Below are 56710 nucleotides of genomic sequence, written 5' to 3' on the forward strand. Positions count from 1 at the left end.
ACACGTTCAGTGTAAAGGCCGCACCATTACAAGGCGCGCCTGCTCTGCTAAATCTATTCTATCTAATGAATAAGCTTTTTTAATCTAAAACACGGGATACGAAAACCCTTTTATCCAGACGTTGGATTTAACCTCTCTTAACTGATAACCGGTGCGTTTCTCCTAGCGCCGAGAGGTTTGGCGGTAGCGCGGCGCTACTCATCTAGGAGAACAGGGCTTTATCCAAGCTTCCGGTTGCCTTAACCTCACCTGCTTAGTTATCTAGCAGTAGGGTTGCACTACTTGCTATATGAGCCGTACCGCACTTGGAGGCCAGGGCACCGTACCGCTGACGACATACCACTCGTTACCTTGTGCAAGGGCACCGACGTACCCAACGGCTGTCCTAATGCCATGCATGTACGTTTTTTGCTTGTGGGCGACCGCCCGTGACCTTGTCCGTATTCTCACGCCGTCTACACGAGGCGCCTGACGGAGTCCTGCCGCCGCGCCTCAAGCATCGTGGTAATCGCCTGCTGGGCGGGATTCTTTTGCTGGCGTTAGCTTTCAACCTCATTTGCGTGGTTATCCTGATCGAGGCCCGCCGAGATGCGTGGAGCCAGGCCGAGGCCGGAGTACGCAACCTCGCTAACGTACTTAGCCGCGACATTGGCCGAAACATCGAGTTGATCGACCTGACCCTGCAAGGTGTTGTGGATAACCTGCGCCAGCCAGGCGTTGATCGCATGGACCCCAGCCTGCGTCAGCGCTTGCTGTTTCAATCCCTCGAGACCATTAACTATCTGGATACCATTGTTATCACCACGGCACGGGGCGAACCCCGGCTCGACTCACGCAGCCTCTCGCCGCTCGCGTCGTCGGTGGCTGGAAAGGAGTTTTTTCTGGCGCAGCAGCGCCAGGATCAGGGCCTTTACATTGGACTGCCCGAGCGTGACCCGGTCAGCGGCAAGCTCTACATTCCGCTGAGTCGCCGCCTTAACGGCATCAATGGGAGCTTTGCCGGCATTGTTTACGGCTTGCTCGACATGGCGTATTTCAAGAATCTGCTCTATGCCATCGAGCTGGGTGAGCGTGGCACCATTACCCTGATAAGGGCTGATGGACGCTTGCTGGTTCGCTATCCCTATATCGAGACTCAATTCGGCAAGGATGTTCGCCCTACCAGCCTTTTCAACCACTACCCGGCAGCGCAAAGTGGCCTGTTCCAGACAGTAGCATCGCTTGATCAGATAGAGCGACTCTACGCTTTTCAAGGACTTGAGCGCATTCCTGTAGCGGTATCGGTTGGCCGTGCGGTGGATACCGTCTATGCCTCCTGGCGACAGCGGGCCCTGGCATTGAGCGGCATCATGGTCCTGCTCAGCGGCGCACTGATCACACTGGCGCTCCTGTTGCGGCGTAGCCTGCAACGACATGATCAGGATCACCAGAACGTAGTGCGTAGCGAGTTGCTGCTTCGTGGCGCTCTGCATGGCGCAGGCATCGGCACAGCCCTGGTCGACCTCAAGGGTGCCTATGCCTATGTCAACCCGGCGCTGTCGCGCATGACCGGCTACGCTCCGGAGGATTTCGCCCACATGCGCATCGGCGCAATGACTTACCCGGACGACCGTGACCTCGACCGGGAGCAACTGGGCCAGCTCCAGAAGGGAGAGCTGGACTTCTACGAGATCGAAAAGCGTTATCAGCGCAAGGACGGCAGCCTGTTCTGGGGGCTGCGTTCGGTATCGCTCGTGCGCGACGAGGATGAGCAGCCGCTCTACATTATCGCGCAGCTACAGGACATCGACGCGAGAAAACAGGCCGAGGCCTCTCGCGACGAGCTGCTCCGCCGCCTCTCCATTGCAACCCGCGCCGGAGGCATCGCCATTTGGGAATACGATCCGAACCAGCGAACCCTGCAATGGGACGAGCGTGCCCATACGTTGCTGGGTTTGCCAACGGATAAGCCGCACGCCAATTTGGACGTTCTGCTCTCGTTGATGACGCCTGAGGATCGAGCTGATTTACTCACCAAGTTCGACGCGTTAGCCACGCACGACTTTATGGACGATGAGTTCCGCCTGTATCTGCCAGACGGCACGCTACATTACATCCATACCCTGGCCGAAGTGATCCGCGACCCTAAAGGCCGTCCGGAACGAGTCATCGGTGCCGCCTGGGACATCACCCTGTTCCGTACGCTGACTGAAGCTCTGAGCGAAGAAAAGAATCGCTTGCAGGTTACACTGGACTCCATCGGCGATGCCGTCATCACAACGGATGAGCAGGGCCATATCCTGTTCATGAATCCTGTTGCAGAACACATGACCGGCTGGCCCGAAGCCGAGGCCTGCCAGCGTCCCCTGGCCGACGTTTTTCAGCAAATCGACGCTGACAGCAACCGTCCTCTGCCCGACCCGGTACAACACTGCCTGACTGAGCGCCGGGTTATCCACGGGCAGACTGGAGCGGTGTTGATCGACCGCAACGGCCAACACCGCGATGTGCAGCACACGGCTGCGCCCGTGCGCACGGATGCAGGCGAGATTATTGGAGCGGTCCTGGTGTTCCAGGACGTAACCCGCGCCCGCGAGTTGCAGCGCAGGCTATCGCACAGTGCCTCTCACGATCCGTTGACCCAACTGCTCAACCGGGCCGCTTTTGAGCAGCGACTCGAAGCGGCCATACAGAGCGCACGCGATGATAATACCTGTCATACCCTGGCCTTCATTGACCTGGACCGCTTCAAAATCGTCAACGACACAGCAGGACATGCCGCAGGCGATGCCCTGCTCCGCGAATTGGCTACGCTGCTACGCAGCCATCTACGCACAACCGACACCGTGGCGCGGCTTGGCGGCGATGAATTTGCTCTTATCCTGAGCCACTGCTCGCTGGAAGAGGCCCAGAAGACGCTAGATACGTTGGTTGCCCGCATCAGTGCCTTTCAGTTGCCCTGGGAAGGTCAGCTTCACAACGTAGGCGCCAGCATTGGCATCACGGCGATCAACGCTACAACATCATCTGCCGAAATGCTGGTCCGGCAGGCGGACGAGGCGTGTTATGCCGCCAAACATAGCGGACGCAACCGCGTCTGTCGTTATCAGCCCGCCGGTATAACCGGAGCGGCCAGCCCCAGCCCCGATGAGAACAGCCTTTTGGCGCTCGTCCGCGAGGCGCGGGCAACCGGGCGCTTCCGTCTTATGGCCCAGCGCATCGACGCGCCCAACGGCCCGCTCCGGTATGAGCTGCTGCTACGCCTGCTCGACCATAACAATCAATTGCTCATGCCTGATCGTTTCCTGCCCCTGGCCGAACGCTATCACTTGATGAGCGAGATCGATAGCTGGGTGCTGCAACAGGCTCTGACCCTGCTCACCGGCCCGGCGGCCAATGCATGTTTACACATTAATCTCTCGACCCAAGCCTTGAGCGATCCGGTTTTTACCAACCGCCTGATCGAGCATATCCAAGCCGCCCACCTTCGCCCGGGCTCGCTGATCATCGAAATCACCCATATAACGCTGCGCATGCACCTGACAACACTGGCACCGCTGTTCAGCCAGCTCAGCACGCTAGGCTGCCAGGTTGCGCTGGATCATTTCGGCACGGGCTTGTCTTTGTTCAGCTACCTACGCACCTTTCCTATTAAAATGATGAAGATCGACAGCAGCCTTATCCAGGGGATGCTCGATAATCCTGTCGACCGTCATATCATCCATGCCCTCCACCAGATCGCCCAGGAATTAGGCACCCAGACGTCAGCGGAGCACGTCGAAAGCGACCTGAACCGGAAGATGCTAGAGGAAATGGGCATAACCTGTTTCCAGGGCTTTGACGTCCATCGGCCGGAGCCGGTCGAAACGGTATTTCCAAACCCTGTAAGCGGGATTGCCCCAGCCGCTGAACGTATGCCTCCCTCTGACGACTAATACAAAGATACGAACAGTATTCGACTTGTCGGCCGCTTGGCTGCGGCACGTCTGCTGCATGCCTGTTCGACGTATGTGACATTTTTGTGACATGCCTGGCTTGGGCTTTGGGGCTGGGGTTGTAGTAGCGCCGGGAGGGCGCTTGGAATGCTGACACTGCTCAATTTGCTTTCCGCCGTCGCCCTGCTCGTCTGGGGCACACACATCGTCCGGACCGGCATCATGCGAGTCTACGGAGCCAACCTACGCCGCGTCCTCAGCCGCAGCGTACGCCGGACCCCGCTCGCCTTTCTGGCCGGTATTGGCGTCACGGCTCTGGTTCAGAGCAGCAACGCCACCGCCCTGTTAGTTACCTCGTTTGTTGGCCAGGGGCTGATGACCCTGGGACCTGCCCTCGGAATCATGCTGGGTGCCGATGTAGGAACGGCGCTCATGGCACGCGTGCTGACATTTAACCTGGCCTGGCTGTCGCCCTTGCTTATTCTGGCCGGCGTTATTCTGTTCATCGGACGCAAGCAGTCCCGTCTCGGACAATTAGGCCGCGTCGCCCTTGGGCTCGGACTTATCATCCTGGCACTGGAACTGATTGTGGCTGCCGCCACACCCATGACCCAGGCGGCAGGCGTCAAGGTGCTGTTTTCCTCGCTGACCGGCGACGAAATGCTCGACGCCCTGACCGGCGCCGTGTTCGCCATGATTTCCTATTCCAGCCTGGCAGCTGTGCTATTAACCGCAACCCTGGCCGGTTCCGGGCTGATTTCACTCAAAGTCGCCCTGTGTCTGGTCATCGGCGCCAATGTGGGTAGCGGATTGTTGGCAATGTTGAGCGCTGCCCGGCAGAACCCGGCAGGACGGCGCGTAGCCCTGGGCAGCCTGTTGTTTAAACTGGCGGGCTGTGCCCTGATTCTGCCCTGGGTCGTGCCCTTGGCCGAAGAGCTGGGAGACTGGCAGGATACATGGGCCCTAAGCGCCGCCGAGCTGGTAATCGCCTTTCATGTGTTTTACAACCTGGTGCGCTGCGTGCTGTGCCTGCCGCTGACCGGCCCCATGGCCCGTTTCTGTAACAAGCTCCTGCCCGACCGGCCGGAAGCAGAGACCTTTCTACGCCCCCGCCACCTTGATACGTCAGTGCTCGATACACCTGCCCTCGCCCTGGCCAACGCGGCCCGTGAGGTGCTGCGCATGGGCGACGTGATCGAGCAGATGCTCACCGAGTTGGTAAGGCTTATCAACGAAGGCGAGAAAGTCCAGGGCCGTGAAGTACGCCGTCTCGATGATGATGCTGACACCCTGTACACCGCCATCAAACTTTACCTCGCACGAATCACCCGCGAGGACCTGAGCGAGCGGGACAGCCGTCGCTGGGCCGAGATCATCGAACTGGCTATCAACCTTGAGCAGGCAGGTGACATTATCGAGCGCATGGCCAGCGATGTGGAAAGCAAAAAGATTTCGCCCCGCCGATCCTTTTCCGAGCCGGGGTTGGAGGAGCTGCAAAACCTGCACGAGCAGCTTGTAGCCAACCTGCGCTTGAGTTTGTCGGTCTTCCTGTCCGGCGATCTGGAGTCTGCCCGCCGCCTGCGCCGTGCCAAGCAGCGCTTTCGTGTTCTGGAACGCCGCTACGCACACGCCCATGTCGAACGCCTGCATCAGCAGGTCGTCGAGAGCCTGGAAACCAGCTCGCTGCATCTGGGCCTTTTGTCTGACATGAAGCGGCTCAATTCGCTGTTTTGCAGCATTGCCTATGGCGTGCTGGAACAGGCCGATGCCGGATATGAGACCGAGCACGCACACCCGCTGGAAACCCCACCCGACGTTCAGGAGTCGTAGCACTCTGTTACGCGCATCGCTGCACAGGATCGCGCTACTCTAGGCGCTTCGCTGCCCCTCATGATCAAGGAAATCATAATGACTGAAGCTGTTGCTCCCCTCGTCGAACAGATCCAGATGGGCGAGCTGCCTTGCTGGCGGATCCGCATCGGCCGCGCCGAAGCCGTAGTGGCGTGTCAGGGCGCTCATATCCTCAGCTATGGCCTCGACGGCGAACAGCCGATTATCTGGAACAACCCGGACGCCGAATTCGTACACGGCCTGCCCATTCGCGGCGGCGTCCCGGTGTGCTGGCCCTGGTTTGGCGATATCGCCCGCAACCCACCGGCTGTTCAGCACATGCTGACCACCCTGGAAGGGGCTCCGGCCCATGGTCTTGTTCGCCAGGGTGGCTGGGCCACTGGCGACATGGAAGTGGACGTGAACAGCGTGCGTCTGGACTTCCATTACCGCACTTCGGCGGCCGAGATGCCCGGCTGGCCCCATGCGGCCGACCTGACCCTGTCCGTTGAGGTAGGCGAGCGCCTCACCATGACCCTGACCACCAAGAACATTGGTGATCAGACCCTGACCCTGAGCCAGGCGCTGCATACCTATTTTGCCGTCAGCGACTCCCGTGAAGTTGGTATCGAAGGTTTCACCCATGCCGACTATTACGACTGCCTCGATGGCTGGCAGCGCAAGCGGCAGAACGGCGAGCCGGCTATCGGCCAGGAAGTGGACCGCGTCTACCAGGGCCTGCCGTCCCGCCTGGGTATCCGTGACCCGCAGTGGAACCGCCGGATTTTCATCGAGACAACCAACACCCGCTCGGCCGTCTTGTGGAATCCCTGGGTCGACAAGTCTGCCCGTCTCACCCAGTTTGCTGACGACGCCTGGCAGCGCATGCTGTGTATCGAAACGGCCCGGGTCATGGACGATGTAATGGTCTTGGCACCCGGCGAGACCGGCTCGATCAGCGCCACGCTGTGGGCCGAACCGCTGTAAGTCATGGAGGCGGACAGGCGCTCCTGTCCGCCCCTGGCCTGCTCTGACTGCCTGAGTAGCGAGAGCTGCTACGCCACAACGTACCGTCCCTATCCAATCCATTTACGTATTGCTGCCTCTCCCACATCAGGGCCTGATGGAACCTGCGCTACCTCGTACTGACGTTATTTTTTGTCATCCCTGCTGCAAGTGCCCCTCCTGAATGACGCGAAGATCTGAGTCCTGCGCCTGCGGCCGCCCGCTATGTGGTGCAGTCCGGCACGGCCAAGGGGCTAACGTTCAGCCTGCGTCATGCAACGCATCGCGGCAATACTGCTCAGGCCGAACTGGATGCCGAGCAGATACGCCTGGCTATTGAATATCCGTTGTCAGGTGGTTTTTGATGCTGGCAGGCTTGAGGCTTGCCAAGCCCGCAAACTACTACCGGCACATCCAAACGCCCGGTGAACAAATCACCTGTAGTACCGAACGCTACCTTTGGCCCAATGCAGTCTTACGCCCAAACATGGCACATCTGGAGTGCTTGTCGCCCCGTACGCTAAAAGGCTTTAACGCCTGTTGCCATAGAACATTCTGTTGAAAGAGGAACGTCTTCATGGGCTACGCTAAACCCATTGCCCTTGCGGGCAGGACTCGGACACGGAGGAAATCATGCGCGCAGACGCCCTCGTTCTTGGGGCTGGAATGGTTGGAGTGTGTACCGCCTTACAGTTGGCTCGGCGTGGGTGGTCGGTTGCCCTCGTGGATCGGCGTGCCCCAGGACGGGAAACCTCGTATGGTAATGCCGGCATCATTCAGCGCGAGGCCGTAGAGCCTTATCCATTTCCACGGGACCTGCCTACCCTGCTCAAGGTAATCCGCAAAGGTGGCATTGACGTGAACTACCACGCTACCGCCTTGCCCCATCTGCTGCCGAGCCTTTTCCGCTACTGGCAGGCTTCTGCACCCACGCGCTACGCCCGGATTGCCCAGGAATGGGCGCGCCTGATCGAACATTGCCTGAGCGAACACGAGATACTGATTCACGAGTCCGGTGCCGACGCACTCGTACGCCGGGAGGGCTGGCGGCAAGGCTATCGCACTGAAAAGCTGTTCAGGGAAGGCATTGAGCGAGCGGCACGCCTGTCAAATACGTTTGGTATTCAGTACACGGTGCATAACAGCGTCGCTCTGGCCAGGGCCGAGCCGGGCCTGCTGCGGCCCATGGCCGGTGCGATTCACTGGACAGAGCCATGGACGGTTCGGGACCCGGGCGCGCTGGTAGCCCACTATGCGGATTTGTTCGTGCGCCTGGGCGGTCACCTGTTTGAGGGCGATGCCGCCACGTTGCAGCCCCATGGCAGCGGCTGGCGCGTGACCACACCGGATGGCCCGCTGGACGCGCAACACGCCGTCATCGCTCTAGGCCCCTGGGCCCGTCAGGCCACTCGCGCATTGGGCTACCGCCTGCCACTCTTCATAAAGCGCGGCTACCATCGTCACTATGCCGGCGAGCTGCCGCTAACCCGCCCGCTCCTGGACGTCGCGCACGGTGTAATGCTGGTTCCCATGAATGCAGGTTTGCGTATTACCACCGGGGCTGAATTCGCTCAGCACGAAGCGCCACCTACTCCATTACAGCTGGACAAAGCCGAACGGGTGGCCCGTGAGTTGATTCCCCTGGGCCCACCCCTGGAAGAGAAACCCTGGCTTGGCGCCCGTCCCTGCACACCCGACATGAAGCCGGTCATCGGTCCGGCACCGCGTCATGCCAACCTCTGGTTTCATTTCGGTCATGCCCATCAGGGTTTTACGCTGGGACCCGCCAGTGCCCGCCTGCTGGCCGAACTCATGTGCGGCGAGCCCCCTTACCTCGATCCGCAGCCCTATTCAGCGCAACGGTTCGAGTAGGATTACAACAAACGCGGGCCCTTTGATCGTGATTGCCACTCAGGCCTGAAGCTCAACTAAACCCGTGGGCAGGAATGCTTAGGCTGCTTACGAACGGCAGGATAAAAGTGCTCTTATTCGGGTCGGAGGTTAACGTCCTTTTCATTTACTTGGTTTAGGAGCCTCCTATGTCTTCGATTCCTAGCCTTCAGCTCAACGATGGCTATCACATTCCACAGTTCGGCCTGGGTACGTGGAAAACACCGAATGAAGAAGCACCCGCACTGATCCGTTCCGCCCTGGAAATGGGCTACCGCCACATCGATACGGCAGCGGCTTATAACAACGAGGAAGGCGTTGGACAAGGCATCGCCGAGGCGGGCATCGACCGTAGCGAGTTGTTTGTAACCACCAAGCTATGGAACGAGCGCCAAGGGTTCGATGAAACGATCAAGGCCTTTGATGAGAGCCTGGCCAAGCTCAAGCTGGAGTATGTGGACCTGTACCTGATCCACTGGCCCTGCCCCCAGGCTGGCAAGTTTCTAGACACCTGGAAGGCCTTTCTGCGCCTGCGGGAAGAAGGCCGTGTCCGCTCCGTAGGGGTGTCCAATTTCCGTCCTTCAGACCTGGAAGAGATCATTCTGGAAACAGGTGTAACGCCTGCAGTGAACCAGATCGAAGTGCATCCCCTGCTCCAGCAAAACGAAATGCGCGAGTTCAACCAGAAAAAAGGCATTCTTACTGAAGCCTGGAGCCCTCTGGCTCAAGGCGGTGAGCTGTTGAAAAACCCACTCATCCAGCAGATCGCCCAAAAACACGGCAAGACACCAGCCCAAGTGATCCTGCGTTGGCATATCGAGCTGGGTTCGATCATCTTTCCGAAATCGACCAACCCCGACCGCATTCGCGAAAATGCCGATATTTTCGACTTCATGCTGGATGGCGAGGACATGAGCCAGATTGCCACGCTGGATGCAGGCAAGCGCCTGGGGCCAGATCCGTCAACCTTTGGTTGATCACTAATCGCAGGCATAAAAAAACCCGTCTCAGGACGGGTTTTTCACACACGCAACCGTTTAGAACACTGGCTGCTGTGGATTGGCGACACCGCCGGTGAGCATAAGCTGCTGATGTGAGTTGTGCAGCACTTCAATCAGGCAATCTTCCAGCTCGAAACGCTCGCTTAGAAGTTGGCCCAGCTGCTTCAATTCGACCATCAACCGTGCCGGGTCATGGCATTCGCCATTATCGCAGCGGTCATTGAAATTCAGCGCCTGATCCGTCAGCGCCTGCAGACGTGGATACAGGGTTTCGGCAAAATCGAGTCCACGCTGGTCGTCAAAGGCGCGGGCCTCGTTCATCAACTGCTCATAGATTTCAAAGTGGCCGGCCGAAACATAGTCCACCAGCAGGTCGCACAAATGCTCGAGCCGCTTGGGATCAGTGATCGGAGTCAACGTAGGCTCCAGGCTCAAAGCCTGGTAAGCGGATACGAGTTCCTGCCGCTCCTGCAACCAGCGGTCGATCAGCTGGTGCACTCCACCCCAGCGTTCTTGTGCATTTTGGCAACGTTCAAGCATGACGAACTCTTCCTCAGCGGCGAAACACATAGCCCCGACGGTCTTTGTCGTAAGGCGTTCGACCCGGTTAATCCAACCAGAGGTTATTCGGACACCGTTCCTGGAGAGTAGTGCCCTTTCAGGTCGAACTGCAATGCCCTAGGGGCCGAATGGTCTATACCCTACCGCACGAGCGTGACAGTAGGACGACGGAAGAGCTGAAAGAGTGCCAGCAGAATGATGGCAATGAACGCCAGCAGGCTCCACTCGGGAATGCTCATGCCAAACAGAGTCCAGTTCACTTCAGCGCAATCGGCTGACCCATGCAGGACCACCCGGACAATTTCCTGGAAGGGCAGCACTTCCATCATGTAGTCCCAGCCCGGCAGACACGTCGGCAATTGATCAGCCGGCACTGTCTGCAACCAGACCTGCCGCCCTGCTGTCGCGGCACCCAGGCCAGCAAACAGGGCGAGAAAGCCGGCATAGACACGCCGGCCTACGCCTATGGGGTTATGAATAGCGGCAAGCAGCGCCACGAGGCCTGATAAAACGAAGAAGATACGTTGAACGATACAGAGCGGACACGGCTCGAGCCCTACAACGTATTGAAGGTAGTAACCAGCGCCCATCAGCACGGCGCAAGCAATAGCAATCAGCAAGAAGACAAAACGCGGGCTAGTCACGAGCATGACGGCTCCAAAGGGGATTCAGCTCGCTACGGTAGAGAAAGCGTCTCGCCCTTTCAAGAGAGGATGATCCCTAATCCAGCAGGTAAAGGGCAGGACCGGAGAAGGTCCTGCATGCCGTAGCGAGAGAGGCCATGCAGGACAATCACTATCAGTTTAGTTAAGCCCGCAGAGCCGGTAGGCTGGATACAGGCTGCGCAGCACTTTCCAGTAGCAACTGGTTGCTGCGGTCAGTTTCCCCCAGATGAGCCAGCAGACGCGCCAGCTCTCCGCACGCTTCAGGAGTGCGCCGTGCGCTCAGGCTGGCTTCCAGGTAATCGCGGGCTTTACCCCACAATTGGCTCATCTGACACAGCCGACCAAGCGCCAGGAGCAGTACCGGATCGCTTGGCCGACTTTTCAGCCAACTTTCGGCCTGCTGGACCTGACGCGCCGGGTCGCGACTCTTTACCTGACCATACAGGCTTACCAGGCGATCGTCATAATTTCGCTTGATCGCCGTACGCAGCACCTCTTCCGCTTCATCTTCACGATTCAGCGTGTGAAGGCGGCCCGCATAAGCGGCAGCAAGCTCCACGTCGTTCTTGAGTCCGCTGGGCACCTGTTGCCACTGGCGGTTCAGGGCCTGCTCCGGCGTTTCATTACCAACCGGCTCGGCCTGCTCCAGCGACGCCAGCCATGCCCGACGCTCCAGATCGCTCAGCTCGGTATCGGACAGTACTTTCTGTTTGCGCAGCTCTGGCAACAAGGCAATCAGGGCAGGCCAGTCGCGCTGTGTTACATAGAGCCGCTGCATCAGGGAAAGCACATAGGGATGCTTGGGGTACTTCGCGTGCAGCGGCGCCAGACTTGCCAGGGCTTCGCTGTATTGGCTGCGGTGAATCTGCAACTGGGCTTGGGTCAGGCCGATTGCCACATCGGCATGGGGCTCACGCTCACGGGCCTGACGCAACAGGGCATCGCTTTCCTCGACCTGCCCCATCTCGTTGGCGGCACGGGCAGCGCCCAGATAATGCGTGAGAGGATGTGGATCACTTTCCGCCGCGGCCTTCAGGTGCTTGAGTGCCGAGGGCCAGTCGCCTTCGGCCAGCTCCAGATGGCCACGGTGCGCGGCCTGAGCGATGCGACGCTGCTTGTTGTAACGCGACCAGGGGTTGATGATCCGGCCGGATACGCCGATTGCCGCCAGGGCCAGCTTCAACAGGTAGAGCGCCAGAACAGTAGCAACCAATAACGCCAGGAAACCCCAAAAGCTGGATTCGTAGCGAAAGTTCTTGTACGAGAACAGGACGTAGCCCGGCTCGTCGGCCATGACCACGGCCACCCCGAGGGCCACCAGCACGGCAAAGAGAAATAACAGGGTCAGTCGTTTCAAAGTTGCTCCTCCTGGTCAGCCGAAGCGCCCGCAGGGGCCGCCTGGGCGGGAGACTGATCGGATTCGGGCGACTCGCGCCGGGCAATATAGGCTTGCAGGGCCGCCAGCGTCGGGCTGAGGTCCGGCGGATTGAGTGCGACAGGCTTTTCACTCAGGCTGGCCAGGGTTTCACGCAGCCCACGGCTATCGGGATTCTGGCTGTTGAAATGGGCTTCCAACACGGCCTGCGCCTGCGTCAAGGCGCGTTCGTAGACCTCCTGGTTGCCATTGAGCGCTCCCCATTGAGCCTGCTCCAGCGCGAGGTTCATGGCCAGACGGGTCTGGGCCAGTGTTTCATCGGCCAGAAGTGGCTTGATTGGCTTGTCCGCGGAAAAGTCGATGCGGAAATAGCCCGATACGCGTTCACGCAAACGCTGCCAGGCTCGCACGAAGCGGTTGTCGCTTTCCTCTTCCTTCTGCACGCCGGGCTGATCCGGCTCCGGGTGGGCGAAACGGGGTGGCAAGGGCTCGAGGTGCTGCACCTGATCGCGAAGCGCAGCGAGTTGCACGAACAGGCCGGTGCGGTCCAGTTCGGGTAACTGCCGCAGGGCCTGTTGACTGTTGGCAAGCTGCTGGCGAACCGCAAAGGCACCCGGATCATTCTGCGCCTTGAGAATCTCGTCCACAGCCTGGAGCAGGTTTTGCGCGCTGGGGATATCCTGCAACGCCGTCAGGCGCAAGGTAGCCATGCGCAGCAAGTGCTCGGCCTCGGTCAGACGCCAGGTCTGGCGGCTTTGCCCGACAACCTCCTGAAACTGTTGAGCCAGATGCTGTTGGTCGCCCTGCAGCTGGGCAAGCTGACGCCGCCGCTCCTCCAGCTCCTCAGCGCTCGGTAAGCGTTGAAACTGGGCGGCCAAGCCCTGCTCACGTACCTCGAGCTGGCGGGTTTGACTGCGGGCATCTTCCAATTGAGCCATCTGGGCCTGGTCCTGCATGTGCAGGGTACGGGTCTGCCATACGCTCCAACCCCCCGCAGCCAGGCCAGCAGCCCCGATCAGGAGAGCCAGTACTGCCAGACCAGTGCTACTGCGCGATGAAGTTGGCGCAGGCGCTGGTGGCGGGGTCGCTGTGACGGTTTCGCCGGATACCGGTACGCCGTCGCCAGTGGGAGTGACTGTTTCGCTCACAAGTCCTTCCTTTGATCCGTTATTCAGGTTGATGCTGTTCAAGCGCGGCCAGTACCGCAGCGGTACTGGCACCCTGACAGGTAATAACCCGTTGTGCACCTGCGACCCGGGCCAACTCGGCCACTCGCGCGCTGGGCACAAACAGGGGAAGCTTACTCACGACAGGCCAATGCGGACCGGCCATCGCGTGTAAATGCGTGAAACTCTGCCCACTGCTGACCATGACCGCATTCAGGCGTTCCGCCGTGATGCGCTCGGTCAGGGCATTCTGTGGATAATCCGGCAATACACGCCGGTACAACTCGAGATAATCAACTTTAACGCCCTGGGTACGCAAAGTCTCGGCCAGGGCCTCGCGGCCGCCCTCACCCCGGAGGATCAGCACATGCGGGTCGGGTATGTCCAGAGCTGCGGTCAGGGCTGGGTGTGCCAGCAGCCCTTCGCTATCCTCATGCTGCTCGGGGCAGTGCACAGACAGGCCATACGTTTCGAGGATTTCACCTGTGGCGGCACCTACGGCAAACCAAGTCTGATGCAGGGGCGGCTGTGGCCAGTAGCGATCCACGCGCTCTAACCCCAACCGTGCCGCCGGCTTGCTGACTGCGATGACAGCCGCATACCGGTCCAGGTCCAGCATCAAGGTACGCTGTTCAGGTGTTTCCGGTAGCGGCTCGATAGCCAGAAGTGGCAGGCTGGCGCTGTAAATCCCCTTTTCTGCCAGTGCAGCGGCCATAGCGGCGCACTCGTCGGCAGGACGGGTTAGCAGCAGCCGCCAGGCAGTCATGGCTGATCGGCCTCGTGATAAACCGCACGCAGGATTTCACCGGCACCCTGGGAGAGCAGATCTTCCGCCACCTGGATACCCAGGGCGGACGGATCGATAACAGAACCTCGGGTCTCTGCACGAAGCAGTACCGTCCCATCGGGTTGCCCTACCAGCCCGCGTAGCCAGAGTTCTTCGCCCTCACGAATGGCGTAGCAGGCAATCGGTACCTGGCAGCCGCCGTTGAGATGGCGATTCATGGCGCGCTCGGCAATGACCCGCTGTTCGGTTTCGAGGTGATGCAGCGGCTGGAGCAGCGCATGTACTTCCGTGTCGTCCGTTCGGCATTCGATCCCGACGGCACCTTGCCCACCAGCCGGCAGGCTGTCCTCAACGCGGAGGTATTCGCGAATACGCTCTTCAAAACCCAGGCGAATCAGGCCAGCGGCGGCCAGAATGATGGCGTGGTAGTCCCCCGCATCAAGCTTGGCCAGGCGGGTATTCACATTGCCGCGCAGGAAGCGGATTTCCAGATCCGGACGCAGGGCCAGCAGCTGGGCCTGACGACGTAGGCTGGACGTTCCCACGATACTGCCGGCCGGCAAAGCGGCCAGGCTGTCATAGGTGTTGGAGACAAACGCGTCGCGGGCGTCTTCCCGCTCGCAGATCGCATAAAGACCCAGGCCGACAGGAAAATCCATCGGCACATCTTTCATGGAGTGGACCGCAATGTCCGCCTGACCTTCAAGCAGTGCGGTTTCCAGCTCTTTGACGAACAGCCCCTTGCCGCCGATCTTTGCCAGCGGGGCGTCAAGCAGCTTGTCCCCTCGGCTAGTCATAGGCAGCAGACTGACATGCAGCCCTGGATGGGCCGCCTCCAGGCGAGCCTTGACGTATTCAGCCTGCCACAAGGCAAGCGCACTTTGACGCGTGGCGATGCGAATTTCGCGGTTCATGACGCTATTCCGGGATAACAAACCGGCCGGAATGATAGCAGGCTCAACCGCACCCGACCGCCCTGGATGTCATAGGAGAAACCAATAGGGCAACCTAAAAAGCAGGCTGCCCGTCTGGCGTTTCGTCCCCGGTCAAAGATTTTGCATCAAGCGCCGCACGCCGGCGACATGTCGACGGCTTACTGTCAGCGCATCCCCGTTAAGCCCTTTGAGGTACAACTGGAAATGCCCCAGGGGTGTCCGCTGCAAGCGTTCGATACGCTCACGAGCCACCAGAGCATTACGGTGGATGCGTACGAAACGATCACCGAACTCATCTTCTAGCGCTTTCAACGGCTCATCCAATAGGACTTCGCCGTTACCGTGCCGCAATGTCACGTATTTATGGTCGGCGATGAAATAGACCACATCATCCAGCGGTATCAGTTCGATACCTTTGCGGGTCCGCGCACTGATATGACTGCGCGGGCCCGCGCCGCCACTGGCCGGGGGTTTGGTGAGGGCGGCCAGTTGTACCCGATTAAGGCGCTCAGCCTTGGCCAGGGCCGCCTCCAGGTCTTCCTGTCGGGCCGGCTTGACCACATACCCTACGGCGCTCACCTTGAAGGCTTCCAGAGCGAATTCATCGTGGGCGGTTACAAAAATCACCGCTGGCGGCGATTCACGCTCGCACAATCGGGCGGCGACCTGAAGTCCGTCCAGTCCCGGCATGCGAATATCGAGCAGCACGATATCCGGTTTGAGACTGTCGACCAGGGCCAACGCTTCTTCGCCATTGCTGGCGGAGGGCTCCAAGACTTTATAGCCGTCTAGTTGCCCAACCAGACGGGCCAGACGCTCGCGCGCCAACGGTTCGTCATCGACGATCAGGACGTTCATAGGCTCAGGCTTCCTGCGTGAGTCGCTCGCATGGATAGCGAAGACTGGTTGTATGCCGTTGATTACGGCGTTCGATTTTGAGACTCGCGGCCGGACCGAAAAGTGCCGCTAACCGCGATTCGATATTGGTTAATGCCTGTTTGGTACCTTTGGGGGGCCGTGGGTGATGTTCCGCAGCCTCATCGAACGGATTGGTGATAGACAGTTCCAGCACACCTTCCGTATAGCGTGCCTTGACCTCCACGCAGCCACCCTCAATCCGCGGTGCGATGCCATAGATCAAGGCATTTTCCAGAAGCGGTTGCAGGGTCAATTGCGGGATCGGCAGATTGTCTGGCACCGTGTCGATCTGCCAGTTTACCGTCAGCCGGTCGCCCAGGCGCAGCTTTTCGATTTCAAGATAGCGCCGCGACAGGGCTATCTCCTCCTTCCAGAGCACCAGCGCTCCGGGCTTGGCAAGACTCGCACGAAACAGACTGGACAGATCCAGCACAGCCCGCTCGGCCTTGTCCGGGTCGATAACGATCAGGCTAGCAATGCTATTAAGGCTGTTGAACAGGAAATGTGGGCGGATACGCGCCTGCAACGCCTCGATCCGCGCCTTCAGCTCGGCCTGTTGCTGCCGCCGCCACTGACTTTGCAGATAAAAGTAGCGCAGCATCAGCGCCGACATGATCAGGGCGATCAGCGCGTGCCGCTCGTAGAGCCTTACCTCACCGGACTGCTGCATGGGCCCGGCCAGGGACAGCCAGTCTGCAACGGCTGTGCAGGCCAGGGTCAGCGCGACGACAACACCGCAGCAGATCGCACCGGCCAGCGCAGGCTTGAGACGTGCAAGAACCGGCCGCAGACGGCATAGCAGCGCGGCGGACAGCAACACGTTCCACTGCACGAACAAGGACACGAGGGCCAGGCGCACCCAATTGAATTCATCGGTAATAGGATCGGCCAGTACCAAAACCAGTACGAGCAATTCGGCCAGCAGGATTAGAACGAGTAACGCTTCCGGCTCGCACAGCTCCGGCACGAAGAACTCATCAACGGGTGAAGGACGGCGCTTGGTCAGTTTAGAAATTGGCATAGGGGTGAGTGTCGACTACATTCCGACGAACGGCAAGGTGGATTTAAAGGCATATCCTGCAACTGTGGCACCTCTGGCATCTCGGTAAGGCTGTTATCATCGGCAGACGTCCTCCATGTTCCGTGCACCTGCGAGTCCATTCATGAGCAACGAAAAAACCAATCAGTCCTGGGGCGGCCGCTTCAGCGAGCCCGTAGACGCCTTCGTCGCCCGCTTCACCGCTTCCGTCGATTTTGACAAGCGCCTCTACCGTCACGACATCATGGGCTCCATTGCCCATGCCACCATGCTCGCCAAGGTCGGTGTGCTGACCGAAGCCGAGCGCGACGCGATCATCGACGGCCTGACCCAGATTCAGAGCGAGATCGAAGCCGGGCAATTCGACTGGCGTGTCGATCTTGAAGACGTGCACATGAACATCGAAGCGCGCCTAACTGACCGTATCGGCATCACTGGCAAAAAACTTCACACCGGTCGCAGCCGAAACGATCAGGTCGCTACGGATATCCGACTGTGGCTGCGTGACGAAATCGACGTGATCCTGGCGGAAATCACCCGCTTGCAGCAGGGGTTACTGGAGCAGGCCGAGCGTGAAGCCGAGACCATCATGCCAGGCTTCACCCATTTGCAAACCGCACAGCCGGTAACCTTCGGGCATCATCTGCTGGCCTGGTTCGAAATGCTCTCCCGCGACTACGAGCGCCTTGTGGACTGCCGCAAGCGCGTCAACCGCATGCCGCTGGGCAGTGCCGCTCTGGCAGGCACCACCTATCCCATCCAGCGCAAGATCACGTGCGAACTGCTGGGCTTCGAGGCTGTGGGCGGCAATTCCCTGGATGGCGTTTCCGATCGTGACTTCGCTATCGAGTTCTGTGCAACTGCCTCGCTGGCGATGATGCACCTGTCGCGCTTCTCCGAAGAACTGGTGCTCTGGACCAGCGCTCAATTCCAGTTCATTGACCTGCCGGACCGTTTCTGCACCGGCTCTTCGATCATGCCGCAGAAAAAGAACCCGGACGTGCCAGAACTGGTGCGCGGCAAGACCGGCCGTGTGTTTGGTGCTCTGACGGGCCTGCTGACCCTGATGAAAGGCCAGCCACTGGCTTACAACAAGGACAACCAGGAAGACAAGGAGCCGCTGTTCGACGCCGCCGACACACTGCGCGACTCACTACGCGCTTTCGCCGACATGATTCCGGCCATCAAACCCAAGCACGACATCATGCGCGAAGCGGCCCGCCGTGGTTTCTCCACCGCTACCGACCTGGCTGACTACCTGGTTCGTAAGGGTCTGCCGTTCCGTGATTGCCACGAGATCGTCGGGCATGCCGTGAAGTACGGCGTGGATTCAGGTAAGGACCTGGCCGAGATGAGCCTGGACGAGCTGCGCCGCTTCAGCGATCAGATCGAGCAGGACGTATTTGACGTGCTGACCCTGGAAGGTTCGGTCAACGCCCGCGATCACATCGGCGGTACTGCACCCGCGCAAGTACGCGCCGCGGTCGAGCGCGGCCGGGCATTGTTGGCAAGCCGGTAATTTCTTGGCGGCACACGGCCCTTCGGCTAGTGTGCCCTACGACAAGGCGTCGCGTAGGGCACACTAAACGCCACGAGGTATTAAGCCTGCCCGGAGCGTTTTAAGGCGCGACCGCCAAGGGCAGACCAGTCCAAATGGCCTTCGCCTTGCGCCACGGCTTCGAGCAGGTTATCTCGCAACACACTGCCGAACGGCAGCGGGACATGCTTCGCCTGACCGGCACTCAGCGCCAGCCCCACATCCTTGAGGCCCAGGGTCAGCTTGAAGGCGGCAGGCTCGAAGCGCTGTTCGGCAATCATGGCGCCGTAGTTCTTGTAAGCAGGCGCTGCGAACAGGGTATTGGTCAGGATATTCAGCAGGTCTGCCGGCTCGACGCCATAGCTCTTGCTCAATGCCGCTGCCTCGCCCATGGTCTCGATAGCGCTGGCCAGCATGAAGTTACCAGAGATTTTCACAATAGTGGCTCGCAGCGGATCTTCGCCCAGCGGCCAGGATGTCTGCCCCATCGCGTCCAACAACGGCTGTACCGTGTCGACCGCTGCTTGCGGCCCCGCCACTACAATGTTCAGTTTGCCAGCTTCAGCCACATCGGTACGGCCAAACACCGGCGCCGAAATAAACTGAACCCCTGCCTGGACGTGGCGCTCCATCATCTCCGTGACAAAGGCGACAGACAAGGTCGCCATGCTGAGATGAATAAGGCCGGGCCTTGCGGCTTCAAGGGCGCCGCTGTCGAGCACGACGGCCCGTGTGACAGCATCGTCTGCCAGCATGCTGACCAGCACGTCGGCCTCAAAGGCCTCGCGCGGCTCTTGGGCGGCTGTTGCGCCTTGGGCGACCATGGCTTCGACCGGCTCCTTGGAGCGATTCCAGACACAGACCTCATGGCCGGCCTTGAGCAGATTGCTGGCCATGCCTTTTCCCATAGCACCCAAACCAATGAATCCGACACGCATGACGTTCTCCTCACTGTTCTTTATCACTGGTAAAGATTGATCCTAGCACGACCAACCGTTGCAGTTTCGTGAACGAAAACCGTCAGGTCAGGCTCTTTCTAGACGCTCACGGACCATGGCGAGGAAACCACTCATGGACTGCGCCTTGTCGTCGGCAATGAGTTGGACGTTCGGGTTCTCGTTGAGCTGATCCATCAAGGCTTGTGCCGCGGGGAAGCCTGCCAGAAGGTCCAGGCTAAACAACTGCTGCGCCACGCGTACGGCCAGATCCATACTGTAGAGAAAGTAGATATCGGCAAGCGTGAAGGCATCGCCAGCCACAAAGGGCTTGAGGGGGGCATGACGTTTCAAGGCTGCTATACCGGCCAAAAGCTCGCCTTTTGCTCGCGATTTAGTGACTTCGTCCACCTTGGCGCCAAAGAACACTTCGGGATAGCAAAGCCGTGCCGGCAGTTCGATGTACAGCTCAATCTCCCGCATGAATGTACGTACCTGCGCCCGGGCGAACGGCTCAGCGGGAAGCAGAGGATGCTCTGGATACGTGTCTTCGATGTATTCGAGAATTACACTGGTCTCACTGATAAAGCCGTGTTCCGTTTCCAGGCAAGGCACCTTGCCGCGTGGACTGATGGTTAAAAAGGCCTCGTCCTGGCTGGGATATGTGGTCACGGTCTCGAACGCGATTCCCTTTTCCAAAAGGGCCAGTTTGACCATATTGAAATAGTTACTGACTGGAAATCCGTGGAGCTTGAGCATCGACATGCCTCCGAGGCAGTGAAAAAATAGGCCTCATAACCGTAGCTGCTTTAAGCGCGAACGTAGAACTTTTTCTTCTTCGTCGCGTTTTGGAGGCCAGCAATGGTATCCGCTATCAGAAACCGCTGATGTTCTCCCTACGCACAACGCTGATCTTCAGTGCGGTCTGGGTGTAGCTGTATGCCTCCCCACGGTTGGTATCTGCGTGCCGCTCTAAAGGTTTTGAAAGGTCGGCCGATAACCTGGCCTCCTCTTACGAGATCTCATCTCATGACCTCCATTACCGATCGCCTAGCGACGTCTCTGACTATCACCTCCCCCCCTTCAAAAGCCTCGACCACAGCTGCCACAGCGGACACGGATACCCAGCAGGCGTCAGCCAGTGGCGAAACCGAGCAAACCAGAGCACTAAAAGCGGAAGGTGGCGCAGCGCCCATGCGTGGGGCAGGCGGCACTCAAAGCAGCAGCGATTCCGACGACACCATCAAGCAGCTTGAGGAAACCATCAAGGAACTGGAAAAGCAGTTGGAAAAACAGCAACAGGCGCTGGAAAAGATCCAACAGAATCAGAGCCTGTCTGAAGAGGCCAAGCAGGCTCAGCTACAGGCGGCCCAGGCGGAAGTCAGCAGCCTGAACGCATCCCTGCAGCAGGCCTATGCCGCGTTGGTCCAGGCCCAAACGCAATCATCAGGCACCGGCCAAGTTGTCAATACCACCGTCTAAACACGACCTGTGCCTGTCCATACGCCACGGACAGGCACAGCCTTTACAACCAGCCGCGGAACTTGAACCAGCCGTACGGGATGATCGCAGAGATAATCATGGCTACTAGCGCCATCGGATAACCAAAAGTCCAGTCCAGCTCGGGCATGCTGTGGAAGTTCATGCCATAGACCGTGCCTACGAGCGTGGGCGGCAGGAACAGCACAGACGCGATGGAAAATACCTTGATGATGCTGTTCTGCTCGATATTGATCAGCCCCAGGGTAGCGTCAAGCAAGAAGCCGACCTCCGTATTCATGCGAGCCTGATAGTCGCCGAGCGATCGAGCGTCGCGCTCAACGGTTTTCATCCAGTCCTTGGCATCCCGGCTGATCCACTCTCTGGCGGCACGCCGGATATAACTGACCAGCCGGTTGATGCCCAGCAGGCTGTCGCTGAGCCGGGCCAGGAGCAGGTTACTGCGCCCAAGCTGCTTTACGATGGATTGCAGGTCCGTCTTGGGCGCTCTGGGGCTATCCGGATCCGGAGTCTGTTCATTGAAGATGGCACTGGCCAGGCGGTTATGATGCGCCTGGACCGATTCGAGAATATCTGCAATCCGATCAACCAGGCTGTCCAGTAACGAAATAAAAATAGTGTCACTGCGCTGGTGCATCGCCGGGTGTTGACCGACCTTGGTCCGAAAAGCCCGGAAGGCCGACATCTCGGCATAGCGAACCGTTACCAGCCACTCGGGGGTGAGTACAAAATTCAACACCGTTGCGTGGGGTTGATGCTCGTTGAAGCCACTGACAACCGTTGTGGTCAGGTGAATAGCACGTTCGCTTTCATACAACCGGGACGACTCTTCGATCTCGGCAATTTCCTCCTGGGTAGGAATATTGACGGCGAGAGAATCCTCGAGAAATTTCTCTTCTTCATCGGTAGGGCAATGCAGGTCGATCCACAGGGCGCCCTGCGGCAGTGCAGTGCCTGGTTTGATAGCGTGAGGGGTCAACATCCCGTCGACCAAGGTATAACAGGTGATCATGCCGCTTGAACTCCATGGTCAGCTCTCTAGGATGGCATCTTTATCCATCTGTCCTGAGCGAGCGAATACCATGTCAGACCACGACGATCACGAAGAATCCTTTGTCGAAGCCCATCTCGTTTCGGCCGTTGAGAATCAGCTGAGTGCTGAAAACCCCGCCTGTACCGTAGCCGTCCTGAACAAGCTCACCCTGGTGGGCTACGAGCGGGAGGATATCGTTCACATGATGGCAGTGGTGTTGGCTGACGAAATCGAAACCATGATGACCGAAGACCGCCCGTTTGACGTGAACCGCTACGAGCAACTCTTGCGGGCTTTGCCGGAAATGCCAGGAGCAGAGGCGGAGGAAGACGCGGAATAGCCTGTACGCCCCTTCACTCCGAGAGCACCGCTTTCGGAGATGCCGCTTTCGGAGGTTCCGCTTTCGGATGTGCGGTAGGAGCTACAAAGACGAATGCCACCGTGAACCAGTCGACTTTTCAAAAGCGACTGGTACGCTGATGGTTCAGTAATGGACTCGTCATGACGCGCATTTCTACTCTTTCCCTGGACGACGACGAAGGCATCGACCGCAAGGCGCTTAAACAAGTGCGCTCTCGGTTTTTAACCGTTAACGCCGGCCGCCTCGCCCGTGCGCTGGAAGGCTTACCGCCGCGCCAGCAGCCGGTGCTGACGCTTCTGCCGCTTCTGCTTCATGTCAATCATCCCCTGTTGCCTGGCTACGTATCGGCCAACACGCCGGCAGGCCTGACTGGCTTCGAGCCCAGCGACGAACAGCTCGCCGAAGCCCGCCGCCTGACTCGAAGCTTTGCCTACAAGCCCGCCCGGCTCTCACGCGAGGAGCCCCTGCATGGCCTGTACCTGATGGGTAGCCTTGGTACCCTGACCCAGGCCGACAGTAGCGATCTGGACGTCTGGCTCTGCTACGACCCTGCCCTACCGGAGCCGGCCCTGGCCGAGTTACAGCGAAAGTGCACCTTGTTGGAGACCTGGGCAGCCACTCAAGGCGCCGAGCTTCATGTCTTCCTGATCAATGCCGACCTGTTTCGCCTCGGCCAGCGCTCCGGGCTGCTGACCTCTGACGATTGCGGGACGGCCCAGCATCTCCTGCTATTGGATGAGTTCTACCGTACGGCCCTCTGGCTGGGTGGTCGCACGCCGATCTGGTGGCAGGTTCCGATCAGTCAGGAGCCCCACTACGACGCCTTTACCCAGCGGTTGCTGACCCAGCGCTTCTTACGTGAGCGCGACGTGCTCGATTTTGGGCATATCCATACCATCCCGGCCGGCGAATACATCGGCGCCGGTCTCTGGCAACTGTTCAAGGGAATCGCTTCGCCGTACAAGTCGGTACTCAAGTTGCTGCTCACCGAACTCTATGCCGATGAACATCCACAGACCGAGACCCTCAGCCGTCGTTTCAAGCAGGCCGTACAGGCCGGTGTGGTCGACCTTAACCGGCTGGATCCGTACATGCTGGTCTACCAGCGCCTGGAGGAGTACCTGCTGCAACGAGGCGACACGGACCGCCTTGAGCTGGTCCGCCGTTGCCTCTACGTCAAGGTAGGCAAGCCGCTCAGCCATCCGCCGCGCCAGGGTTGCAAGAGTTGGCAGCGTCTGCTTATGGAAAAGCTGACCCAGGCCTGGGGCTGGGACGAGCATTATCTCCGCCAGCTGGATGCCCGACAGGACTGGAAAGTCGACGATGTCATGGCCGAACGGCGCATCCTGGTCAATGCCCTGACCTACAGCTACCGCTTCCTCGCGCAGTTCGCCCAGCAGCGACAGGCGGAAAGCCGGATCGGCTCCCGGGACCTCAATGTGCTGGGTCGTCGCCTGTATGCAGCCTTCGAACGCAAGGTGGGGAAAATTGATTATATCAACCCCGGCATCGCCCCTGATCTGGCCGAGCCCATACTGACGCTGATACAGGAAGAAAAACCCTTCGGCGAGGAAAAGCGATACTGGTCCCTGCACCGCGGCAATCTGACCGAGCCGGAAAGCATGCTTCGCGCCCCACTCAAGCGCGCCTGGAGCCTGGCGGAGCTCTTGGCCTGGGGCCGCTACAATGGCGTCATCGACAGCGCCACGCGCTTTACCCTGCATGCGGGTGAAAGCGACCTGACGCCCTTTGAGCTGAACAATCTGACCCAGAGCTTGCTGAACAGCTTTATCGAGCGTCCAGAGACAGTTCCTGAAGAGGCCCTGTTACGCCCTGCCGCCCCGCAAGAGGTGCTGTTGCTGATCAACGTAGGCGTCGACCCGCTCTACCAGCACAGCCAGCGCAACGTATATCTCACCAGCGATCACATTGACGCGCTGGGCTATGCCGGCATGCGCGAAAATCTGGTTCTCACCCTGGACCAGATTACCCTGAACAGCTGGAACGAACTCCTGGTCAGCCGTTTCGACGGCCCCCATGCTCTGCTCGACTGTTTGTGTGCCTACTTCAACGACCTGCCCGAGCCAGGCGATGCGCCTACTCCACGCTTGCAGATTCGTAGTTTCTGCCGCAACCGGGCACCGCTTATCGTCGAGCGGGTACAAACAGTCTTTGATGAAATACGCACGGCCTTTTTGCATGAGCAAAAGACTCGTTATCTCCTGCAGATTCAACAGGGATACCACTTGCTCGAATTGCGTGGGGATCAATTGGGCCATACGCCTTTGCCTGACCGAAACGCTCTGTTGGCCCACCTGTCCACCCCGCAGAAAGCGTGGACGCCGATCAAGCTCGACCCGCATGCGCTACAAGGCGACGAGCTGAGCCTGATCCTGCCGCTGGGCCGCACCGGTAGCGTTCAGGTGTTTTATCGGAAAGACAGCGAAACCGCCCGCGTCTACGTGCTAGATGAGCACAGCGCGCTCTGGTCGCAACAGCTGCCCTTCCATGACGAGCACACCCTGCTGGCCCCGTTACAGCGCTTCCTGAATTCCGTACAGTACCGCCGTAGTGCGCAGCTCTCCCTGCCGACTGGGCAGGAGCCTCAGGAAGCCGTGCAGTACCATCACATCGTGCCGCCTGCGCCGCAGCGCGCCCGGTATCTGGAGCGGCGCCTGATTGATCTACCGCTGGAAAAGGTCCCGTACTACGCTGTGCAGGCGATCGTGACCCACGACGAGGCAGGGCGGCGTCTGGTGACCTTGTACTGTGACCATCGGGAATTCTCCGAGCTTGAGCATGGCACCCGGCTGTACCACGAAGTAGCCCGCCACATCCTGGCGCGACGCCGTACCGGCGAGCGCTACCGCTGCTACCTTACCGACCTTGACCTGCCGCAGCGGCCGGGCCAGGCGCCTCCGCCTACACTTGTCTATCTGACGCTCAAGACAGAGCTGGAAGAAGCGCTGAACCAGGCCTTTGACTGAGGAAAACGTTAAAAGCCTGCGGCTTTAGGCGTTTCATCAAGTTCGAGCAAGGCGAGACGCAAGGTCTTGCCGCCCGGTGCTTCGCACTCCACGCTCTGACCGACAGACTGCCCGAGCAGAGCGCTACCGATAGGCGCCAGGACCGATACGGTTCCTTCTGCCCCGGCCTCCTTGGGATAGACCAATCGCAGATGGTACTCCTTGCCACTGGCCTCTTCACGGCAATGTACCGTGGAATGCATCGTCACGATCGTACCCTTGACCTCGGTATCCGGTACGACCCGAGCCCGGCTGAGCTCGTCTTCGAGTGCTTCGGCCGCCGGGCCAAATTCTTCCAGGTTGTCGAGCAAACGATCAAGCTGCTGGTAATCGGTCTGGGTGATGATGGGCTGTGGTGCCTGATGCATGACGGCCTCCTTGGGCTGAAAGTCGGAAACCCATGGCCGTCCAAGCGGCCACGGTGCTTCGAAAAACTGAGTGGGCAATGCCCGAATGATGGGTGCCGTGAAAGACGGCACATAAGAAAACGGCGTTCAAACGCACAGACCTGACCGTATCACAGCTCTTGCAACAGAAGGAACACTGGCTGAGCGCTATCGTGACCGGCGGGCCTGACGAGCGCGGGCTGCCGTCAGAATGGCCTGACGCTCAGTGCCGGAGGCTTTGCTCCAGACAAGAATATCGGCAAGGGTACGTCCGCAGCCCAGACAGACATCATGGTCGTCCAGGCAGCAGCGCCGGATACAGGGCGACTCGACCGTCGCCCCGGCGGACCTCTCAGAGGGGGCTGAAGTCGACGTCATCGCCAATCTGTTCACGCGTGACACGGCTTAGCAGTATGCCCAGTGGCTCCTTTGTACTGTCGCAGATCCACTGACCGCTCGCCTCGTCATAGTCAAAGTGATAACCGCCCGAGCGTGCCGCCACCCATAGCTGGCGCAGCGGAGGTTGTCGGCTAAAGATGATCTGGGTGCCATTTTCGAAGCGCACCGTCAGGATGCCACCACTGTTTTCCACATCCAGATCCAGGTCGGTTTGATCCAAAATGTCCTCTACCGCTTGCTGGGTAGTCTCGACGAGATCATAAAAGCGGGCTTCGTTCAGGCTGCTCATGGAATTCCTTGAATCGTAGGGATAATCATCGACGTTACCCGCCCGTCCTTTTCCCGTCCAGTAGGCAGACATCATGCCTATCGGGCGGCCCGGCCGGTTACATAGGCAAGGCGCCGGGTGCCGGGTATACTCGGGCGCAATCATGCTTTTCAAAGGATTCGCCATGAAGCGCCTTTCCCTCGCCCTAATCGCCTTGGCATGCCTGGTTGCAGGCTGCGGTCAAAAAGGGGCCCTGTATCTTCCAGATGACGAAAAAGCCGCCCATCAGCATCGTCACGATCAGTTCTGATATCAGGAGTCCCCCATGGAATCTTTTACTACCCGCGCAGGTAGCCTGCATGCGGAAGGCGTATCGCTGAATGCACTTGCCGAACGCTTCGGCACACCCACCTACGTCTATTCCCGTGCGCACATCGAAGGCCAGTACCGCGCTTATACCGATGCGCTCGCCGGCCTGCCCCATCTTGTCTGCTTTGCGGTCAAGGCCAACTCGAACCTGGGTGTACTTAATGTTCTGGCCCGCCTGGGCGCCGGTTTCGATATTGTCTCCCGCGGCGAGCTGGAACGTGTCCTGGCCGCCGGTGGCGACGCCCGCAAGGTCGTATTTTCCGGCGTTGGCAAAACCCGTGATGATATGCGCCGTGCCTTGGAAGTAGGCGTGCACTGCTTTAACGTAGAATCTCGCGTCGAGCTTGAGCGTTTGCAGGATGTTGCCGCCGAGATGGGCCTGAAGGCCCCGATCTCGCTACGCGTGAACCCTGACGTGGATGCCGGTACGCACCCGTATATCTCTACAGGACTCAAGGAAAACAAGTTCGGTATTGATATTGCCGAGGCTGAAGCTGTCTATGCCCGTGCCGCCGAGCTGCCAAACTTGGAAATTGTCGGCGTGGACTGCCACATCGGCTCACAGCTCACCACGCTCGAACCTTTCATCGACGCCCTAGATCGCCTGCTGGCGTTGATTGACCGCCTGGCCGAACGCGGCATTGCGATTCGCCACCTGGACCTGGGCGGTGGACTGGGCGTGCGCTACCGCGATGAGCAACCACCGCTGGCCGGCGACTACATCAAGGCTATCCGCGAGCGCATCGCCGGGCGTGACATAGCCCTGGTCTTCGAGCCCGGTCGCTTTATTGTTGCCAATGCTGGCGTACTGCTGACGCGCGTGGAATACCTCAAGCACACCGAGCACAAGGATTTCGCCATTATCGACGCGGCCATGAATGACTTGATCCGCCCGGCGCTCTATGAAGCCTGGATGGACGTCACCCCCGTGACAGCCCGTGGGGGTGAAACGCGTCCTTACGACCTGGTCGGCCCTATCTGCGAAACAGGCGATTTTCTCGCCAAAAATCGTGACCTGGCTCTGGAGGAAGGCGATCTCTTGGCAATCCGCTCGGCCGGGGCCTATGGCTTTACCATGAGCTCGAACTACAACAGTCGCGGCCGTGCGGCCGAGGTGATGGTGGATGGTGACCAGGCGTTCGAAGTACGTCGCCGCGAGACAGTCGAGGAACTCTACGCAGGCGAAAGCCGCCTACCGGAGTGACCTTTCATGTTATTGCGGTTCACCAAGATGCACGGGCTTGGCAACGATTTCATGGTCCTTGACCTGATCAGCCAGCACGCGCATATCCAGCCCAAGCATGCCCGACAATGGGGTGATCGGCATACCGGCATCGGCTTCGATCAGCTTCTGATCGTCGAGACACCGAGCAATCCGGATGTGGATTTTCGCTACCGGATCTTTAATGCCGATGGCTCGGAGGTTGAACAGTGCGGCAACGGGGCCCGCTGCTTTGCCCGCTTCGTGTTTGACAAGCGCCTGACGGTCAAGAAAACCATCAAGGTCGAGACCAAAGGCGGCATTATCGAGCTGCGCCTGCGTAACGATAATCAGGTTACTGTGGACATGGGCGCACCGCGCCTGACCCCCAAGCAGATTCCGTTCGAGGCCGATAGCGAGGCCATCAGTTACCCGGTGCAGGTCGAAGGCCGCACCGTTGAGCTTGCTGCCGTCTCCATGGGAAATCCTCATGGCGTGCTGCGCGTCGACAATGTTGATACTGCGCCGGTCCATGAACTTGGCCCGAAGCTTGAGCACCACATGCGCTTTCCCAACCGTGCCAATATTGGTTTTCTTCAGATTATTGACGAACACCGCGCGCGGCTGCGTGTATGGGAGCGCGGCGCCGGCGAGACGCAGGCCTGCGGAACAGGGGCTTGCGCTGCCGTAGTCGCAGGCATCCGCCAGGGTTGGCTTCAGTCGCCCGTGCAAATCGAACTCCCGGGCGGCCAGCTTGATATCGAGTGGGCCGGCCCTGGCAAACCCGTGTTGATGACCGGCCCCGCTGTCCGAGTCTACGAAGGCCAGGTACGCTTATGACCGACCAGACGCCCCCATTAGATGCTGACCAGGTTGCCGCCTGGCTGGAGCAGCACCCCGACTTCTTTACCGACCGAGAGGATCTGCTTGCCGACATGCGCATCCCGCATCAGCGCGGCACTACCGTGTCTCTTGTGGAGCGTCAGTTAGGTTTGCTGCGCGATCGCAATGCCGAACTGCGTCACCGTCTGGCCCATCTGATGGACGTCGCGCGCGATAATGATCGGCTGTTCGACAAGACTCGCCGCCTCGTGCTCGACCTATTAGACGCCAATACCTTGGAAGACGTGATCAGTACCGTCGAGGACAGCCTGCGCCATGAGTTCAAGGTGCCCTACGTTGGCCTGATCCTGTTCCATGAAGTGCCTCTGCCGGTCGGTCGTAGCGTGACCAGTGCCGAGGCGCATCAGGTCATCGGCGGCTTGCTGTCCGGCGGCAAGGCGGTCAGCGGTGTGTTACGCCCGCACGAATTGCAATTCTTGTTCGGCGAAGCTGCCCAGGATGAAGTCGGATCAGCAGCCGTCGCGCCCTTGATTTATCAGGGCATGCACGGCGTGCTGGCTATTGGCAGCCCTGATCCCCAGCACTACAAGAGCTCGCTCGGCACTGTCTTTCTGACGCACGTAGCCGAAGTGCTGTCCCGCACGCTGCTGCGCTTCCCCACTCCACTTCGCTCGGTACGCTGACATGGAAGAACACCTCGATGCTTACTGCCACCACCTGCGCAGCGAGCGTCAGGTGTCCGCCCATACGCTTGACGGCTACCGCCGCGACCTGCTGAAACTCTTAGCCTTCTGCCGGGATGAGCACCTTGAAGACTGGTCCCGCCTCGATGCGCGTCGGCTACGCGCCCTTATCGTCCAGCTGCACCGCCAGGGCCAGTCCAGCCGCAGCCTGGCGCGACTGTTATCGGCCATCCGAGGCTTCTATCGGTATCTGATCCGTGAAGGCGTCTGCCAGCACGATCCGGCAAATGGCGTCACGGCGCCCAAAGGGCAGAAACCGCTCCCCAAAAATCTCGACGTAGACCGTACGACGCAACTGCTGGAAGGCGCTGTGGAAGATGACTTTATCGCCCTGCGCGACCAGGCCATGCTGGAGCTGTTCTACTCGTCCGGCCTTCGCCTATCCGAACTGGTGGGCCTGGATATCGTTGACCTCGACCTGCCTGACGGCCTGGCCAGCGTACGCGGCAAAGGTAACAAGCGCCGCGTAGTGCCTGTCGGCAGTAAGGCACGAGAAGCGCTCGAACGCTGGCTGCCCCAGCGCGCCCTGGCGGCACAGTGCGAGGCGGTTTTCATTGGCCAGCGTGGCCAGCGCCTCACCCCGCGCGCCATCCAGCTGCGAGTCCGCGAGGCTGGCGTGCGCGAGCTCGGCCAGCACCTGCACCCGCACATGCTACGCCACAGCTTTGCCAGCCATCTGCTTGAATCCTCGCGAGACCTACGCGCTGTACAAGAGCTACTCGGCCATGCCGATATTGCCACGACCCAAATCTATACCCATCTGGATTTTGGTCACCTTGCTCAGGTCTATGACGATACCCACCCACGCGCCAAGCGAAAAACGGGAGCGACATGACGATCCGTCTGATTACTTTTGACCTTGACGACACCCTGTGGGACATCGCCCCAGTCATCCACAGCGCCGAAGCGGCACTAAAGGCCTGGATGGAAGCCGAAGCCCCGCGCCTCGGCCCCGTACCGGTCGAACACCTCTGGGAGATTCGCGACCGTCTGCTAGGCCAGGATGCCGGTCTCAAGCACCGAGTCAGCGAGTTACGCCGTCGCGTCATTCATGGTGCGCTGCAGGATGCCGGCTACGCTGAGCCGGAGGCAGGCCAATTGGCCGAACAGGGTTTTCAGATCTATCTGGCTGCCCGCCAGCAGGTCACCCTTTACGAGGATGTACACGAAACCCTGGAAAAGCTGTCGCTGCGCTATGACCTGGGCGTGCTTACCAACGGTAACGCCAATGTGCATGAGATCGGCCTGGCGGACTATTTCCGCTTCGCCCTGTGCGCTGAAGAACTCGGCATCGGCAAGCCCGATCCGCACCCGTTCAACGAAGCCATTCGCCGGGCCGGAGTCCCTGCCGAAACGGCTGTACACGTTGGGGATAATCCTGTCGACGATATCCAAGGGGCTCAACGGGCCGGCTTGCGGGCCGTCTGGTTCAACCCGACGGCCAAGCCCTGGGAGGGTGACACCCTGCCGGATGCGGAAATCCGCAGCTTGAAGGAATTGCCTGCCGTCATTGAGCGCTGGAGCTAGGCAGCGCCTTAGTCCTGATCGAATGACTGATCCATGACCAGCGCCGGCTGGTCATGGCGGGGCGTCCCGACCGGCCTGGCCGGATTACCCACAACAGTAGTGTGCGGGGCGACTGGTTTAAGTACGACACTGCCTGCGCCCACTTTGGCTCCCTCCCCAATCTCGATGTTACCGAGAATCTTCGCACCGGCCCCGATCATCACACCCCGGCGAACCTTGGGATGCCGATCACCGCATTCCTTGCCCGTCCCGCCTAGCGTTACCGATTGCAGAATCGAAACATCATCTTCAATTACTGCCGTTTCGCCGATCACGATACCAGTGCCGTGATCAAACATGATGCCCTGGCCGATCCGGCTGGCCGGATGGATATCGACCCCCAACGCCTCATTGCAGCGCGCCTGGATATACAGCGCCAGCATCCTATGGCCATCGAGCCAGAGAGGATGGGCCATGCGATAGGCCTGAATGGCTAGAAAGCCCTTCGAAAACAGAAAGACTTCCAGCATCGAATCGAAGGCTGGATCACGGGATACCGTTGCCTCAAGATCGGCCCAGGCCTGCATGGCTATAGCAGGACGGCTCTGCTGGAGCGTAGCAAGACGCACCGTCAGGGCTTCTCGTTGAACAGGGTCGATGTTCAGCATGTGGCTCACGCGAAACGCCAGGGCCGCACCCAACTCGTCATGGGTCAGGATCGACTCGGTCAGCCAGGGTGCCAGCGCCGGCTCCCGGCCAATGGCATCATCGGCCATCCGGCGCAAGGTGCTCCAACGCTCCGCGGCGAGTAAGGAGGAAGTCATAGGTCAGCCCTACACAAAATCGGCTGTACAGCATACGCCCCGCCAGACATAAAAAAACCCGCCATGAAAGCGGGTTTTTAGTTAAATAGGGCGGCTGCCGTATTTGCTGTCCGGCTTCTTGGGCGGGTCAGACACGACGTTAGGCTCGATCTCCTGAACCTTGCCACCCCGCGCCAGGAATTCCTCCATGGCTCGAGCCAACGCGTCACGTTCTTTCTGCTTCGCCTCGATCGAGGGCAATTCCTCAGGCTCAGGCTCTTTCTTCTTTTTCCCCTTGCCTGTTGCAACAGGCTCGTCAACATCGGCGCTATCGTCGACCTCTACGTCAGGCTCATCTGCCGCGGCAGCAAAGTCCTCGGTATCGTCATCGTCGGTCGCTTCGATGTCGTCCTGCTCCAGCTCTTCATCACTCATAAAAAACCCTCGAAAACAGGTTAGTTATTGACCAGCCGCGCTCTTTGACGTGACTGCCCACAAAAAATTCATGCTGGCATACCCTGTAAGGTAGCCATTATCCGACGAGCGCCGCCGTGATCGCGGTGCTCGCCCAGGTAAATGCCCTGCCAAGTGCCCAGCGCGAGCCTTCCAGCCTGCACAGGAAGGGTCAGGCTGCAGCCCAGTAGGCTGCTCTTGAAGTGCGCGGGCAAATCGTCCGGCCCTTCATAATCATGTTCGTAACCTGCCTCGCCCTGCGGGACGAGACGGTTAAAGAACCGCTCAAAATCACGCCGCACGGCACTGTCGGCGTTTTCGTTTATTGTCAGCGACGCCGAGGTATGTTGCAGCCATAAATGCAACAGGCCGACCTGGCACGTCTCAAGCTCGGGCAGGGCTGCCGTTACCTCGTCCGTGACAAGATGAAAGCCCCGGCTACGGGCGCGCAGGGTAATCTGTCGCTGGTGCCACATGGTGGACTCCTAGGCTCGCTGGGCGCGCATTCTAGCGCGGCGCCCGGAAAAACAAAGAGGCGATTTGAAGCTGTCGTTCTGACCGAAGCCTAACGCCCATGTTCCAGGCGACTTAAGTATATTTTTTAGGAGCAAATAATACGAAAAAGGCGCCTGGAGGCGCCTTTCTGCGAATGGCTAATACTTACAGGTTGTAACCACGCTCATTATGCAGCGTCAGGTCGAGGCCGACGGTTTCTTCCTCTTCGCTGACTCGCAGCCCCATAACCACGTCGATTACTTTCAGAATGACGAAGGTCAGGATGCCGGTGTACACCACTGTGAACAGCACACCCTTGAGCTGGATCCAGAGCTGAGTGGCAATGCTGGTGACTTCACCGAAACCACCTAGCGCTGGTGCCGCGAAAATACCTGTCAGCAGCGCGCCGACGATACCGCCTACCCCATGCACACCAAAGGCATCCAGGGAGTCGTCATAGCCCAGCTTGCGCTTGAGGCTCGTGGCGCAGAAGAAGCAGATTACACCCGCCACCAGACCAATGATCAATGCGCCCATCGGGCCCACCGTACCGGCTGCCGGCGTGATGGCGACCAGACCGGCGACCACGCCCGAGGCGATTCCCAACGCACTGGGCTTGCCGTGGGTAACCCACTCGGCAAACATCCAGCCCAGGGCGGCCGCGGCAGTAGCGATTTGCGTGACCAGCATGGCCATACCCGCAGTACCGTTGGCAGCCACCGCAGAGCCCGCGTTGAAACCGAACCAGCCTACCCACAACATGGCAGCGCCAACTAGGGTGTAGCCCAGGTTATGCGGTGCCATCGGCGTAGTCGGATAGCCCTTGCGCTTGCCAAGCATCAGGGCTGCAACCAGACCTGCAATACCGGCATTGATATGCACGACGGTGCCACCCGCGAAGTCCAGTACGCCCCAGTCCCACATCAGCCCGCCGTCACCGCTCCACACCATATGGGCGATTGGCGTATACACCAGGGTGAACCAGACAGCCGTAAATACCAGCATGGCCGAAAACTTCATGCGCTCGGCAAAGGCACCCACGATCAGCGAGAGGGTAATGATGGCAAAGGTCAGCTGGAAGGTGATGAAAATACTTTCGGGAAACAGCGCAGAAGCACCGGTCAGCCCGTCGTGGGTCAAGCCGCTCAGGAAAGCCTTGGATAACCCACCGATAAAGGAATTTACGTTGGTCACGCCGGCTTCCATACCTGTGGTATCGAAGGCCAGGCTATAGCCGTAGAGCATCCAGAGAATAGTGACCAGGCCGGTGATGGCAAAACATTGCATCATGACCGACAAAATATTCTTGGCGCGTACCATACCGCCGTAGAACAGCGCCAGACCGGGAATGGTCATGAAAAGCACGAGTGCTGTAGATATCAGCATCCAGGCCGTATCGCCGCTGTTCAACGTCGGCTCCGCCGCTACTTCCTGGGCCAAGGCCAGACTGGGCATAGCGAGGGACAAAAGGGCTCCTAGCCCTGCGTACTTGCGCAGAGTCATGATGTTCTCCTGGGGCTTTGGGGTATGGAGTACGGTTTTTTTAGATAGCGTCGGTGTCGGTTTCGCCGGTCCGGATACGGATCGCCTGCTCCAGATTCACCACAAAGATCTTGCCGTCACCAATCTTGCCGGTGTTGGCTGCCTTGGTAATGGCTTCGATAACGCGGTCGAGCTGGTCGTCAGCGATGGCTACGTCAATCTTTACCTTCGGCAGGAAATCGACAACGTACTCGGCGCCGCGGTACAACTCGGTATGGCCCTTCTGCCGTCCGAAGCCTTTGACTTCGGTCACAGTGATGCCCTGAACGCCGATCTCGGATAACGACTCGCGTACATCGTCGAGCTTGAACGGCTTAATAATGGCGGTGACTAGTTTCATGAACTTCTCCCGAATAAGTGACTTGCCCCAGGAACGAACCCCGATTCAAGTCTAAGCGCAGTCTTCGGCTTTGTAACGTCGCGTGCTTATCACCCGCGTCGTTACGCCAGGTTTCCTATCGAAGCGGCGGCTCATTCCATGACCGCCTCGGCCGTGCCACGTGCATCTCTTACTGCGCTAAAGCAGAAAGCTTGCCAGTTCGCTGAAAAGCACGTGGCGCAAGGGATAGCGCCGAATGGGAGAGCAAATGAAGGGTATTGCCACAAGCTCTTCGTCTCGTTTTGCACCATAAAAGGGCACCGCTTCATCCTGGACCGCCCAAAAACCGTGCAGATGCGCGGCGGGACGGCCCTGTTAGCGGGCGTGCTACACTGATTTCTACATTTTTTTGGATGACGCGTATGTTTCCGCCCAAAGCACTACTCGACTCCCTGACTCAACAAGCCAGCCGCCTGTTTGGCGAGAACTCGCCGCGTGCCGATATCGAGAACCAGCTCAAGGCTCTAATGCAAAGTGCCTTCAGCCGTCTCGACCTGGTCAGCCGCGAGGAGTTTGATACACAGATGGCGGTACTGGAGCGTACCCGCGCGCGCTTGGAAGCGCTCGAAGCCCGCCTGGCCGAGCTGGAAGCCAAAGACAAACCCGCTGAGAGCACGGCGGATACTCAGGAAGAAACACCGGCCATTATTGTCCCGCCGCTGACCGAATAATCCGGTTGGCGGCATGATCAAGGAGCGATCATGTCTCTTGCCATCGTGCATAGCCGCGCCCAAGTGGGCGTGGAAGCCCCCTGTGTCACTGTTGAAGCGCATTTGGCCAATGGCCTGCCCGCGCTGACGCTGGTCGGCCTGCCTGAAACGGCCGTCAAGGAAAGCAAAGATCGCGTACGTAGCGCGATCCTGAACTCAGGGTTCGACTTTCCAGCCCGTCGCATTACCCTCAATCTCGCCCCGGCCGACCTGCCCAAAGATGGCGGGCGCTTTGATCTGGCCATCGCCCTGGGCATCCTGGCGGCCAGTGCACAGCTCCCTGCCGAGGCCCTGACCAATATCGAATGCCTGGGCGAACTGGCGCTTTCCGGCAGCCTACGGCCTGTGCAGGGCGTGCTGCCTGCCGCACTGGCCGCACGCGAAGCGGGACGCACCCTGATCGTGCCGCATGAAAATGCCGAGGAGGCCAGCCTGGCTGGTGGTCTCAAGGTGATTGCAGCAGGTCATTTGCTTGAGCTTGCCGCGCATTTTACTGGGCAGACGGTATTACCAGTGTATGAGGCGCAAGGGCTGACTCATCAGCCGCACCCCTATCCCGATCTCATTGATGTGCAAGGCCAGGCCGCTGCCAAGCGCGCCCTGATCGTGGCGGCCGCGGGCTCGCACAATCTGCTGCTGGCGGGGCCACCGGGGACCGGCAAAACCTTGTTGGCCAGCCGCCTGCCTGGGTTGTTGCCCCCGCTGAACGAAGCCGAGGCTCTGGAAGTGGCCGCTATCCACTCCGTGGCCAGCCACATGCCTATGACCCATTGGCCGCAGCGACCGTTTCGCCAGCCGCACCACTCCGCGTCCGGCCCGGCTCTGGTTGGTGGCGGAAGCCGCCCGCGGCCGGGCGAGATCACGCTTGCCCACCAGGGTGTGCTGTTTCTGGATGAATTACCCGAATTCGACCGCAAGGTGCTGGAGGTTTTGCGCGAGCCGCTGGAGAGTGGCGAGATCGTGATTTCCCGTGCGCGGGATCGGGTGCGCTTCCCGGCCCGCTTTCAGCTGGTTGCGGCCATGAATCCGTGCCCCTGCGGTTACCTGGGCGATCCTGCGGGCCGCTGCCGGTGCACGCCGGACCAGGTGCAGCGTTATCGTGGTAAACTTTCCGGTCCACTGCTGGACCGGATCGACATGCATATCACCGTCGCCCGGGAAAGCGTGCGTCTGGGCGGCTCCGAACCTGGTATCACTACCGGCCGGATCAGCACTGGACAGGCTGCCGAACAGGTAGCCCTTGCACGGGGACGGCAGCTTGCGCGCCAAGGCGTGGCAAATGCCTTTCTGGATCTGCGAGCCCTGCACCAGCATTGTGCATTGGCTGCAGACGATCAGCAGTGGATCGAGAGCGCAGGTGAACGGCTAGGGCTGTCCCTGCGCGCCCTGCACCGTGTGATCAAGGTGGCCCGTACGTTAGCTGATCTTGCAACGGAACCGCGTATTGCGCGGTCTCATCTGGCGGAAGCATTGCAGTACAGACCCACGAGTGCCTGAGGCGAACGCCATAATCATCGCCTCTTCTTAACGCCGGTTCCCTGATCGAATCGGCCAAGGCACTCCTTTCCGCCACCTTGGCGCCGACAGAAAAAGGAGCCTGTGCCTGATGGCAATCGAAAGTCACTCCCCCCCTACCCGTACCCTCAATCCCCCTGTTTTCTGGGGTTCATCGATTCTGATCCTGGTTCTGGTCATATACGCCAGCGTCTTTCAAGAAAATGCCCAAGCCGTATTTGGCCTGATCCAGGCCTGGATCATCGATAACACCAGTTGGTTTTACATTCTTGCCGTTGCGCTGATCTTGCTGACGGTCGTTTTTCTTGGCATGAGTCGCTATGGGGATATCAAGCTCGGCCCCGATCACAGCGAACCGGATTACAGCAGTACAACCTGGTTTGCCATGCTGTTCTCTGCGGGCATGGGTATTGGCCTGATGTTTTTCGGCGTAGCCGAGCCCGTCATGCACTTTCTGTCACCGCCTGTAGGTGAAGGCAGTACGATCGACGCGGCGCGTGAAGCCATGAAGATCACGTTTTTCCATTGGGGTCTGCATGCCTGGGCCATTTATGCCATCGTCGCGCTGATCCTGGCCTACTTCAGCTTTCGCCATGGGTTGCCCTTGACCTTGCGCTCGGCGCTCTACCCGCTTATCGGCGAACGTATCTATGGCCCGATCGGACATGCGGTGGATATTTTTGCCATCCTGGGCACTGTCTTGGGCGTAGCCACCTCGCTGGGCTTTGGCGTGGCGCAGATCAACACGGGCCTGAATCATTTATTCGGCGTGCCTGTATCCGTGCCGGTGCAGATCATTCTGATCGTTGCCACAACGGCACTGGCGACCCTCTCGGTCGTGACCGGCCTGGACAAGGGCGTACGTCGACTATCCGAGCTGAACTTGGGCCTGGCCGTGCTGCTGCTCCTGATGGTGCTGGTAATGGGACCAACCGTCTTCATTTTGCAGACCTTTGTGCAGAATACGGGCAGTTACCTGACCGAGATCGTGAGCCGTACCTTCAACCTGTACGCCTACAAGCCCAATGACTGGATTGGCGGCTGGACGCTGTTCTACTGGGGTTGGTGGCTGGCCTGGTCGCCCTTTGTAGGTTTGTTCATCGCACGTATCTCCCGTGGCCGTACCATTCGGGAATTTGTCTCCGGTGTGTTGCTGGTGCCGACCGGTTTCACGCTGCTGTGGATGACCGTCTTTGGCGATACCGCGATCCATATGATCCTGTGGGACAACATTACCGAACTGGCCAACGCGGTAAACGAGGACACGTCACTAGCGCTCTTTGCCTTTCTTGAGCACTTCCCGTTTTCGGGCGTGATCTCCATGATCGCCATCGTCATGGTGATCGTATTCTTCGTCACCTCGGCCGACTCGGGCGCCATGGTAGTGGACATGCTGGCCTCTGGCGGCGTGGACAGCACACCGACCTGGCAGCGAGTTTTCTGGGCAACGTGCATGGGTCTCGTGGCCATTGCTCTGCTGCTGGCAGACGGTCTCAAGGCGTTGCAGACTGCGACGATTGCCAGCGCACTGCCGTTCACCATCGCCCTGCTCTGCTCCATGTGGGGCTTGCTCAAGGCGTTGAAGCTTGATGCCACCAAACGCGGTATTCGTTACCAGGCGCTCAATATCTCCCGTCCGGCGCCCCGCTCCGCCGGTGGCTGGCAGCGCCGCCTGCGTAATCTTGCCATGTTCCCTCGCCGCACCCACGTGGTGCGTTTTATCAGCGAAGTGGTCAAGCCGGCCTGCGAATCCGTAGCCGAAGAGCTGCGCAAGCAGAGTTATCTGGTGAACGTGAAAGAGGGCGAAGATGGCCGCGTCCGGATCGAAGTTGGCCCGGAGGAAAACCCGGAGTTTGTTTACGAGGTCCGGCCACGCCCTTATGCCATGCCTAGTTTTGTCATGGGCGACACAAAAAGCTCCCAGGAAGAGCGTGAGGACCGCAAATATTTCCGTGCTGATGTCCACCTCAAGGAAGGCGGCCAGGACTATGACGTGATGGGCTGGAGCCGTGAGGATGTAATCGGCGATATTCTTGATCAATACGAGCGTCATATGCACTTCTTGCATATGGTTCGCTAAACGACGCGTCATGAAAAAGCCGGTGCATTGCACCGGCTTTTTTTATAGCGCCATCAAAGTCAGCTGAAGCGGTTGACCTCGTGGTTTAACGCTTCGGCCAAGCGCTTGAGCTCATAGGCTGTGCTGGCCAGCTCTTCCGCTGCTTCACGCTGGGAGGCGTTATCCACCGCAATGGTCTGGATATTGCGGCTAAGGGCAGTGGCGGTGCTGCTCTGCTCATGAGTCGCCTGGGCGATGCTGGTGAACTGCTCGACCGCTTGGCCAATCTGCGTTTCGATTCGCTGGAGTGCCTGGGCGACATCATTGTTCAGTGACAATCCATGCTGCATCAGGCGATTGCCTTCGCCAATGGAGCTCATGGCCCGGCTGGTCTCTTCCTGTACAGAGCCAATCATCTCAGAGATTTCACGTGTTGCCTGACTGGTACGGCCGGCCAAGCTACGCACCTCGTCAGCCACCACAGCAAATCCGCGACCTTGCTCACCAGCACGTGCCGCCTCGATGGCAGCGTTCAGGGCCAGCAAGTTGGTCTGCTCGGCGATGCCGCTGATCACGCTGATGATTCCGCCGATCTGCTGCGACCGCTCACCCAGGGTATTTACCACCGACGCGGTAGTACCCAGCGATTCGGCAATCTGCTCCAATGCCTTGGACGCCGCCCGCATAGACGCCGTGCCGTTGCGCGTTTCAGCGGCATTTTCATTGGTCAGCTGTTCGGTCTTGCGCATACTGTCGGCAATGTTCTGCGCGGTGGCGCTGAACTCTTCGACGGCGCTGGCCATGCTATCAATCTGGGCAGACTGCTCGGCCGAACGGCGCTGCGTAGTCCCGGACAGCGTACTGAGCTGGTCGGAGCGACTGGTTACGTCATGGGACGAAGCACGAACCCGATCAACTGTGCTGGATAGCGCTTCAGCCATCTGATTGAAGCTGTGCGACAGCTGACCCACTTCGTCCTGGCTTTCAACTTTCAACCGGACGCTGAGCTGACCTTCGCCCAGGGCCTGGGCCTGGCGAACCAGATGACCTAGCGGCTTGAGCTTGTGCCGAAGCATGATGACCGAAGCTGTAATAGCCAGGATCAGTGCCAGCAGGCTGCCAAGCGCCAGCTTAGTGCCTACGCTCCAAATAAGGTCGTCAACTTCAGCTTCAGGCAATGTAGCGGCCACCTTCCAGGTCTCGCCGGGCACCTGAGCCACAACACTCTGGAAATCCTGCTGACCGTCGTTCCAGAAAACATTTGCGTCGGCCTGGGTGACTGCCGTTAGCGTGGGCGCTACCGCGTCAGGGTTAGTCGCGCCAGCCGGTGCGACCAGCCATTTGCCTTGCTCGTCCAGAATAGCCAGGGAGCCGGTCTTCCCAATGCGGAAAGCCGTGAGGCTGTCGAACTGCTGCTTCTGGGTATCGGTGTAATCGAAGCCTACGAAGAGTACGGCCATGACCTGGCCCGCGGCATCACGTACCGGGGTGTACTGGGTCATGTAATTGCGCCCGAACAGAACCGCACGTCCCACATAAGCCTGCCCATTAAGCAAGCCGGCATAGGCCGGATGCTTGCGGTCGAGCTGTGTGCCGATGGCACGGGAGCCGTCTTCCTTCTTGAGCGACGTGGTGATCCGGGTGAAATCCTCACCGTCACGAACAAATATCGTGGCCACACCCGCCGTCAGCGAAGTGAATTCATCGACGAGAGTAAAATCGCTATTTAACCGAGTCCCTTGTAGATACAAGGCCGGTGCCGAAATGCTCCCGACAGGAACGCGCTCGGCGGTATCCCGAGTCAGGCCGGCATTGAAGCGCCGCTCGAACAAGCCAGCCAGACGCTGGGTGCTGACCTCTAGAGTACTGTGAAACGTCTTGAGTTGTTCGGCCAGCAGGCGTGCTTCACTGGCGAGATGCTGGCGGTGGGCTTCTTTCGTGGACTCACTAAGTGAATTCAGGGCAAATAAACTGCTGCCTGTAATCACGACGACAAGAATCGTTGTCAAGGCTAGACCAAGCTGCCCTGCGATTCCAAAACGATGCCTAGACATAGATGAATATTCCTCAAGACCAGACATCCCCTTCTGGCCTTTGTGTAGGTTGGCAATGAGACCCGAGAGAGCTATCTACGCAAAGCATTGCCCCCTTCTAAGTCGCTTGCTTATTATCGGCGAGAAATGCAATAACTTGATTCGACCGAGCGACCAGCGCTCCGGGCGGACTCATGACCGGTAAGTCACGGCGGGTAAGGTCATACCTTTTACAGCTTCCAGCAGAAATTCCCGTAGCCGCACGAATCGCTCCTGACCACGTCGCGCCTTGGGCCAAACCAGGTAGTACGCCTCACCGCTGGTCACAGCGCAGGGCCAGGGCAAGGCGATACGGCCTTGCTGAACATCTTCAGCCACCATGTACAGATCACCGATGGATACCCCATAGCCACGCGAGGCAGCGGCCATGCCCAGCTCCAGCGTGTCGAAGACCTGGCCGCCGCGGATGGAGACACTATCGGCCAGCCCCATGGCCTGTAACCAGCGGCGCCAGTCGCGCCGGTCCGGCGTGGGATGCAGCAGCTCGGCCTGACGCAGCCGCTCCAGATCCCAACCGCCTTCTACCGCTTCCGGCGCACAGACCGGAACTAGCCACTCCTCGAACAGCCGAACCGTCTCCCAGTCCTCCGAAAAATGACCGTTGCTTAGCAACACGGCGCAATCGAAAGGCTCATGCAAGAAGTCCACATGATCGCAATCCATCCAGGCGCTGGTCAGCTGCACTTCGATATCCGTATTGGCTTGCCGAAACTGTGACAGACGCGCGAGTAGCCAGCGCAGCGAAAGGGTAGATGGCGCCTTGAGCCGTAGGACTCGCTCTTCTACCAGCAGCACCGAGCACGCCCGCCCCAGAGCCTCGAAGCCTTCACTTACACCCGGCAGCAACAGCCTGGCCGACTCGGTAAGCGCCAGATGCCGACCCACACGCTCGAACAGGCGACAGTTGAAGTGAGCTTCCAGGGTGCGGATATGCCGGCTTACCGCACTCTGGGTCAACGATAGCTCCTGGGCTGCCCGAGTGAACGAGGCATGCCGGGCAGCGGATTCGAAAGCACGCAGGGCATAAAGCGGAGGCAAACGCGTTGCATTGGACATGATTAAAACTCATGGCAGGTAGGCTTATTTTCAGGTTGTAGCCGATTGCGGCTCCGCTAACAATGGCTGCTCTTTTTCTGCCAGCGGGTTTTCCTCCCGCTCTGATGTGAGCCGCACTCATGGTTTCGCTACGCTCTGAACTGCTTTCACTGGCCCGGTTGGCCGTCCCGCTAATTACCGCTCAACTGGCGTATATTGCTATGGTTTTTACCGACACGGTAATGATGGGGCGTCTCGGGCCCGAGGCACTGGCCAGCGGTGGGCTGGGTGCAGCGGCCTATTCCTTTTTCTCGGTTGTGTGCGTTGGGGTGATTGCTGCCGTCGGAAATCTGGTAGCTATCCACCAGGGCGCACAGAACACCCGCGGCGTGACCGACATTGCCTCTGCAGGTCTCTGGATAGCAGGCGGGCTGGCGCTGCTGGCCATGCTGTGCCTGTGGCTGCTGGAGCCGGTGCTGCTCGTGCTGGGTCAAGCTCCGGACACAACGGCGCAGGCCATGGGTTTTATCCACACCGTGAGCTTTGCCTTGCCCGGCTATCTGGTGTTCATGACCTTGCGCAGCTTTACCAGCGGCATTGGTCGACCCGGCCCGGTGATGTCCATTGCCATTGGCGGCGCGCTGGCCAATCTGGTGCTTAATCTGGCATTCATCGAAGGCTGGCTGGGGCTGCCCTTCCTGGGATTATCGGGAATCGGCCTGGTCACTGCCCTGGTTATGACAACCATGGCCATCGCACTGGCATTGACGATTCGCCACGGCAAGGCTTATGCGGCCTATCCCATCGCCTCTCAATTATGGCCACCGAAGCGTGCTGCACTAGGCGAAACCGTACGGCTGGGCCTGCCTATCGGCGGAACCTACGCCGTCGAGACAAGCCTGTTTGCAGCCGCCGCCCTGTGCATGGGCGCCTTGGGCGCAACAGAGCTGGCTGCCCATCAGATCGCCAACCAGCTTGTGTATGTCGTGTTTATGGTGCCGGTAGGGCTGGCCTATTCCACCAGCTTGCGCATCGGCCAGCACTTTGGTGCTGGCAACGTCCACCTGGCGCGATTGACTGGCCGCCTGGGTATTGGTGTAGGTGCCCTTTGTATGCTGGCAGTGGCGCTCGTGTTCTGGCTGATGCCGGAAGCGCTGGTGGCATTGTTCGTGAGCCCGCAAGAGGCCAACCATGTGTTCTCCCTTGCCGTAAGCCTGCTGGCCATTGCCGCTTGGTTCGAGCTGTTCGACGGCATTCAGGGCATTGCCTCCGGTGCGCTGCGCGGTATTCGGCAGGCCCGGCAGGCCTTGGGGCTAGGGGTAATCTGCTACTGCCTGATTGGTATTCCCGCCGCCTGGCTGCTTGGCTTGCCGCTGGGTTTTGGCGCGCAGGGCGTCTGGTGGGGACTGGCACTGGGCCTGGCCTGTGCCGCGGTCATCCTGACCTGGGCCTTCGAGCGGCACATGCGCGGCTTGGGCCAGACGCAGGATCAGCCTGGCAAGGCGCAGTCGGCCGTACTGAATTAACATCCGCACCGGTAAAGATCAGGAGAGAGGGGGTTATCCCTCCTCTAGCTGGAGACGTAACCACTCCGCCAGCCGCTGGGCCCTCGGGTCGGCCAACCGTCCCGGCACCCAGAGCGCCAGACGCGCGCCGGTTTCCACAAACCCCCAAGGCGCCACCAGTCGCCCAGTGGCCAGGTCGCCCTCCACCAGTAGCTTGGGGGCGATGGCCACACCCAGCCCCGCCACCGCAGCTTCCAGCAGGTAATACAAATGCTCGAAGCCAGCGCCAAAGGTAAGTTGGTCTGTTAACAGCCCATGCCGCTGTGCCCAGGCAGGCCAGGCCTGAGGGCGTGAGACGGTGTGCAGCAAAGGTTCATGCAAGAGCGCCGCCGCTGGTGCATGAACCAAGTGGGCAAACCCGGCATAGCGCGGGCTGAGGACCGGGCCGATACATTCGGCAGCCAACGAATAGACCTGCATGTCCGACGGGTGCTCCGGCTCGGCAAACAGCAGCGTGGCGTTGAGGCCGGGGCGGCGCGGGTCAAGCTCACCCTCACTGGTAGACAGGCTCAGGCGCAGGTCGGGTAGTTCTCGATTGAGCCTGTCCAGCCGGGGAATGAACCAGCGTGCCAGCAGGCTGCCCGAGCAGCCCAATACAAACGGTGCCTCACGGGTGCCGCGCTTAAGATCGGCGCAGGTGCTGCGTAGGCGCTCAAAGGCTTCGGCACTGGCATCGCGCAGCCGGACTCCCGCCTCGGTCAGCGCCAGCCCCCTGCCTTCCCTGACGAACAGCACCACACCCAGCTGTTCCTCCAGCGCACGTATTTGTCGACTGACCGCCCCGTGCGTAACAAACAACTCTTCGCCGGCCTTGCTGACGCTACCCAAACGGGCTGCCGCTTCGAAGGCACGCAGAGCATTGAGAGGAGGAAGATCGCTCATTGGCCTACCTGTGAGTTTTTCTAACAGATGCAGGCGATCTTATCGATTTATTCCTAGTCAGCAACCGGTTAGTGTGAAAGCCATATTCACTGGGAGCTTTCCCCATGACAGACATGACCTACAGCCAAGGCCCTGACGCACAGGGTATGTTCGGCCAGTTTGGTGGCCGCTATGTAGCCGAAACTCTGATGCCGCTGATTCTGGATCTTGAGCGTGAGTACACCGCCGCGATGAAGGATCAGGCCTTTCTGGATGAGCTGGCCTATTTCCAGCGCGACTACATTGGCCGCCCCAACCCGCTGTATTTTGCCGAGCGTCTGACTGAGCACTTTGGTGGCGCCAAGATCTATCTCAAGCGCGAAGAGCTGAACCACACCGGCGCGCACAAGATCAACAACTGCATCGGCCAGATCCTGCTGGCCAAGCGCATGGGCAAGACCCGCATCATTGCCGAGACTGGCGCCGGCATGCACGGCGTGGCTACAGCCACTGTGGCCGCTCGTTTTGGCCTGCCCTGCGTGATCTACATGGGCACTACCGACATCGACCGCCAACAGGCCAACGTTTTTCGCATGAAGCTTTTGGGCGCGACGGTAATTCCAGTCACTGCCGGTACGGGCACGCTCAAGGATGCGATGAATGAAGCCTTGCGCGACTGGGTAACCAATGTTGCCGATACCTTCTACCTGATCGGTACTGTAGCTGGCCCGCACCCCTACCCGGCTATGGTCCGCGACTTCCAGGCTGTAATCGGCCGCGAAGCCAAGGCGCAGATTCTTGAAAAGGAAGGCCGTTTACCCGACAGCCTGATCGCCTGTGTAGGCGGCGGCTCCAATGCCATGGGCCTGTTCCATGAATTCGTGGACGATAAGGACGTGGCGATTATTGGCGTTGAAGCCGGTGGTCACGGCGTCAACACTAGCAAGCATGCCGCGAGCCTGAACGGCGGCGTACCCGGCGTGCTGCACGGTAACCGTACGTTCCTGTTGCAGGACGATGACGGCCAGATCACCGACGCACACTCCATCTCTGCCGGTCTGGACTACCCCGGTATCGGCCCGGAGCACGCGTGGCTGCACGATGTAAAGCGTGTGGAGTATGTACCGATCAACGACGACGAGGCGTTAGAGGCATTCCACGCCACCTGCCGTCTGGAAGGCATTATCCCGGCGCTGGAATCCGCCCATGCCCTGGCTGAAGCCTACAAGCGCGCGCCTACGCTGCCAAAGGATCACATCATGATCGTCTGCCTCTCCGGCCGTGGCGACAAGGACATGCAAACCGTGATGAGTCATCTGGGAGACAAGCTATGAGCCGTCTGGAAACCCGCTTCGCCCAACTGAAACAAGAGGGCCGCGCAGCGCTTGTCACCTACACCACCGGTGGCGACCCGGATTATGCGACCTCTCTGGCGATCCTCAAGGGCTTGCCCAAAGCGGGTGCTGACGTAATTGAGCTGGGCATGCCCTTCACCGATCCGATGGCCGACGGCCCCGCGATCCAGGCGGCAGCTTTGCGTGCGTTGAAGAGCGGCCAGACCTTGGCGAAGACGCTAAACATGGTCCGCGAATTCCGCCAGGAAGAGTCCGAAACGCCATTGGTACTGATGGGCTACTACAATCCGATCCACCGTTACGGCGTGGAGCGTTTTCTGGCCGAAGCCAAGGACGCGGGTGTAGACGGCCTGATTGTGGTGGACCTGCCGCCCGAGCACGACGCCGAATTGTGTGACCCGGCTCAGGCTGTGGGAATCGACTTTATTCGGCTGACCACGCCCACCACGGACAACAACCGCCTGCCGCGTGTGCTGAATAGCAGCTCGGGCTTTGTGTATTACGTGTCGGTAGCCGGGGTAACCGGTGCCGGCTCGGCAACCACCGAGCATATTGAACACGCCGTTACGCGTCTGCGTCAGTTCACTCAGCTACCGTTGTGTGTAGGTTTTGGTATCCGTACACCGGAGCAAGCCAGGGTGGTCGCTCAACTGGCAGACGGTGTGGTGGTAGGGTCGGCCCTGGTCGATCAGATTGCCAAGGCAAACAGTAGCGCTGAAGCCGTGGAAGGCGTACTAAGCCTGTGCAACAGCCTGGCAGAAGCGGTTCGTAGCGCACGCCGCTAGGCCACGGCCTTAGCAAAGTGCATTGCACAGAATGCAGTGGCCCCTTGGAACTAGGGGCCCACTGCTCTCTGATTAGCCTATCGCGACGTGCTTACTGCGTCGCTATCGCCTGGCGGGACGCCAAGTTACGCTGTTGCTTGTAGGCCTTGGCGACTTCCGGCACCGGTGTAACCTTGCCGGTTTCCAACCACTTTCGCAGGCGGCTGGCATCGGCCATGTGGGTGTACTTGCCAAAGGCATCCAGCACCACGAAAGCGACCGGACGATTATTCATGATTGTCCGCATCACCAGGCAATGCCCGGCCTCGTTGGTAAAGCCGGTTTTGGTCAATTGAATGCTCCAGTCAGGCTTGCTGACCAGATGGTTGGTGTTGCGGAAACCCAGTGTGTAGTTCGGCTTGCGAAACGCCACGGTTTTTTCTTTCGTTGTACTGAGCTGACCGATCAACGCGTAATTGCGGGTCGCCTGCAGGAGCTTGACCAGATCACGAGCCGTCGAGACGTTATGCAGCGATAGCCCTGTAGGTTCGGCGTAATGAGTATTGGTCATGCCCAGCGCCCGAGCCTTAGTGTTCATGGCGGCGACGAACGCCTTCACTCCGCCAGGGTAATGTTCTGCCAACGTTGTTGCCGCCCGGTTTTCCGAGGACATCAACGTGAGCAGCAGCAGGTCGCGCCGGCTCAACTGGCTACCGAGACGGACACGGGAATACACACCCTTCATTTCCGCCACATTATCGATCTTGACCGACAAGACCTCGTCCATGGGCTGCTTGGCATCCAACGTCACGATAGCTGTCATCAGCTTGGTTACTGAGGCGATGGGCGCCACGACGTCAGGATTGCTGGAGTACAAGGTCTTGCCCGTCTGCATGTCTACCAGGAGCGCGCTGCCGGAGGCCAGCTCCTGCTGTTGAGGGGTAGTCGGCTTGGCCTGGGCAGCAAAGACCGGGGAAAAGATCAGGCTGCTGCCGACCAATAAAGCGCTGAGTACAAAGGAAAGTGGTTTCACAAAAAGTCGCCTGCTGAAGAGATGAAGAGCGGAGCGGAGTCCGGCGCTGCGGCAGTATAAAGCTCGGGACACGAGGGCATGAAAGAGCCTGCATAGGCTTTTTTCGTCAACGGAGAGTAAAGCTTTATTGACAAAGCCCACAACCTTGAAGGTGCTCGATACACTGACTCAGCCTCTAGTGGTATAGCCCGAGGCGATTTAGTTGATTATCTCCGCCCTGACGGAGAATGAGGAATATATGAGCGTTATGAAAAAATCCGTTGCCTGCCTGAGTATCACCCTGTGTCTGGGATCGTCGCTGGCCCTGGCGGCACAAGCGGAACAACCTGCTGGACAACCGGACAAAGCCGCTCACATGCAGACCCAGCCGACCCCGGCCAACAAAGCTTCACAAAAGAACGCCTCCCAGAGCCATACGGCGCACAAGAACACTCAGCAAAAAAGCACTCAGCCGAACAGCAAACAAGCCGCAACGCTGAAAAAAGACACCTCAGCCAACAGCCACAAGGCTGCGCAGACGTCAAAAACCACCGTGCAGCACACCAGCCAGGCAAAAGCGAAAACCACGCAGAACGCTACCAACCATGGTGATAAACACGCAGCCGCCCATAGCACGGCACCTGTATTCAAAAACACAGGTACAAAGCCTGAATAAGCGCGGCCCACGACTGAAAGCCCGCCAGGGCTAACGGTCCAAACCGGTACTACCCCTATTTAGTAATGCACTCCGCCGTCAGGCTGGAGCGAGAGGGACTACATGAACATGATGAAAAAAGTTATCGCGAGCCTGTGCATTACGGCATGCGCAGGAGCCCCCTTGGCGTTGGCTGCGCCACCCGACCAGGAGAGAGGTCCGCAAGGCGGTAAAGGCCAAGCTCATGCCACCCCGCAGAATGGCCATAACCAAGGCCCCAAGGCGCAGCCTTCCGGTCACCAGAATCATGCGCAGCCAAATGGTAAGCCCAACCATGGCAACCAGCCGGTAGTAGCGAAGGGCAATGTCAAGCACCAGCCGCCTCGTGATTTTGGGCCTGTTCGGGAAACCATCCGCGCCCATCGGGGCGAAATCGGTCGTGGAGCACCGCTTCCTCACGGTCTCGTGATTGCCAAAGGCAAGCCGCTTCCCCGTGGCTACGGCAAACCTCTGCCGCCCGGTGTCGTAAAGCAACTGCCACGCTATGAGGGCTACGAATGGCGTCGCCTGGGTACTGATATGGTGCTGATCGCCGTTACCACCGGCATCGTGTACGAGATCCTGCACAACGTACTGGATTGATTATGCCATCTCCAGCCGTACGCCGGGCTTAAGGCCTCGTACAAGGTGCGCCCCAGACCAAGCGGTGCACCCTCATACGGTGATAAACGGCGCAGTGCCAGGCGCCGTTTACCCTTCTGTATTCAAAACGCGTACTGCACCGGCTCTTCGGGCAACACGGAGAGATCGAGCGGTCGTACCGCCCCCATCCAGATCGCGTGATCGCGGTGATCCGCCCGATCATTCCCCGTCACAGGGTGGATAAACACCACCAGCCCCTTCCGGTTCAGCGCCAGCCAGGGAATCACCTCGGCAAACATCTCTGGACGGAATGCCAGTTGGCAGCTCCAGTCCGGATGCGGACCGACCGGGCGTTGGTGTACCCGGCCCATTGTCACCTCGAACCTCTGCGCGACGGTTTCACATAGGGCTCTGGCCTGGTCTAGCGTTGTCGCATCGAAGTAAACATGGGCGTGATAGCCCTGAATGACGGCTGTTGTCATCTGCGTTAGTCCTCGAACCGGATAACAACTTTGCCCACGTGGCTCTGCCCGTCCATGTACCGGTAAGCCGCTTCCGCTTCATCGAATCCGAAAACTTTATCGATAACCGGCTCGATTCGGTGCAAGGCAATAGCGCGGTTCATAGCGTCGAACATTTCTCGCGAGCCAACATAAATGCCTTCCAGTACAACAGAGCGCTGGATTAGCGCGGCCGGGTTGATCTCTCCACCGGTCAATACGCCAATCAGGTGCGTAGCGCCACCAGGCCGTGTCGAGCGCAGCGAACGCGGCAGCGTACCGGCACCGCCTACTTCCACGACATGATCCACACCGATGCCATCGGTCAAGCCAAGAACTTGTTCCTGCCACTCGGGATGCTGCTTGTAATTCACGGTTTCATGAGCGCCCAGGGCCTTGGCTTTTTCAAGCTTTTCGTCACTGGACGAGGTAATGATCGTCCTTGCGCCAGCCGCATGGGCAAACTGCAGGCCAAAGATGGAAACGCCGCCGGTACCAAGCAGCAGAACGGACTGCCCGGCAACCAAAGGCTGGACGCTGCCAAACAGGGCATGCCAGGCGGTAACGCCCGCGCAGGGCAAGGTAGCCCCCGCCTCGTAGGACAGGTGCTCCGGCAGCGTAACCACACCGCTCTGGTCGAACAGCACGTATTCAGCCAACACACCGTCAATAGCGCCGCCTAGGGCCGAGGCGCTGTGGGTAGGGTCCAGATGACCGCCGATCCAGGTCTGCATGAAGATACCGGCGACACGATCTCCCACCTTTACCCGGTCCACGTCATCACCGATCTCCACCACCTCGCCCGCACCATCGGAGAGCGGGATCAGGTCTGCCGGCAGCCCACCACGGGCATAACGGCCGGTGGCTACCATCAGGTCTCGGTAGTTCAGGGAAGCAGCCTTCATCTTGACCAGTACTTGGCCCCTGGCAGGCTTGGGTGTTTCACATTCGCGTAGGGTCAGGTCGCTATAGGATTCGGCTTTAGGCAAGCAATAGAAGCGCATCGTATGTTCCTGATTGAGAAATAGACAAAGGTCGAGCCGACACGCGCGGGGCTCATACCGTTACACTAAGTTCGGACCGCGCACGGATAAGGACGCTCAACAGGATGAGTCTCAGGTCGAACTGAAATCAAGCATTCCGGTCTCTAGCTAACTTTTTCCGTGCCCTTACAGACCCAACGAGTAACCGTTATGAAGCTGCCTTCCCTACTCCCGTTGTTTCTGCTAGCGCCCCTGACGGGCATCGCTCCCACGGCCCAAGCCGAGCCGGGGCTTTACAATCTTCTGGTTGGTACCTATACCAGTGGCAGCAGCCAAGGGCTTTACGTCTACCGCTTCGACAGCCGCGCCGGACAGATCAACGGCCCCTTACGCGTGGTCAAGGCATCCAACCCCTCCTACCTGAGCCTATCGCGCGACGGCCGCACCGTATTTGTGGTCAACGAGAATGGCCGTGGCAGCCAGGGCGATGATATAGGACGGGCTACGTCCTACCGCTTCGATCCTAGTAACGGTCGGCTCCAGCAGATCAGCCAGGTCAAGACCCTGGGCGATCATCCTACCCACTCCACACTTAGCCCGGATGGCAAATTTCTGTTCGTGGCAAACTACTCTGTCGAACCGGAAGGCTCTCTGGCCGTGCTGCCCGTGCAAGATAACAGTGTCCTGAGCCCTGTCGCACAGATCGAGTTCTTCCAGGCCAGCAAGGCTCACCCCGAGCGGCAGGTCTCTGGTCATGTGCATGGCGTAACCTTTTCACCAGACGGCCAGTACCTTTTCGCGCCAGACCTAGGGGCGGACAAAGTCTTTGCCTACCGGTACAATCCGGCCAAATACGAGCGCCCGCTGACACTGGCCGATACGCCTTATGTTCCTGTACCTGCCGGTAGCGGGCCACGTCATCTGGTCTTCAGTGCGGACGGCCGCTTCGCCTACCTGACCCTAGAGTTAACCGGCCAGGTCATGGTCTTCGCTCATGAGAACGGCACCCTACGCCAGTTGCAGCTCTATACGCTGGCACCGGAAGGCTTCAATGGCCGCGTGGGCGCCGGAGCGCTGCATCTCTCCAGTGACGGACGCTTCCTGTATGCGGTCAATCGTGGCGATGATAACCACATCGACGTATTTGCCGTAGACCCGGTGGAAGGCACCCTGAGCTTTATCGAGCGGCACTCCGTAAACGGCCTTGAACCACGGGAGTTCGCCATCGACCCCACGGGCCGTTACCTTTTGGTCGCTAACCAGAAGAGCAATCAAGTAAAGGTATTCGCCCGCGATCCGCAGACGGGCGAGCTGGGTGATGAGTTGCAGAGCGTGGATATCTCCATGCCGTCGGACCTGAAGTTCGTGGCGGTGCCGTGATGTTCGATCGCCTGCATCATGTTGCGCTGATCTGCTCTGACTATCCTGCTTCCAAGCGCTTCTACACTGAAGTGTTGGGTCTTCGAGTGATTGCCGAAACCTACCGTGAGGCGCGTCAGTCGTGGAAGCTGGACCTTGCGGTGGGCGAGCATGCGCAGCTTGAGCTGTTCTCCTTTCCCGAGGCGCCGCCTCGCCCATCTCGACCTGAAGCCCAGGGGCTACGGCACTTGGCGTTTGCGGTGGACGACCTGGACGCTGCGGTGGCGCACCTTGAGCGCTATCAGATAACGGTAGAACCGATCCGCCTGGATGAACTTACCGGCAAGCGCTTTACCTTTTTCGCCGATCCGGATGACTTGCCGCTGGAGCTGTACGAGCGGTAAGTCACATTAGTCTACAGTGGAGGCGCATTGCGCTTCGCTTGGCGCACCTTACGATTCGCCTCGGCTTATCTGTAGGGTGCCCAGGCGTTGCAGGAGTCGAGGGCTTTTTTCATTATGTCTCGCATGACCGGCTCACCGCGGGTAGAACCCTGGACGGCATGAACGGTCCAGTATTCAACGTCCGTCGTGAGCGAGGTATACATGAAGCATGCCGAAGCGCGAGCACTTAAGGTAGCGGTCTATGGCGCGCTCAGTCCGGTCGGACAAGCGCTAATGACCGAGCTGCGCAGCCGTGATCACGAGGCGATCCCGCTGACGGTCGACTTCAGTGCCTTGCCTCCCCGCCCGTACCCTGATGTCAAAACCAGTCATGTCTTCAGCGCTCAGAAGGTCAGCCGGAATGTAGCAGGAATGAAAGCGGTAATCGCTGTACTCGACCCGCCACGCGCCTCGTCCGACGCCACGCCTACCCTGAACGATCCGACTTACCTGGTGGATGCTGTCGCGGCTCTGATCAGCGGCCTGCGCAAGGTCAAGGTTTCGCAACTGTTGTTGGTGGGTGATTTTTCAGGCCTTGAGGACGATGGCGCAGACCCGGACTGGCGTCTCGTTTGCCAAAAGATCCATGACCGTCTGGATACCAGCCCCTTGCATTGGACGCTGGTGAGCTGCCCTTTTCCCAGCAACGAGCGAATTCCCCAGCTGGCCGCCTTGTCCAGCCGCGACCTGCCACACGAACTTTTGCACTTTGCCGCCGAGGTGGCCGACATGCTGGAACGCCCAGGCCATAGCGGTCAGCACCTGAGCTTGGTCCACTAGCCTAGAAATCGTTGCGAGGCAGTGCACCCCGCTTATTGCGCCCTAACGGTTGGTCCTGCCTGTCCGTAAGGCGCAATAGCCGAAAGGCACCGCGCCGCTGCCTCGCTGGTTTGTTTCTTAGATCACGAACCGCTGAACCAACGTATTCAGGTCCACAGCCAGACGCGATAGCTCGCTGCTGGCCGCGTTGCTTTCTGCGGCGCCGGTAGCTGACTGGGTCGAAAGCTCACGTATGTTGACCAGGTTACGATCCACTTCCCGGGCTACCTGCGCCTGTTCTTCCGCCGCGCTGGCAATAAGCAGGTTGCGCTCGTTGATCTCGGCAATGGCCTGAGTGATTTCTTCCAGCGCAGCGCCAGCGGCCAACGCCACATGCAATGTATTCTGCGCCTGGCTGCTGCTGCTCTGCATGGAGGACACCGCCTCTTGCGTACCGCCCTGGATCGCTCCAATCATGGTTTCGATTTCGCGAGTGGACTCTTGCGTACGGTGCGCCAGGGCACGAACTTCATCCGCTACTACCGCGAAACCACGCCCCGCTTCGCCCGCTCGTGCCGCCTCGATGGCAGCGTTGAGCGCCAACAGGTTGGTCTGTTCAGCAATGGCACGGATCACATCCAGCACTTTGCCGATATCCCGCGACTGCTCTGCCAGACCTTCCACCAACGTGGACGTCTTGCCTACATCACCAGCCATCCGCTCGATAGCGCTAACCGTGCCGTCAACCTTGCTGCGGCCTTCGTGTGCTACCTGCGTAGAGCGCTTGGACGATTCGGATGTCGATACTGCATTACGCGCTACCTCATCTACCGCCGCACTCATCTGATTGACGGCCGTCGCGGCCTGCTCGATTTCACCGTTCTGGCTGTTCAAGCTGCGTGAAGACTGTTCAGTCACGGCATTGAGCTCTTCGGCCGCCGACGCCAGCTGATTCGAAGACGAGGCGATCCGTTCGATCGTATCGCGCAGATTGCCGCGCATGATGGACAGCGATTCGAGTAACTGCCCAACCTCATCTTTGCCCTCTACGCGTACCGGCTCACTCAAGTTGCCCGCCGCCACGGCTTGAGCGCTGCGCAGCGCTTGCGCCAGCGGTTGCAGAAGGCTGCGACTCAGGAACCAGGCAAGCAATGCGGTTATAATAAAAGCCACGGCAATAGCAACACCTACACCCAGACGACCTGTTTCATAGGCCTCCTCGGCTTGGTCAGACGCCTTGCTGGCCAGTGCGGAGTTGAATTGCGTCAGCGCCTTAAGCTCTACCGTAAGCTTGTCGGCAGTCTCGTTCAATTGACTATTGATGAGATCACGTGCAGCAATAACATCCCCATTTAAGGCAAACTGGACCACTTTATCCTGACCCGCTAGATACTGATTTTGCCAATTCAGGAAGCGCTCATAAATCTGCTTTTCTTCTGGCTGATCCATGAGTTTTTCATAGTCCCGCTGCGAGTTGCTCAGCTCAGCACGGATGTTGTTCAGGCGCTCAATGTCTTGGCGCAGCTCTTCCTGATTTTCTGCAGCAATCATTCGTAGCGTGAATACCCGGGCCCGCATCATGCTCATGTTGAGTTCACTCAAAGCATTGAGGCTGGGGACCAAATCTGTGTCTACCTCGCGCGACTGCTCGCGCATGCTGCCCATTTGTCCCAGCGCGAATAGGCCCAGCACCAAGGTCAGCAAAGCCATGCAGCCGAAGCCCAACGCCAGACGCGGAGCAATTTTGACTTTTCGTAAGAACATAGTGCCGAATCCTTGAGAGTTAGCATTCATGTTCTTCCTATCGGGCGGTACGCCTTAATATTGAGCGCTTAATTTGTATCCGAGCATGTAGAGCACACCTAGATTCCGAGCTTAATGCGCTCTATCTCGGCACCTCTACCATTTAGCTCATCGTGCAGCCAGCCGACGAAGCGCTCGATCAGCCGCCCACGCCGCTTGCGCTCGGGCAACAGCGCGTAATAGCCGTAAGCCGAGGTCGCTGACTCCTGGATCGGTCGGCATAGCAATCCCTGATGCAGCAAATCATCAACGAGATGCCGCCAGCCAATGGCTACGCCCTGCCCGGCGATGGCCGCCTGGATTACCAAGGTGTAGTTGTCGAAACTGAGCACAGCGGGAATCGGCGGTGCCTGGATATTGAGGGCCTGAAACAAGCCCTTCCAGTCGAACCAATGGCTGTTCACGCCGGGTTTCAAGTGCAGCATGGGCAAGCTCGCCAGAGCCTGTCTGGGCAGCGGCAGAGCCATTTCTTTTACCAAACGGGGGCTGCATACCGGAAAGACCTCCTCACGAAACAGCGCCAGCGCGTCGCCATGCTTGAAGCGACCGTCGCTAAAGGTCAGCGTCACGTCGATATCTTGCCGGGCCAGGCCAAGCGCACGATCACCGGTAATCAAACTGACGTCTAGGTCCGGATTGGCCTCATGGAAACGCGGCAGACGCGGCATCAGCCAGTAGGCTGCAAAGGCAAAATCAGTTGCGACCTTTAGCACCTCATGCGGACTCCGCTGCGTGATAGCCGCTATTCCACTATCAATGCTCTCCAACCCGGTCTGTACATAGTCCAACAGCAGCGCGCCCGACTCGGTCAGCACAATTCCCCGGTACACCCGATCAAACAGGCGCACGGACAACTGCCGTTCCAGCCGCTTGATCTGCTGACTAACCGCCGGCTGGGTCGTGCCCAGCTCAGCCGCCGCCGCGGTAAAACTCAAGTGCCGCGCCGCTGCTTCAAACACCCGCAGGCTATCCAGCGACAGGGGCTCGTCTGCCAATGCCATAAGCTTTCCTTATCCGAAGCATGTGTTCCTATGCGGTTTACCCATGAAACCCATAGACCTGATGATGAGGCCCGCACTATCGCATAACCAGTCTGAATACGACGGGAGTGGCACATGAAACGACCGAATATCCTCTTCATCATGGCTGACCAGATGGCGGCACCGATCCTGCCTATGTATACGGCAGACTCGCCCGTCAAGCTGCCGCACCTGCAGCGCCTGGCGGAAGAGGCGGTCGTGTTTGACTCGGCCTATTGCAACAGCCCGCTCTGTGCACCCTCGCGCTTCGTACTGATGAGCGGGCAGCTGCCGTCCAAGATTGGCGCCTATGACAACGCCGCTGATTTTCCGGCCGACATTCCAACTTACGCCCACTATCTGCGCCGACTGGGCTACCGCACCGCGCTGTCCGGCAAAATGCACTTCTGCGGACCGGACCAGCTTCACGGCTACGAGGAACGTCTGACCAGCGATATTTACCCCGCCGATTACGGCTGGGCAGTGAACTGGGACGAGCCGGACGTACGCCTGAGCTGGTATCACAACATGTCTTCAGTCCTGCAGGCCGGGCCTTCCGTGCGCACCAACCAGCTCGACTTCGATGAAGAAGTTGTCTTCAAGGCGCAGCAGTACCTCTACAACCATGTCCGTCGTGGCGACGATCAGCCGTTCTGTCTGACCGTCTCCATGACCCACCCGCATGACCCCTACACCATCACAAAAGAATTCTG

The 56710-nt window shown here is 59.3% G+C and carries 54 protein-coding genes and 3 pseudogenes (1 of these 57 running past the window's edge); 28 read left to right on the plus strand and 29 right to left on the minus strand.

The features are described 5' to 3' along the window. The first annotated feature begins 428 nt into the window (after positions 1 to 428). The 6 genes and pseudogenes from IQ22_RS03500 to IQ22_RS03525 all read left to right on the plus strand — a co-directional run bounded on the left by IQ22_RS03500 (position 429) and on the right by IQ22_RS03525 (position 9616). Positions 429 to 3914 carry an EAL domain-containing protein gene (locus tag IQ22_RS03500; RefSeq protein ID WP_145138137.1) on the plus strand — a complete coding sequence of 1162 codons (3486 nt, stop codon included), beginning with the start codon at positions 429 to 431 and terminating at the stop codon, positions 3912 to 3914. Positions 3915 to 4061: 147 nt separating this feature from the next. After that, positions 4062 to 5744 (plus strand): Na/Pi cotransporter family protein, encoded by a 1683-nt coding sequence (locus IQ22_RS03505; protein WP_145138140.1) that lies wholly within the window; start codon positions 4062 to 4064, stop codon positions 5742 to 5744. A 78-nt stretch (positions 5745 to 5822) separates the two neighbouring features. Further along, positions 5823 to 6731 carry a D-hexose-6-phosphate mutarotase gene (locus IQ22_RS03510; RefSeq protein ID WP_145138143.1) on the plus strand — a complete coding sequence of 303 codons (909 nt, stop codon included), beginning with the start codon at positions 5823 to 5825 and terminating at the stop codon, positions 6729 to 6731. Positions 6732 to 6967: 236 nt separating this feature from the next. After that, positions 6968 to 7114 (plus strand): annotated as a pseudogene (locus tag IQ22_RS03515) (OprD family outer membrane porin); the annotation flags it as partial. A gap of 268 nt (positions 7115 to 7382) precedes the next feature. Next, entirely contained in the window at positions 7383 to 8621 is a 1239-nt protein-coding gene (locus IQ22_RS03520) for an NAD(P)/FAD-dependent oxidoreductase (RefSeq protein WP_145138145.1), read from the plus strand. A 167-nt stretch (positions 8622 to 8788) separates the two neighbouring features. Beyond that, positions 8789 to 9616: an aldo/keto reductase gene (locus tag IQ22_RS03525; protein ID WP_145138148.1), complete on the plus strand. Its 828-nt coding sequence runs from the start codon at positions 8789 to 8791 to the stop codon at positions 9614 to 9616. A 60-nt stretch (positions 9617 to 9676) separates the two neighbouring features. On the opposite strand, the gene rsd is transcribed toward IQ22_RS03525, so the two are convergent. From rsd to IQ22_RS03565, 8 genes are all read right to left on the minus strand, one after another. Then, the gene (gene rsd / locus IQ22_RS03530; protein WP_145138151.1) at positions 9677 to 10180 is read right to left on the minus strand and encodes a sigma D regulator; all 504 of its coding nucleotides are present in this window, start codon (positions 10178 to 10180) and stop codon (positions 9677 to 9679) included. A gap of 161 nt (positions 10181 to 10341) precedes the next feature. Next, a complete protein-coding gene (locus IQ22_RS03535; protein WP_145138154.1) occupies positions 10342 to 10851 on the minus strand; it encodes a disulfide bond formation protein B in 510 nt (169 codons plus the stop codon). A 157-nt stretch (positions 10852 to 11008) separates the two neighbouring features. Further along, the gene (locus IQ22_RS03540) at positions 11009 to 12223 is read right to left on the minus strand and encodes a heme biosynthesis HemY N-terminal domain-containing protein (RefSeq protein WP_145138156.1); all 1215 of its coding nucleotides are present in this window, start codon (positions 12221 to 12223) and stop codon (positions 11009 to 11011) included. After that, on the minus strand, positions 12220 to 13389 hold the full coding sequence (locus IQ22_RS03545; RefSeq protein WP_145138159.1) for a uroporphyrinogen-III C-methyltransferase: 1170 nt from the start codon (positions 13387 to 13389) through the stop codon (positions 12220 to 12222). The genes IQ22_RS03540 and IQ22_RS03545 overlap by 4 nt, the downstream gene beginning before the upstream one ends. Positions 13390 to 13408: 19 nt before the next feature. Beyond that, positions 13409 to 14173, minus strand: coding sequence for a uroporphyrinogen-III synthase (locus IQ22_RS03550; protein ID WP_145138162.1), 765 nt, complete (start codon positions 14171 to 14173; stop codon positions 13409 to 13411). Next, complete coding sequence (gene hemC, locus IQ22_RS03555) at positions 14170 to 15108, minus strand: hydroxymethylbilane synthase (RefSeq protein ID WP_145138164.1); 939 nt, start codon at positions 15106 to 15108, stop codon at positions 14170 to 14172. Before hemC ends, IQ22_RS03550 begins: the two co-directional genes overlap by 4 nt. Before the next feature lie 132 nt (positions 15109 to 15240). Continuing rightward, entirely contained in the window at positions 15241 to 15987 is a 747-nt protein-coding gene (locus tag IQ22_RS03560) for a LytR/AlgR family response regulator transcription factor (RefSeq protein WP_145138167.1), read from the minus strand. Positions 15988 to 15991: 4 nt separating this feature from the next. Beyond that, on the minus strand, positions 15992 to 17068 hold the full coding sequence (locus IQ22_RS03565; protein WP_145138170.1) for a sensor histidine kinase: 1077 nt from the start codon (positions 17066 to 17068) through the stop codon (positions 15992 to 15994). A gap of 142 nt (positions 17069 to 17210) precedes the next feature. Between IQ22_RS03565 and argH the strand changes: the two genes are divergently transcribed. Continuing rightward, positions 17211 to 18605: an argininosuccinate lyase gene (gene argH, locus IQ22_RS03570; protein WP_145138173.1), complete on the plus strand. Its 1395-nt coding sequence runs from the start codon at positions 17211 to 17213 to the stop codon at positions 18603 to 18605. An 80-nt stretch (positions 18606 to 18685) separates the two neighbouring features. On the opposite strand, the gene IQ22_RS03575 is transcribed toward argH, so the two are convergent. Together IQ22_RS03575 and IQ22_RS03580 are read right to left on the minus strand one after the other, a co-directional pair. Then, the gene (locus tag IQ22_RS03575; RefSeq protein ID WP_145138176.1) at positions 18686 to 19561 is read right to left on the minus strand and encodes an NAD(P)-dependent oxidoreductase; all 876 of its coding nucleotides are present in this window, start codon (positions 19559 to 19561) and stop codon (positions 18686 to 18688) included. 87 nt (positions 19562 to 19648) lie between these two features. Beyond that, entirely contained in the window at positions 19649 to 20317 is a 669-nt protein-coding gene (locus tag IQ22_RS03580; RefSeq protein ID WP_145138178.1) for a glutathione S-transferase family protein, read from the minus strand. Between the two features lie 270 nt (positions 20318 to 20587). Between IQ22_RS03580 and IQ22_RS03585 the strand changes: the two genes are divergently transcribed. Beyond that, positions 20588 to 21040: a hypothetical protein gene (locus IQ22_RS03585; protein ID WP_145138181.1), complete on the plus strand. Its 453-nt coding sequence runs from the start codon at positions 20588 to 20590 to the stop codon at positions 21038 to 21040. Between the two features lie 43 nt (positions 21041 to 21083). On the opposite strand, the gene IQ22_RS03590 is transcribed toward IQ22_RS03585, so the two are convergent. Further along, on the minus strand, positions 21084 to 22040 hold the full coding sequence (locus IQ22_RS03590; protein WP_244308936.1) for a magnesium transporter CorA family protein: 957 nt from the start codon (positions 22038 to 22040) through the stop codon (positions 21084 to 21086). 100 nt (positions 22041 to 22140) lie between these two features. On the opposite strand from IQ22_RS03590, the gene IQ22_RS03595 reads away from it, so the two are divergent. Beyond that, positions 22141 to 22431 carry a hypothetical protein gene (locus tag IQ22_RS03595; RefSeq protein ID WP_145138186.1) on the plus strand — a complete coding sequence of 97 codons (291 nt, stop codon included), beginning with the start codon at positions 22141 to 22143 and terminating at the stop codon, positions 22429 to 22431. Positions 22432 to 22592: 161 nt separating this feature from the next. Next, entirely contained in the window at positions 22593 to 25439 is a 2847-nt protein-coding gene (locus IQ22_RS03600; protein WP_145138189.1) for a class I adenylate cyclase, read from the plus strand. Between the two features lie 8 nt (positions 25440 to 25447). Here the strand turns inward: IQ22_RS03600 and rnk are convergent, their stop codons facing one another. The 3 genes from rnk to cyaY form a co-directional block, all read right to left on the minus strand. Continuing rightward, positions 25448 to 25846, minus strand: coding sequence for a nucleoside diphosphate kinase regulator (gene rnk / locus IQ22_RS03605; RefSeq protein ID WP_145138192.1), 399 nt, complete (start codon positions 25844 to 25846; stop codon positions 25448 to 25450). A gap of 186 nt (positions 25847 to 26032) precedes the next feature. Further along, complete coding sequence (locus IQ22_RS03610) at positions 26033 to 26242, minus strand: DUF1289 domain-containing protein (protein ID WP_145138195.1); 210 nt, start codon at positions 26240 to 26242, stop codon at positions 26033 to 26035. Then, a complete protein-coding gene (cyaY, locus tag IQ22_RS03615; protein ID WP_145138739.1) occupies positions 26217 to 26552 on the minus strand; it encodes an iron donor protein CyaY in 336 nt (111 codons plus the stop codon). Before cyaY ends, IQ22_RS03610 begins: the two co-directional genes overlap by 26 nt. A gap of 163 nt (positions 26553 to 26715) precedes the next feature. Here cyaY and lptM point away from each other — a divergent pair, with 163 nt between their 5' ends. Genes lptM through IQ22_RS03645 form a run of 6 tightly spaced genes read left to right on the plus strand, consistent with a single transcriptional unit; the run spans position 26716 to position 31214 of the window. Then, on the plus strand, positions 26716 to 26841 hold the full coding sequence (lptM, locus tag IQ22_RS03620; RefSeq protein ID WP_145138198.1) for an LPS translocon maturation chaperone LptM: 126 nt from the start codon (positions 26716 to 26718) through the stop codon (positions 26839 to 26841). Positions 26842 to 26856: 15 nt separating this feature from the next. Next, the gene (lysA, locus tag IQ22_RS03625; protein WP_145138200.1) at positions 26857 to 28104 is read left to right on the plus strand and encodes a diaminopimelate decarboxylase; all 1248 of its coding nucleotides are present in this window, start codon (positions 26857 to 26859) and stop codon (positions 28102 to 28104) included. 6 nt (positions 28105 to 28110) lie between these two features. Then, entirely contained in the window at positions 28111 to 28941 is an 831-nt protein-coding gene (dapF, locus tag IQ22_RS03630) for a diaminopimelate epimerase (protein ID WP_145138203.1), read from the plus strand. Further along, positions 28938 to 29627 carry a DUF484 family protein gene (locus IQ22_RS03635; protein WP_145138206.1) on the plus strand — a complete coding sequence of 230 codons (690 nt, stop codon included), beginning with the start codon at positions 28938 to 28940 and terminating at the stop codon, positions 29625 to 29627. Before dapF ends, IQ22_RS03635 begins: the two co-directional genes overlap by 4 nt. A gap of 1 nt (position 29628) precedes the next feature. Further along, the gene (gene xerC, locus IQ22_RS03640) at positions 29629 to 30522 is read left to right on the plus strand and encodes a tyrosine recombinase XerC (protein WP_145138209.1); all 894 of its coding nucleotides are present in this window, start codon (positions 29629 to 29631) and stop codon (positions 30520 to 30522) included. Then, positions 30519 to 31214 carry an HAD family hydrolase gene (locus tag IQ22_RS03645; RefSeq protein WP_145138212.1) on the plus strand — a complete coding sequence of 232 codons (696 nt, stop codon included), beginning with the start codon at positions 30519 to 30521 and terminating at the stop codon, positions 31212 to 31214. The genes xerC and IQ22_RS03645 overlap by 4 nt, the downstream gene beginning before the upstream one ends. Before the next feature lie 8 nt (positions 31215 to 31222). Here the strand turns inward: IQ22_RS03645 and cysE are convergent, their stop codons facing one another. From cysE to glnK, 5 genes are all read right to left on the minus strand, one after another. Continuing rightward, positions 31223 to 32017: a serine O-acetyltransferase gene (cysE, locus tag IQ22_RS03650; RefSeq protein WP_145138215.1), complete on the minus strand. Its 795-nt coding sequence runs from the start codon at positions 32015 to 32017 to the stop codon at positions 31223 to 31225. A gap of 81 nt (positions 32018 to 32098) precedes the next feature. Continuing rightward, positions 32099 to 32431, minus strand: a complete 333-nt coding sequence (gene sutA / locus IQ22_RS03655; RefSeq protein WP_145138218.1) for a transcriptional regulator SutA — start codon at positions 32429 to 32431, stop codon at positions 32099 to 32101. A gap of 68 nt (positions 32432 to 32499) precedes the next feature. Then, positions 32500 to 32925 (minus strand): secondary thiamine-phosphate synthase enzyme YjbQ, encoded by a 426-nt coding sequence (locus IQ22_RS03660; protein ID WP_145138221.1) that lies wholly within the window; start codon positions 32923 to 32925, stop codon positions 32500 to 32502. 184 nt (positions 32926 to 33109) lie between these two features. Then, the gene (locus IQ22_RS03665) at positions 33110 to 34447 is read right to left on the minus strand and encodes an ammonium transporter (RefSeq protein WP_145138223.1); all 1338 of its coding nucleotides are present in this window, start codon (positions 34445 to 34447) and stop codon (positions 33110 to 33112) included. 40 nt (positions 34448 to 34487) lie between these two features. Next, a complete protein-coding gene (gene glnK, locus IQ22_RS03670; protein WP_003096476.1) occupies positions 34488 to 34826 on the minus strand; it encodes a P-II family nitrogen regulator in 339 nt (112 codons plus the stop codon). 401 nt (positions 34827 to 35227) lie between these two features. On the opposite strand from glnK, the gene IQ22_RS03675 reads away from it, so the two are divergent. From IQ22_RS03675 to IQ22_RS03685, 3 genes are all read left to right on the plus strand, one after another. Next, positions 35228 to 35536 (plus strand): accessory factor UbiK family protein, encoded by a 309-nt coding sequence (locus IQ22_RS03675; protein WP_145138226.1) that lies wholly within the window; start codon positions 35228 to 35230, stop codon positions 35534 to 35536. A gap of 30 nt (positions 35537 to 35566) precedes the next feature. After that, complete coding sequence (locus IQ22_RS03680; RefSeq protein ID WP_145138228.1) at positions 35567 to 37072, plus strand: YifB family Mg chelatase-like AAA ATPase; 1506 nt, start codon at positions 35567 to 35569, stop codon at positions 37070 to 37072. A 109-nt stretch (positions 37073 to 37181) separates the two neighbouring features. Continuing rightward, the gene (locus IQ22_RS03685; RefSeq protein ID WP_425298835.1) at positions 37182 to 39170 is read left to right on the plus strand and encodes a BCCT family transporter; all 1989 of its coding nucleotides are present in this window, start codon (positions 37182 to 37184) and stop codon (positions 39168 to 39170) included. A gap of 59 nt (positions 39171 to 39229) precedes the next feature. On the opposite strand, the gene IQ22_RS24005 is transcribed toward IQ22_RS03685, so the two are convergent. The 3 genes and pseudogenes from IQ22_RS24005 to IQ22_RS03695 all read right to left on the minus strand — a co-directional run bounded on the left by IQ22_RS24005 (position 39230) and on the right by IQ22_RS03695 (position 42298). Then, positions 39230 to 40090: a methyl-accepting chemotaxis protein gene (locus IQ22_RS24005; protein WP_425298839.1), complete on the minus strand. Its 861-nt coding sequence runs from the start codon at positions 40088 to 40090 to the stop codon at positions 39230 to 39232. Continuing rightward, a pseudogene (locus IQ22_RS24010) lies at positions 40085 to 41230 on the minus strand (Cache 3/Cache 2 fusion domain-containing protein); the annotation flags it as partial. The pseudogene IQ22_RS24010 and the gene IQ22_RS24005, both read right to left, overlap by 6 nt. 144 nt (positions 41231 to 41374) lie before the next feature. After that, the gene (locus IQ22_RS03695) at positions 41375 to 42298 is read right to left on the minus strand and encodes a LysR substrate-binding domain-containing protein (protein WP_145138234.1); all 924 of its coding nucleotides are present in this window, start codon (positions 42296 to 42298) and stop codon (positions 41375 to 41377) included. A gap of 119 nt (positions 42299 to 42417) precedes the next feature. Here IQ22_RS03695 and IQ22_RS03700 point away from each other — a divergent pair, with 119 nt between their 5' ends. Next, on the plus strand, positions 42418 to 43803 hold the full coding sequence (locus IQ22_RS03700) for a NorM family multidrug efflux MATE transporter (RefSeq protein WP_145138237.1): 1386 nt from the start codon (positions 42418 to 42420) through the stop codon (positions 43801 to 43803). 33 nt (positions 43804 to 43836) lie between these two features. Here the strand turns inward: IQ22_RS03700 and IQ22_RS03705 are convergent, their stop codons facing one another. Beyond that, the gene (locus IQ22_RS03705; RefSeq protein WP_145138240.1) at positions 43837 to 44724 is read right to left on the minus strand and encodes a LysR family transcriptional regulator; all 888 of its coding nucleotides are present in this window, start codon (positions 44722 to 44724) and stop codon (positions 43837 to 43839) included. A 104-nt stretch (positions 44725 to 44828) separates the two neighbouring features. Between IQ22_RS03705 and trpB the strand changes: the two genes are divergently transcribed. Further along, on the plus strand, positions 44829 to 46037 hold the full coding sequence (gene trpB, locus IQ22_RS03710) for a tryptophan synthase subunit beta (protein ID WP_145138242.1): 1209 nt from the start codon (positions 44829 to 44831) through the stop codon (positions 46035 to 46037). Then, positions 46034 to 46843, plus strand: coding sequence for a tryptophan synthase subunit alpha (trpA, locus tag IQ22_RS03715; RefSeq protein WP_145138245.1), 810 nt, complete (start codon positions 46034 to 46036; stop codon positions 46841 to 46843). The genes trpB and trpA overlap by 4 nt, the downstream gene beginning before the upstream one ends. Before the next feature lie 91 nt (positions 46844 to 46934). Here trpA and pbpG read toward each other — a convergent pair whose 3' ends face one another. Beyond that, the gene (gene pbpG / locus IQ22_RS03720; RefSeq protein ID WP_280177075.1) at positions 46935 to 47855 is read right to left on the minus strand and encodes a D-alanyl-D-alanine endopeptidase; all 921 of its coding nucleotides are present in this window, start codon (positions 47853 to 47855) and stop codon (positions 46935 to 46937) included. A gap of 238 nt (positions 47856 to 48093) precedes the next feature. On the opposite strand from pbpG, the gene IQ22_RS03725 reads away from it, so the two are divergent. After that, positions 48094 to 48510 (plus strand): hypothetical protein, encoded by a 417-nt coding sequence (locus IQ22_RS03725; RefSeq protein WP_145138248.1) that lies wholly within the window; start codon positions 48094 to 48096, stop codon positions 48508 to 48510. 102 nt (positions 48511 to 48612) lie between these two features. Continuing rightward, positions 48613 to 49131 (plus strand): anti-virulence regulator CigR family protein, encoded by a 519-nt coding sequence (locus tag IQ22_RS03730; RefSeq protein WP_145138250.1) that lies wholly within the window; start codon positions 48613 to 48615, stop codon positions 49129 to 49131. A 122-nt stretch (positions 49132 to 49253) separates the two neighbouring features. Here the strand turns inward: IQ22_RS03730 and IQ22_RS03735 are convergent, their stop codons facing one another. Both IQ22_RS03735 and IQ22_RS03740 read right to left on the minus strand, forming a co-directional pair. Further along, the gene (locus IQ22_RS03735; protein WP_145138253.1) at positions 49254 to 49613 is read right to left on the minus strand and encodes a DOPA 4,5-dioxygenase family protein; all 360 of its coding nucleotides are present in this window, start codon (positions 49611 to 49613) and stop codon (positions 49254 to 49256) included. Positions 49614 to 49618: 5 nt separating this feature from the next. Further along, complete coding sequence (locus IQ22_RS03740; protein ID WP_145138256.1) at positions 49619 to 50635, minus strand: zinc-dependent alcohol dehydrogenase family protein; 1017 nt, start codon at positions 50633 to 50635, stop codon at positions 49619 to 49621. A gap of 189 nt (positions 50636 to 50824) precedes the next feature. On the opposite strand from IQ22_RS03740, the gene IQ22_RS03745 reads away from it, so the two are divergent. The 3 genes from IQ22_RS03745 to IQ22_RS03755 all read left to right on the plus strand — a co-directional run bounded on the left by IQ22_RS03745 (position 50825) and on the right by IQ22_RS03755 (position 53196). Then, positions 50825 to 51994 carry a lactonase family protein gene (locus tag IQ22_RS03745; RefSeq protein WP_145138259.1) on the plus strand — a complete coding sequence of 390 codons (1170 nt, stop codon included), beginning with the start codon at positions 50825 to 50827 and terminating at the stop codon, positions 51992 to 51994. After that, positions 51994 to 52377: an SMU1112c/YaeR family gloxylase I-like metalloprotein gene (gloA2, locus tag IQ22_RS03750; RefSeq protein ID WP_145138262.1), complete on the plus strand. Its 384-nt coding sequence runs from the start codon at positions 51994 to 51996 to the stop codon at positions 52375 to 52377. Before IQ22_RS03745 ends, gloA2 begins: the two co-directional genes overlap by 1 nt. A gap of 201 nt (positions 52378 to 52578) precedes the next feature. Then, a complete protein-coding gene (locus IQ22_RS03755; RefSeq protein ID WP_145138265.1) occupies positions 52579 to 53196 on the plus strand; it encodes an NAD(P)-dependent oxidoreductase in 618 nt (205 codons plus the stop codon). Positions 53197 to 53313: 117 nt separating this feature from the next. Here IQ22_RS03755 and IQ22_RS24015 read toward each other — a convergent pair whose 3' ends face one another. From IQ22_RS24015 to IQ22_RS03765, 3 genes and pseudogenes are all read right to left on the minus strand, one after another. Next, complete coding sequence (locus tag IQ22_RS24015) at positions 53314 to 54177, minus strand: methyl-accepting chemotaxis protein (RefSeq protein WP_425298840.1); 864 nt, start codon at positions 54175 to 54177, stop codon at positions 53314 to 53316. After that, positions 54169 to 54969, minus strand: a pseudogene (locus IQ22_RS24020) (MCP four helix bundle domain-containing protein); the annotation flags it as partial. The gene IQ22_RS24015 and the pseudogene IQ22_RS24020, both read right to left, overlap by 9 nt. 68 nt (positions 54970 to 55037) lie before the next feature. Continuing rightward, a complete protein-coding gene (locus IQ22_RS03765) occupies positions 55038 to 55979 on the minus strand; it encodes a choline sulfate utilization transcriptional regulator (RefSeq protein WP_145138270.1) in 942 nt (313 codons plus the stop codon). A gap of 114 nt (positions 55980 to 56093) precedes the next feature. Between IQ22_RS03765 and betC the strand changes: the two genes are divergently transcribed. Next, positions 56094 to 56710: the 5' end (the start) of a choline-sulfatase gene (betC, locus tag IQ22_RS03770; RefSeq protein ID WP_145138273.1), read on the plus strand. 895 nt of this gene lie beyond the right edge of the window; the window shows 617 of its 1512 coding nt (coding positions 1-617); the start codon lies at positions 56094 to 56096; its stop codon lies off the right edge, out of view.

It is taken from the genome of Pseudomonas duriflava, from assembly GCF_007830155.1.
GTDB lineage: Bacteria > Pseudomonadota > Gammaproteobacteria > Pseudomonadales > Pseudomonadaceae > Chryseomonas > Chryseomonas duriflava.

Coding starts and splice junctions, on each gene's coding strand:
- glnK (WP_003096476.1), bottom strand. CDS start 34,826: ATGAAACTAGTCACCGCCATTATTAAGCCGTTCAAGCTCGACGATGTA.
- IQ22_RS03580 (WP_145138178.1), bottom strand. CDS start 20,317: ATGCTCAAGCTCCACGGATTTCCAGTCAGTAACTATTTCAATATGGTC.
- IQ22_RS03685 (WP_425298835.1), top strand. CDS start 37,182: ATGGCAATCGAAAGTCACTCCCCCCCTACCCGTACCCTCAATCCCCCT.
- IQ22_RS03665 (WP_145138223.1), bottom strand. CDS start 34,447: ATGACTCTGCGCAAGTACGCAGGGCTAGGAGCCCTTTTGTCCCTCGCT.
- IQ22_RS03705 (WP_145138240.1), bottom strand. CDS start 44,724: ATGAGCGATCTTCCTCCTCTCAATGCTCTGCGTGCCTTCGAAGCGGCA.
- IQ22_RS03735 (WP_145138253.1), bottom strand. CDS start 49,613: ATGACAACAGCCGTCATTCAGGGCTATCACGCCCATGTTTACTTCGAT.
- IQ22_RS03595 (WP_145138186.1), top strand. CDS start 22,141: ATGTCAGACCACGACGATCACGAAGAATCCTTTGTCGAAGCCCATCTC.
- IQ22_RS03565 (WP_145138170.1), bottom strand. CDS start 17,068: ATGCCAATTTCTAAACTGACCAAGCGCCGTCCTTCACCCGTTGATGAG.
- IQ22_RS03745 (WP_145138259.1), top strand. CDS start 50,825: ATGAAGCTGCCTTCCCTACTCCCGTTGTTTCTGCTAGCGCCCCTGACG.
- trpA (WP_145138245.1), top strand. CDS start 46,034: ATGAGCCGTCTGGAAACCCGCTTCGCCCAACTGAAACAAGAGGGCCGC.
- IQ22_RS03695 (WP_145138234.1), bottom strand. CDS start 42,298: ATGTCCAATGCAACGCGTTTGCCTCCGCTTTATGCCCTGCGTGCTTTC.
- lysA (WP_145138200.1), top strand. CDS start 26,857: ATGGAATCTTTTACTACCCGCGCAGGTAGCCTGCATGCGGAAGGCGTA.
- xerC (WP_145138209.1), top strand. CDS start 29,629: ATGGAAGAACACCTCGATGCTTACTGCCACCACCTGCGCAGCGAGCGT.
- IQ22_RS03765 (WP_145138270.1), bottom strand. CDS start 55,979: ATGGCATTGGCAGACGAGCCCCTGTCGCTGGATAGCCTGCGGGTGTTT.
- IQ22_RS03660 (WP_145138221.1), bottom strand. CDS start 32,925: ATGTGGCACCAGCGACAGATTACCCTGCGCGCCCGTAGCCGGGGCTTT.
- IQ22_RS03645 (WP_145138212.1), top strand. CDS start 30,519: ATGACGATCCGTCTGATTACTTTTGACCTTGACGACACCCTGTGGGAC.
- IQ22_RS03610 (WP_145138195.1), bottom strand. CDS start 26,242: ATGACGTCGACTTCAGCCCCCTCTGAGAGGTCCGCCGGGGCGACGGTC.
- lptM (WP_145138198.1), top strand. CDS start 26,716: ATGAAGCGCCTTTCCCTCGCCCTAATCGCCTTGGCATGCCTGGTTGCA.
- IQ22_RS03755 (WP_145138265.1), top strand. CDS start 52,579: ATGAAGCATGCCGAAGCGCGAGCACTTAAGGTAGCGGTCTATGGCGCG.
- IQ22_RS03680 (WP_145138228.1), top strand. CDS start 35,567: ATGTCTCTTGCCATCGTGCATAGCCGCGCCCAAGTGGGCGTGGAAGCC.
- IQ22_RS03740 (WP_145138256.1), bottom strand. CDS start 50,635: ATGCGCTTCTATTGCTTGCCTAAAGCCGAATCCTATAGCGACCTGACC.
- IQ22_RS03575 (WP_145138176.1), bottom strand. CDS start 19,561: ATGCGTGTCGGATTCATTGGTTTGGGTGCTATGGGAAAAGGCATGGCC.
- IQ22_RS03725 (WP_145138248.1), top strand. CDS start 48,094: ATGAGCGTTATGAAAAAATCCGTTGCCTGCCTGAGTATCACCCTGTGT.
- cysE (WP_145138215.1), bottom strand. CDS start 32,017: ATGACTTCCTCCTTACTCGCCGCGGAGCGTTGGAGCACCTTGCGCCGG.
- IQ22_RS03550 (WP_145138162.1), bottom strand. CDS start 14,173: ATGACTGCCTGGCGGCTGCTGCTAACCCGTCCTGCCGACGAGTGCGCC.
- IQ22_RS03560 (WP_145138167.1), bottom strand. CDS start 15,987: ATGAACGTCCTGATCGTCGATGACGAACCGTTGGCGCGCGAGCGTCTG.
- trpB (WP_145138242.1), top strand. CDS start 44,829: ATGACAGACATGACCTACAGCCAAGGCCCTGACGCACAGGGTATGTTC.
- IQ22_RS03510 (WP_145138143.1), top strand. CDS start 5,823: ATGACTGAAGCTGTTGCTCCCCTCGTCGAACAGATCCAGATGGGCGAG.
- rnk (WP_145138192.1), bottom strand. CDS start 25,846: ATGCATCAGGCACCACAGCCCATCATCACCCAGACCGATTACCAGCAG.
- IQ22_RS03585 (WP_145138181.1), top strand. CDS start 20,588: ATGACCTCCATTACCGATCGCCTAGCGACGTCTCTGACTATCACCTCC.
- IQ22_RS03525 (WP_145138148.1), top strand. CDS start 8,789: ATGTCTTCGATTCCTAGCCTTCAGCTCAACGATGGCTATCACATTCCA.
- cyaY (WP_145138739.1), bottom strand. CDS start 26,552: ATGAGCAGCCTGAACGAAGCCCGCTTTTATGATCTCGTCGAGACTACC.
- rsd (WP_145138151.1), bottom strand. CDS start 10,180: ATGCTTGAACGTTGCCAAAATGCACAAGAACGCTGGGGTGGAGTGCAC.
- IQ22_RS03590 (WP_244308936.1), bottom strand. CDS start 22,040: ATGTTGACCCCTCACGCTATCAAACCAGGCACTGCACTGCCGCAGGGC.
- IQ22_RS03505 (WP_145138140.1), top strand. CDS start 4,062: ATGCTGACACTGCTCAATTTGCTTTCCGCCGTCGCCCTGCTCGTCTGG.
- IQ22_RS03600 (WP_145138189.1), top strand. CDS start 22,593: ATGACGCGCATTTCTACTCTTTCCCTGGACGACGACGAAGGCATCGAC.
- gloA2 (WP_145138262.1), top strand. CDS start 51,994: ATGTTCGATCGCCTGCATCATGTTGCGCTGATCTGCTCTGACTATCCT.
- IQ22_RS24015 (WP_425298840.1), bottom strand. CDS start 54,177: ATGCGCGGCAATCTGCGCGATACGATCGAACGGATCGCCTCGTCTTCG.
- hemC (WP_145138164.1), bottom strand. CDS start 15,108: ATGAACCGCGAAATTCGCATCGCCACGCGTCAAAGTGCGCTTGCCTTG.
- sutA (WP_145138218.1), bottom strand. CDS start 32,431: ATGAGTGATGAAGAGCTGGAGCAGGACGACATCGAAGCGACCGACGAT.
- IQ22_RS03675 (WP_145138226.1), top strand. CDS start 35,228: ATGTTTCCGCCCAAAGCACTACTCGACTCCCTGACTCAACAAGCCAGC.
- IQ22_RS03730 (WP_145138250.1), top strand. CDS start 48,613: ATGAACATGATGAAAAAAGTTATCGCGAGCCTGTGCATTACGGCATGC.
- IQ22_RS03635 (WP_145138206.1), top strand. CDS start 28,938: ATGACCGACCAGACGCCCCCATTAGATGCTGACCAGGTTGCCGCCTGG.
- argH (WP_145138173.1), top strand. CDS start 17,211: ATGAGCAACGAAAAAACCAATCAGTCCTGGGGCGGCCGCTTCAGCGAG.
- IQ22_RS03535 (WP_145138154.1), bottom strand. CDS start 10,851: ATGCTCGTGACTAGCCCGCGTTTTGTCTTCTTGCTGATTGCTATTGCT.
- IQ22_RS03520 (WP_145138145.1), top strand. CDS start 7,383: ATGCGCGCAGACGCCCTCGTTCTTGGGGCTGGAATGGTTGGAGTGTGT.
- IQ22_RS24005 (WP_425298839.1), bottom strand. CDS start 40,090: ATGGCTGAAGCGCTATCCAGCACAGTTGATCGGGTTCGTGCTTCGTCC.
- IQ22_RS03700 (WP_145138237.1), top strand. CDS start 42,418: ATGGTTTCGCTACGCTCTGAACTGCTTTCACTGGCCCGGTTGGCCGTC.
- dapF (WP_145138203.1), top strand. CDS start 28,111: ATGTTATTGCGGTTCACCAAGATGCACGGGCTTGGCAACGATTTCATG.